Origin of the sequence: Pseudoclavibacter sp. CFCC 11306 (genome assembly GCF_008831235.1) — a bacterium.
Lineage (GTDB): Bacteria > Actinomycetota > Actinomycetes > Actinomycetales > Microbacteriaceae > Pseudoclavibacter_A.
The window spans coordinates 1-57,671 of record NZ_WBKF01000003.1 but is presented as its reverse complement, the minus strand read 5'-3'; the positions used below and the strand labels follow the sequence as shown (position 1 = coordinate 57,671).

The window sequence follows — 57,671 nt, the reverse complement described above, 5'->3', positions numbered from 1 at the left end:
AGTTTCACGCGAGGATCTTCGCAACGTCGCAATCGTGGCACACGTCGACCACGGCAAGACCACGCTGGTCGATGCGATGCTCCGCCAGACGAACTCGTTCGATTCGCATGCCGAGGTCGAAGACCGCGTCATGGACTCGAACGACCTCGAGCGTGAGAAGGGCATCACCATTCTCGCGAAGAACACCACGATCTTCTACAACGGCCCGGCAAGTGACGGCAAAGACATCACGATCAACGTGATCGACACCCCCGGTCACGCCGACTTCGGCGGCGAGGTCGAGCGCGGCCTGAGCATGGTCGACGGCGTCGTGCTTCTGGTGGATGCCTCTGAGGGGCCGCTGCCGCAGACGCGTTTCGTGCTGCGCAAAGCGCTGGCCGCCCGTCTGCCGGTCATTCTGGTCGTGAACAAGACCGACCGCCCCGACGCTCGCATCGAAGAGGTCGTCGAAGAGAGCCAGGATCTGCTGCTGAGCCTTGCGGGCGATCTCGAAGACGAGGTGCCCGACCTCGACGAGGATGCACTGCTCGACGTCCCGGTCATCTACGCGTCAGGTCGTGCCGGCCGTGCCAGCTGGAACCGGCCCACCGACGGAGAGCTGCCCGACAGCGACAACCTGGAGCCGCTGTTCGAAGCCATCATGAAGCACGTTCCGGCTCCGAAGTACGATGACGAGGCCCCGCTGCAGGCTCACGTCACCAACCTCGACGCCTCGCCGTTCCTCGGCCGTCTTGCCCTGCTGCGCATCTTCAGCGGCACGCTCACGAAGGGCCAGCAGGCGGCGCTGATCCGCAGCGATGGCTCGCAAGAGAACGTGAAGATCACCGAGCTGCTCAAGACGAAGGCCCTGACCCGTGTGCCAGGTGAGAGCGCCGGCCCGGGCGAGATCGTCGCAATCGCCGGCATCCCCGACATCACCATCGGCGAGACGGTGACCGATCCCGAGGATCCCCGCCCGCTGCCTCCGATCATCGTCGACGACCCCGCGATCTCGATGACGATCGGCATCAACACCTCGCCGCTGGCCGGCCGCGTCAAGGGCGCCAAAGTCACCGCACGTCTGGTCAAGGAGCGCCTGGAGCGCGAGCTCATCGGCAACGTCTCGATCAAGGTGCTGCCGACCGATCGCCCGGACACCTGGGAGGTGCAGGGCCGTGGAGAGCTGGCCCTGGCAATCCTCATCGAAGAGATGCGTCGTGAGGGCTACGAGCTCACCGCAGGCAAGCCGCAGGTGGTCACCAAAGAGATCGACGGCAAGACCTACGAGCCGACCGAGCAGCTGACCGTCGACGTGCCTGAGGAGTTCCTCGGTGCGGTCACGCAGCTGCTGGCCGCACGCAAGGGCCGCATGGAGAGCATGACGAATCACGGCAGCGGCTGGGTGCGCATGGAGTTCATCGTGCCGTCGCGTGGTCTGATCGGCTTCCGCACGCAGTTCCTGACTGACACCAAGGGCACCGGCATCGCGAACACGCTGGCCGCAGAGTACGAGCCCTGGGCCGGCCCGATCTCGACCCGTGTGAACGGATCGATCATCGCCGACCGCGCCGGTGTGGTGACCCCCTTCGCGATCACCAACCTGCAGGAGCGCATGTCGTTCTTCGTCAAGCCCACCGAAGAGGTCTATGAGGGCATGGTCATCGGCGAGAACTCGCGCGCCGAAGACATGGACGTCAACATCACCAAAGAGAAGAAGCTCACGAACATGCGTTCGGCGACCGCTGACACTTTCGAGTCGATGACGCCGAGCCGTGAGCTCACGCTTGAGGAGTGCCTTGAGTTCGCCCGCGAAGACGAGTGCGTCGAGGTGACTCCCGAGGCAATTCGCATCCGCAAGGTCTCACTTGACGCGAACGAGCGCGCCAAAGAGGCTTCGCGTCGTCGCAACGCCTCGAAGTAGGTCGCGCGGCGTCTACGCGGCGTAGCACTCGTTTTTCGGAGTGCCCGCGCCGCGGAGCGACATTCGTCTCAAGAGCGGGTGGTCAGTGGCAGCAATGCCCACTGACCACCCGCTCTTTCTGTGTGCCTTGTGCCTTGTACCGCAGCAGATCACACCGCCGGAACTCAAACCAGCTCGACACGTCACCTCGACACGGTTGCCGGTAGTCACGGTTTGGCTTGCGCGGTCTGGGTCTGGTTGCCAGAGGTCACGATTTCGCTGGCATGTTCACGGTTTGGCTGGTGCGATCACGGTTTTGTCAGAATGCGTGTGATCTTAGCGGAAGTGTGCACGGGCTGGCGGAGCGGTGCTGTAGCAGCGGGTAGAAGGCGGACTGCAGAGTGCAGACGGCAGACGGCAGAAGGCAGAGGGCAGAGGGCAGAAGGCACAAAGCAGACAGCAAAAAGCCCTGACCCCAGTGTGAGCTGGAGGCCAGGGCTTCAGAACGCCGACGGTCAGATGCCGGGATAGTTGCGCTCGACGTTGCCCATGTAGAGCTGATGCGGGCGACCGATCTTCGTGGTCGGGTCATCGTTCTGCTCGCGCCACTGCGCGATCCAGCCGGGCAGACGCCCGATGGCGAACAGCACGGTGAAGAACTTCGTGGGGAAGCCCATCGCTTTGTAAATGACGCCGGTGTAGAAGTCGATGTTCGGGTACAGACGACGTGACTGGAAGTAGTCGTCTTTGAGCGCGATCTCTTCGAGTTCGGTGGCGATCTCGAGCAGCGGGTCGTGGACGCCCAGCTCGTTGAGCACTGACTCTGCCGAGGCCTTGACGATCTTGGCGCGCGGGTCGTAGTTCTTGTAGACACGGTGGCCGAAGCCCATCAGGCGGATGCCCGACTCTTTGTTCTTGACCTTCTCGACGAAGTCGCCGACGCTCATGCCCGACTCGCGGATCTGCTCCAGCATGGTGAGCACGGCCTCGTTCGCTCCGCCGTGCAAGGGCCCGAACAGGGCGTTGATGCCTGACGACACGCTGGCGAAGATGTTCGCCTGCGTCGAGCCGACGAGGCGAACGGTCGAGGTCGACGCGTTCTGCTCATGGTCGGCGTGCAGAATGAGCAGACGTTCGAGGGCACGGCTCACAACCGGGTTGACCTCGTACTCCTCAGTGGGCATGCCGAAGGTCAGACGCAGAAAGTTGTCGACGTAGCCGAGCTTGTTGTCGGGGTACATCAGCGGCTGACCCAGGCTGCGCTTGAGTGCATAGGCGGCGAGTACCGGCATCTTCGCGAGCAGACGCACCGACGAGACCTTGACTTGGTAGGCATCCTGCGTGTCGAGCGAATCCTGATAGAAGGTCGACAGGGCGCTTACCGCGCTGGCGAGCACCGACATCGGGTGTGCTTCTTTGGGAAAGACGTCGAAGTAGCGTTTGAAGTCTTCGTTCAGCATGTTGTGATGCATCACTCGGTACTCGAAGTCGGTCAGCTCCTCGGGCGTGGGCAGCTCTCCGTGGATCAGCAGCCAGGCGACCTCGAGAAAGCTAGAGTGCTCGGCAAGCTGCTCGATGGGATACCCGCGATAGCGCAGGATGCCTTCGTCACCGTCGATGAATGTGATGTTCGACTTGGTCGAGGCGGTGTTCACGAAACCTGGATCGAACGACGTCAGCCCCGTGTTCTTGGTGAGCTTTGTGAAGTCGATCGCATCGTGTCCCGCCGTCGTCTCAAGGATGGGGAACTCGGTCTCACCGTTCGGATGAATCAGCTTCACAGTTTTGTTGCGGTCGCTCACTGCTGTCTCCCTTTACTGATGTGTGACGGCGTCACGGCGTTGTAGCACGGTCAAACGCAATCCTACGAGGTGCGGGTCGGTTCATGAAATCGAGCCCGGGATTCGCCGGTAGGTGTCGGAGAACCTCGCCAAAGACTGTCAGCCCAGCACAAGGCTCTCTGTATGAGAGGCACAAAGTGTGCGTGATATGAGCAGCGCAAAGAGTTCATGCGACGGCGCACCGTGACGATCGCGTCTCGTGTGTTCGCTGCGTTCGCGGCGGTCAGCCGTCGATGTGATCGAGAGGCATCAGGCGGATGTGCCGGTGCCGCCCGCAGGTCAGAGCGACAGGCGAGCTGCGGCGGTCTCGATCGCGGCATCGGTCGCCGTGAGTGCGAGACGCACATACCGCTCGCCGGCCGAACCGTAGAAGTGCCCGGGGCCGCCGATGACACCCAGCTCAGCGAGTGCGCGCATGGTGTCCCAGCCGTCCTCGCCACGAGTGCCCCACAGGTAGAGGCCCGCAGTGCTGTCAGAGATCTGCAGGCCCCAGGTGCGTGCCGCGGGCAGCAGCAGTTCGCGACGCCGACGGTAGACAGCCTTCTGAACCTGGACGTGTTCGTCGTCGTCCAGCGCTGCGGTCATCGCGGCCTGGATCGGACGTGGCAGCGAGAGCCCGAACTGCTTGCGCAGGTTGACCAGCGACTGCACGAGCTTCGGGTCACCGGCGACGATGCCGGTACGGTAGCCCGCCATGTTGGACTGCTTGCTGAGGGAGTACATCGACAGCACGTTGTGCAGGTCGCCGTCGGTGACGGCGTCTTCCAGGATGCAGGGCACGTGCGCATCCCACGGGGCCTCCCAGCCCAGCTCGGCATAGCATTCGTCCTGCACGATGATCGCGTCGAGCTCGCGGGCCCGCGCGACGGCTCGACGCAGCAGCTGCACGTCGTTCACGCGGCCGTCTGGGTTGCCGGGGGAGTTCAGCCAGATCAGACGAGTGCCAGCCGGCCATTCGTCGGGATCGTCGCTGCTCACCAGCCGTGCGCCTGTCGCATCCGCGCCGACCGCATAGGTGGGGTAGTGCACGACGGGCTGCACCACGACGTCATCTGGCCCCAGCCCGAGCCAGAGCGCGAGCTGTGCGATGAACTCTTTCGAGCCGATCGTGGGCATGACCGCGTCGGTGTCGAGCTCCACCCCTCGGCGGCGGCCGTACCAGCCCGCGATGGCCTCCCGAAGGGCCGGCGAACCCGCGGCGGTGCCGTAGCCCGGCGTGTCGGCGTGATCGGCCAGTGCGCGCTGCACAAGGTCGGGAACCGGGTCGACAGGCGACCCGATCGAGAGATCGACGGGCCCGTCAGGATGCTGTGCGGCGCGTTCGCGAATCGGCTTCAGCTGTTCCCAAGGGTAGGTCGGAGTCTGCGCGACGAGATTGCGTGGCATGCGTCAGTGGCCCTCACCCTGCGGCGGCAGATCGCGAACGGCGGGATGATCGTAGCCGGTCGGGCCGACCTTGGCGGCACCGCCGGGCGAACCGAGCTCTTGGAAGAAGTCGACGTTGATGCGGTAGTAGTCAGACCATTCTTCGGGCAGGTCGTCTTCGTAGTAGATCGCCTCGACCGGGCAGACCGGTTCGCAGGCACCGCAGTCGACGCATTCGTCTGGGTGGATGTACAGGGTGCGATCGCCCTCGTAGATGCAGTCGACCGGGCACTCCTCGATGCAGGCGCGGTCTTTGACATCGACACAGGGCAGTGCGATGACATAGGTCACAGAATCAGCCTCCGAAAGTCTTCCCGCAAGTGTACCGCCAGGCGCTGCCGCCAGACGATGAGGATGTCCTCACCAGCTGCAGCGAGCTGATGCCGACGGCCTGGTCGCTCTCGGCCTCAGTTCGAATGGCTGCCGCTGCGGTGAGGCAGCGGAGCCACCGCGAGAACCGCGACGGCCAGCATGCCGCCGTAGAGCCAGATATAGCCGTTGACGCCGAGGCCGCTGATGATCACACCCTGCGTCGGTGGCGAGGCGGCGAACACGAACATGGTCACCCAGACGCCGACGGCATACCAGGCCGCCGACCATCGGCCTGCGAGCTCGAGTCGCAGCGCCAGAGCGACGCCGAGCAGCGCGACCAGCGAGAAGACGAGACCGTAGGGAATCGTCGGCGAGGCAGAACCTGTCGGACGCCAGACGGCGTTGTGACTGAAAGTGGTGATGAACGTGACCAGCACGCCGAGCAGAATGAGCAGAATCGGCGTGAGCACCGAGTGCACGATGCGTCGTCTGCCGGTCGTGACGGCCCCGGTCGGCGGGCTGTAATAGACCTCTGATCGGCCGCTTCTGATCGGCTCCCAGCCGTTGACCAGATCGCGCTGAGCGTCTGGCGACGCCGCGTAGGCGCGCCCGCCGATCTCGGTGAAGTACTCGAAGCCGGGAACTGGGCCGCCGGTGCCGTTCGAAAGAGCGTAGTAATCGCCTTCGACGATCAGCTGGGTGCGGTAGCACTGCATGGCCCGACGAATCTGATCGTGGAAGGGCCGCACATCGACACTGGTGTCGATCTGCCGGTCGGGCACCGTCACCTGACGGCTGTGGGGCAGTGGCTCGAATCTGCTGTTGGCCCGAGTGCGTGCGGCGTCGCGCCGCACTGCGCTGCGCGGACGCTGCACCGCGAAGAGCGTCGACGGATGCCATGCCTCGTCGTCGAGATGGGCGGCGTCGAAGGCGCGCTGGGTCGCTCGATGCACCATGACATGGTCGGGGTGTCCGTAGCCGCCGATGGCGTTGTACGTGACGATCGCATGCGGCCGCACCTGTTGGATGACCGCCTGGATGTCTTCGGCGACCTGATCGAGCGGGGCGTTTGCCAAGGCGTTCTCGGGGGAGTCATCGGCAGGCTCGGCGACCCCGCCAGGCCCCCACTGCATGCCCGAGTCGCTGTAGCGATGCAGCGCGACGTCGGCGGGCTTGGCGTGCAGACCGCCGAGCCATCGATGGTCAGTGACCCCAAGCTGTCGCACCGCCTGGCTGAGTTCGGCCTCGCGTGCCGCTGAGAACTCGGGCTGATCGTGTTCGAGGTACTTCAGCGACTCGGGAATCACCTCGCCGAGCTCGCCGCGCGTCGCGGTGAGTACGGTGACCTGAGCGCCCTGGGCGGCATATGTGGCGATCGTGCCACCGCTCCAGAGCGTCTCGTCGTCGGGATGCGCGTGCACAAAGAGCACGCGTTTGGCGGAATTCTCCATGCCGACCATTGTGGCACCAGCCGCCGACACACGGGCAGCGGCTCGCTGCCCACCGCGGGGAAACCGCCGCCGAAGGCCGGCTCTGCCGCGGAATCCGAACGCTGCGTCGTTCGTCGGGGGCGCAGTCTCGCCGTTCGACCGCAGAGGCGATCTACCTGCGTGAACGGCTGAGCGAGGGCCGCCAACAGGCGTCGACAATCGCACAGGACCCGGTTGCGTGAGACAGACAAAAAAGTACGGCTTCCCGGAGCCAGAAATTCGGATTCCCGAATAGTGATCAACCCCGTGTGTACGGTCACTCCCGGTGCTAGTGTCAGGCGAGTCCACACTTCATCTGATGATTGGAACGGTGTGTTTCTCGGCACGTTTTTGATCGGCCTGCGCGAGGGCCTCGAAGCCACGCTGATCGTCGGCATCATCGCTGCGTTCCTGCGCAAGAACGGCAAGCCGCTCAGGCCCCTGATCGTCGGCGTCACCGCTGCGGTGCTGCTCAGCATCGCCGTCGGCGTGCTGCTGCAGACCCTCTCCATGAATCTGCCTCAGGCCCAGCAGGAGGCCCTCGAGACCGTCATCGGGGCCATCGCCGTGGTCTTCGTCACGACGATGATTCTGTGGATGAACCACCACGCCAAAAGCATGAAGCGCGACCTCGAGCACGACGCCTCGAGCGCGCTGAACGCGGGCGGCGCATACGCGCTTGCCGGAATGGCGTTTCTCGCCGTGGTCAAAGAGGGGTTCGAGACCGCTGTCTTTCTGCTTGCCGCCATTCAGGCCTCGCAGTCGAGCGAGGCCCTCGCGCTCATCGGAGCGGCTGCAGGCATTCTCGTGGCCGTCGCGATCGGATTCGCGATCTACGTCGGCGGGCTGCGTCTGAACCTGCGCAAGTTCTTTCGCATCACCGGCATCTTCCTCGTCTTCATCGCCGCAGGTCTGGTGCTGAACGTCTTCCGCACCGCACACGAGGCAGGCTGGATCGTCATCGGGCAGCAGCAGATCGGCGACTTCTCGGCCTGGATGCCGAAGACCTCGGTACTGGGCGCGGTCATCACCGGCATGTTCGGCATTCCGACCGATCCTCGTCTGATCGAGGTGCTCGCCTGGCTGGCCTACCTGCTGCCGGTACTGGTTATTTACTTCTGGCCCGACTCGCACACCGTGCCGCTGCACCGTCGGCTGCGGCTGAAGATGTGGCTGGCCGGTGGCGCCGTGGTGCTGGCGGCGGCGCTGTTCGCCCTGGTGCCTCGCGTGCACACGGATGCGATGGGAGACACGCTGCAGGCCCAGCGCCCTGGTACGGCACCGGGGGCGACCATCTCGGTTCGACTGACCGAGGTAAGCGCCGATCAGATCACTTTGGCCGTCGACGGGCAGGACGACGTGACACTGCACCATGTCTCTGACGGCGTCGTCGGAGGCGTGGAGCAGAGTCAGTGGGAGACCACGGTGTCGTCGCCGACGCCGAGCGATCTGCCGACGAACCCCACGGTCGCCGATCTGCAGCGACGCAACGGCGGTCGGCTGCCGTCTGGCCTGAACTTCGAGCGCACACCCGGGCCTTTCGAGGCGCAATGGAGCCAGCGACAGACTTACAGCGCCCGCACGAGCGGCAGCACGCTGATCAACGCCGCGCAGAGCACCACGCTGAACGCGGTGCTGGCCGGCGGCGGCATCAGCGGAACCAAGACGGTCAGCGTCAGCGGCGGTCTGGGCGCAGGCTGGGTCGTCCCCGACGACGAGGTCGCTGCGGTGACTGATCGCCTCGTCGACGCACAGCAGCAGGCGGCCGAGCGTGCTCTGTGGTGGGGATGGCTTCCCGGCGTGCTGCTGAGCGTCGCCGCCGGTCTGCTGCTCTCGGGCGCGCTCGATCATCGTCGGGCCAAAGATCAGATCGCGGAAGACGCAGAGGCCGGAGTTCATCCTGCGCGGCAGGCCGGTGCTGAGGGTGACCACGCACCGGTCGAGACCGGCGCCGCTGCGAAGTGACGGTTTTCTCTGCGCTCCGTGCAGAGAATCAGAGAGCGGAGAGATCCGCGACAGTTGGAGGGAACACACAGATGAAGAAGCATCACACTCGGGTGCTCGTCGCCGGCGGCGTCGCCGTGCTGGCCGGAATCAGCCTGGCAGGGTGCTCGTCAAACGGCGGCGATGCGGCACAGTCGTCCGGCGGCGCCGCACAGGTCAATGTCACGCTCGCCAGTGACAACGGCAAAGACACCTGCAAGCTCGACACCACCGAGGCCGCTGCCGGCCCCGTGACCTTCACGGTCAAGAACGAGAGCGCGCCGGCGATCAGCGAAGTCGAGCTGCTGTTCAACCAGAAAATCATCGGCGAGAAAGAGAACCTCGCCCCAGGCCTCGACCCGGTGAGCTTCACCTCGACGCTCGACGGCGGCAAATACCGCATCTACTGCCCTGGCGCAGACACCGAGTATGTCGATTTCACCGTGACCGGTGAGGCAGCCGCCGCTCCCAGCGGCTCGGCACAGGACGTCCTCAACGCCGGTGTGCCCGCGTACGGCAGCTACATCAAAGATCAGGTCGCCCAGTTGGACTCGACGGTCAAAGCCCTCGATGCGAAGGTGCAGGCCGGTGACGTCGAAGGCGCGAAGACCGCCTACGCCACTGCTCGCCCGTACTACGAGCGTGCTGAATCGGCCGTCGACGGGTTCCTCGTACCCGGCAACGAGAACCCCGAAGACAACGCTCAGAACCTCGACTACCTGATCGACATGCGCGAGTCGAACCTCGACGACGCAGCTGGCTGGCACGGCTTCCACGCCATCGAGCGCGACCTCTGGCAGGGCGGTGCGATCACTGCCGAGACCAAGACCCTCTCGACCGAGCTGGTCAAGAACGTCGACATTCTGAACACGCAGGTCATCCCGACCTTCACCGAAGGCCTGAAGCCCGAGGATCTCGCCAACGGCGCAGCCGACCTGCTCGAAGAGGTCTCGACCACGAAGATCACCGGCGAAGAAGAGGCCTACAGCCACATCGACCTCGTCGACTTCGCAGGCAACGTCGAGGGTGCACAGCAGGCGTACGCTTCGCTGCGCGACGGCCTCGACAAGATCGATCCCGACCTGGTGAAGACCATCGACCAGGAGTTCGAGAACGTGCAGAAGATGCTCGACGGCTACCGCGACCCGTCAGCGCTCGGCGGGTTCAAGACCTACGACGAGCAGCTGAAGGCGAGCGACTCTGAGAAGCTCACCAAGGGCATCCAGCCGCTGCACGACGCGCTGGCCTCGATCGCAGAGAAGGTCGCCACCGCGTAGTCTGCTGCCAGAGGTGCACCAGCACCGCTGAGCACAGCGTCGTCTGAGTCGCTCGAGCACAGATGACGACGGCCATACGGCCGAAAGATATCGAGTACGCGATGACGCGGGGCGCCGGCACTGAGCCGACGCCCCGCTCTCGCGCGGCAGGCAGTACAGCAGCACGCAAGATCGCAGCAGGGGAAGAACGACAGATGTCAGAGAAACAGTCAGAGAGCCACGAACCCGGCCACGCACCCGACGCAGGCGCTGAGACGCAGGCGACGGGGGCATCCGCCGAAGAGGCGAAGCCACGAGCCGGAGTGAGCCGCCGTGCGCTGCTGACCGGCACCGGACTCGGCGTTGTGGGAGGTGCGCTCGCCGGAGGCGGCATCACCTGGGCCACGACGAACCAGGACGGCAAAGACACCATCGAGCTGCACGATTCGGTGCCGTTCTACGGGCAGGCGCATCCGGCAGGCGTGCAGACGCCGCCGCAGCGCTACCTGATGTTCATGACGTTCAATGTGAAGACGACTTCGAGGCAGCAGCTGCAGACGCTGCTGGCACGGTGGACGGCCGCAGCCGGCCTGCTGCAGAAGGGCGACGCCGTCGGGTCGGTCGAGCCGACCAGCGAGCAGGGCGTGCCCAAAGACACCGGCGAGGCCTACGGTCTGGCCCCGGCGAGCCTCACCGTCACGATCGGGCTCGGCCCGTCGCTGTTCGCACCCGGGCGCTTCGGGCTCGAGAACAAGCGACCCTCTCTGCTCGCCGATCTGCCGGCTCTGCCGAGCGACAACTTCGACCCGGCGCTCACCGGCGGCGACCTCAGCGTGCAGGCATGCGCCGACGACCCGCAGGTCGTGTACCACGCGGTGCGCAACCTCGCGCGCATCGGGCGCGGGCTGGTCGAGACGCACTGGACGCAGATGGGCTTCGGGCGCGCGTCGGCCGGGCCGGGGCAGCAGACGCCGCGCAACCTGATGGGGTTCAAAGACGGCACGCGCAACATCACCACCGACGACGACTACGAGAAGTTCGTCTGGAGTGACGGCGACGGCCAGGACTGGTTCGCCGGAGGCACCTATCAGGTCGTGCGCAAGATTCGTATGAGCATCGAGACTTGGGACGCCGACCGCATCGGCGATCAGCAGACGATCTTCGGGCGCACGAAGGGCGAGGGCGCTCCGCTGACCGGGTCGAAGGAGTTCGACGACCCGGACTTCGCCGCCACCGACGACCACGGGGAGCGCATCATCGATGTGACCTCGCACATTGCGCTGGCGGCGCACGAGAACAACGACGGGGTGAAGGTGCTGCGGCGGTCGTACAACTACACCGACGGGCTGAACCCGCATGCGCAGCTCGACGCCGGCCTCGTGTTCATCACGTACCAGAACGACCCCGAGCACTTCGCACGTCTGCAGCGGCGGCTCGGCGCGTCAGACCTGCTGAACGAGTACATCTCGCACATCGGGTCGGGCATCTTCGCGATTCCGCCCTCGCCGAAAGAGGGGCGCTACATCGGTCAGGAGCTCTTCGAAGGCTGAGTCGCTCGGCGCTGGGGCTGCAGCACCGGCACACCGTTCGCCTGCTCGACGATGCGCTCGAGCTGATCGGGCGGCGTCAGGTTCTCGCCGAGTCGGTTCGGCTTGCCCGCACCGTGGTAGTCGCTCGAACCGGTGACGATGAGGTCATAGGTGCGCGCGACCTGCATGAGGTGTGCGCGGAACTCCGGCGGATTGAGCCGGTGCCAGACCTCAAGACCGCCGAGCCCGGCGTCGGCCATCCGGTGCATGAGGTCGTCGTCGGGCCCGGCGCCGCGCCCGACCGTCGCCGGATGCGCGACCACTGGAACGCCGCCGGCCTCGCGAATCAGCGTGATCGCCTCGACCGGGTCGGGTGCGAAGTACGGCTCGTAGTAGCCGGCGCGCGGATGCAGCATTCGGTCGAAAGCCTGGGTGCGGTCTGCGACGATGCCGCGTTCGACTAGGGCGTCGGCGATGTGCGGGCGACCGATCGCCTTCGCCTCGCCTGACTGTGCGAGCACGTCGGCCCAGGTGACGGGGAAGTCTTTGGCCAGCCGGGCGACGATGCGTTCGGCGCGGTGCTCGCGGGAGTCCCGAATCTCTGCGGTCAGCTCGGTGAGCGCCCGGTTCGTCGGGTCGAACAGGTAGGCGAGCATGTGCATCGAGCCGCTGCGGGTGATCGTCGACAGCTCCATGCCTCGCACGAGGCCGATGCCCGCCTGCTCGGCGGCGCAGGCGGCTTCGTCCCAGCCGTCGGTGTTGTCGTGGTCGGTGAGTCCCAGGCAGTCGAGGCCGGCAGCCGATGCCTCGTCGATCAGCTCGGTCGGCGACTGCGTGCCGTCAGACACCCGTGAATGGGTGTGCAGGTCGATGCGAGTGAATGAGAGGGCCATGTCGTCATCGTACGTGAGCCGCTGCCTCGTATCGCCGACGTGCCTCTGCGGCGTGTGAGATCGCCTGTTGACACCGGTGCGAGAATGAGAGCATGAGCGATTCAGCACAGAAGCCGGGTGAGGCGCGCTCGCGCACCCCGAAGAACGAGCACTTTCGCACCTACATCTCACAGGGCTGGGCAGATCGAGAGGCGCAGGTTCCCGGCACCGACGTCGTGGCCAGGTTCGCCGAGGATCGTCGCGATCGTCTGCATGCGATGCTTCCCGAACACACACTCGTGGTTCCCGCTGGCGACGTCAAAGTGCGCAGCAACGACACCGACTTCCGCTTTCGGCCGCACAGCGCCTTCACCCATCTGACGGGTTGGGGAGCAGGCGCGGTGCCGGGCGCCGTGCTCGTGCTGCCGCCGGTCGACAGCGATGGCGAGCCAGTGCTGCTCTTCCGCAAACCCGCCGGCCGAGACACCGACGAGTTCTATGCCGACCCCGCCATCGGCGAGTTCTGGAACGGGCCGCGGCCCGGTCTCGACGAGATCGCGGCTCGACTGGGCGTCAGCACGGCCGACATCCGCCAACTGCCTTCGGTCTTGGGAGCGCACAGCGGCCCAGTCTCCGTGATCGCCGGTGTCGATGCGAATGCAGACACCGCGGTCGTCGACTTGGGGGAGCGTCACGACGTCGCTGGCGACAGCCTGCTCGAACGTGATGCGAGCGAACTGCGTCTGGTCAAAGACAGCTGGGAGATCGCGCAGATTCGCGAGGCGGTCGCGGCCTCCAAGGCGGGTTTCGACGACATCCTGCGACGGATGCCGGAGATCAGCGGGCACCCGCGAGGCGAACGTGTCGTGGAAGGGACGTTCTGGGCGCGCGCTCGCGAGCTCGGCAACGATGTCGGCTACGACACCATCGCTGCTGCGGGAGATCACGCGTGCTATCTGCACTGGACCGACAACGACGGCGCGGTGCAGGACGGCCAGCTGATTCTGATCGACGCGGGCGTCGAGGTCGACAGCCTGTATACGGCCGACGTCACTCGAACGGTTCCGGTGTCCGGGCGGTTCTCCGCACGACAGCGTGAGGTGTACGAGGCGGTGCGAGAGGCGGCCGATGCGGCGTTCGCGGTGGCTCGTCCCGGTGTGCGTTTTCGCGACGTGCACAATGCTGCGCTCGAAGTGATCGCTCGCAAGACCAGCGAATGGGGGCTGCTGCCGATTCCGCTGGAGCAGACGCTCGACACGGAATGGCAGCTGCATCGCCGATTCATGGTGCACGGCACCAGCCACCATTTGGGGCTCGACGTGCACGACTGCGCCCAGGCCCGTCGTGAGATGTATCAGGATGCTCTGCTCGAGCCCGGCATGGTGTTCACGATCGAACCGGGGCTGTACTTCCAGGCCGACGACCTGACGATTCCCGAGGACTTTCGCGGCATCGGGGTGCGCATCGAAGACGACGTGCTCGTGACCGACGACGGCGTGGAGTCGCTGACCGCCGCTTTCCCGCGCACGGCCGACGAGGTCGAGGAGTGGTGCGCGTCACCCGAGACGTCGGAGTGATCGGCGGAGCGGCGGCCTCTCGCACGTGCGTGCAGACAGGATTCTTCTCGTCTCACTCCTGCGCGGGAGGCACGCGGCTCAGATCTGCGGTGCGCGCGGCGGGGTCGGATCCCCGAGCGACGGCGTGGTACCGAGGATGCGCTGGGCCTGCCCGGCGACCGACGGATCGGTGACCACCGCATACGCGCTCGCCACGACCGCGGTGGTCGACTGGTAGTTCTTGTAGCGGCGGGTCAGCGCATACGTCACGATGCCCGAGATGATGCCGAACCCGGCGCCCAGTGCGAGAGCGGCGAAGAGGTAGTTCATCCCGTTGTTCGGCGTCCAGATCAGCATGATCAGTCCGAGGAACAAGCCGAACCACAACCCGCTGACCAGCCCGCTGAGAGCCGCCTTCGGGTAGCTCAGTCCGGTGGTGATGCGCTCGATGCTGTGCAGGTCGTTGCCCACGACGCTCACCTTCTCGACGGGGAACTCTTTCTCGACCAGCTGGTCGACGGCGGCGACCGCTTCGCGATACGTCTTGTACTCCGCGACGGTCGTGCCAGTCGGAAGCGTCGGAAACATGTGCGGGTTGGTCTGCCCGGCAGAATTTAGTCCATTGCCCATGACCTCATTGTCGCACTCACGCCGGATTGTCGCACTGGGCTGGGTGCACGGCGTACCATTTGCGTGTGACGTCACCCAAGATCTTTGTCTCCCGCATCATCGGCAGCGGGGTGTTCGACCCTGCCGGTGACCGAGTGGGCCGCACACGTGACGTGGTCGTCACCTATCGCACCGTGGGGCCTCCTGTGGTCGTCGGCCTGTTGGTCGAGGTTCCCGGGCGCAGACGAGTCTTCCTGCGAATCGCTCGGGTCACCGGCATCGTCTCCGGGGCCATCATCACCACTGGGCTGATCAACCTGCGCCGCTTCGAGCAGCGCGCCGGTGAGACGCGCATCCTCGCTGAGATCTTCGGCCGAACCGTGCGCCTGCGCGATTCGCAGCAGACCGGACGCATCGAAGACGTCAGCATCGAGAAGCTGAGCACGGGTGAGTGGGTGATCGCCGACGCCTTCATGCGCAAGCCGAAGACGAACGCATCGCCGTTCTCGCGTGGCGAGACCGTGCTCGTGCCTTGGGATGAGACCGAAGAGATCCACCGTGAGGGCGTCGAGCAGGACACCACCCACCTGCTCGCCTCGTTCCAGGAGCTGCAGGCCCCAGACCTGGCGAGCTCGCTGATGGAGCTGCCCGACCGTCGGCGTGAAGAGGTCATCGAGAACCTGTCGAACGAACGTCTCGCCGACGCGCTCGAAGAGCTTGGTCGCAACGACCAGGCCGAACTCGTGCGCACCATCGATGACATTCGTTTCGCCGAGGTGCTCGACCACATGCAGCCTGACGACGCCGCCGACCTCGTCGCCGAGATCGCTCCAGAGCGCAAAGAGAAGCTGCTGCAGCTGATGGAGCCCGAAGAGGCCTCTGACGTGCGTATGCTGCTGCGCTACGCCCCCGACACCGCCGGTGGTCTGATGACCACCGAGCCGGTGATCTGCTCTGCCGACACGACTGTGGCCGAGGGGCTGGCACTGATCCGCCGACATGAGATCGCACCCGCTCTGGCGGCCGCGATCTGGGTCACGCTGCCGCCCTACGAGGCGCCGACGGGTCGCTACATCGGCATGGTGCACTTTCAGCGGATGCTGCGGTATCCTCCGCATGAGCGTCTCGGCACCCTGGTCGACGACGACATCGAGCCGATGTCCCCTGAGACGTCGGCACTTGAGGTCGCGCGAAATCTTGCCGCGTACAATCTGACGTCGATTCCCGTCGTCGACGGCAACCGACGCCTGCTCGGCGTGGTGACTGTTGACGACGTACTGGACAACCTGCTGCCTGAAGACTGGCGGCACCGAGTCGGGGAGGTGAACGATGATGGCGAAACAGCCGAGCAGTGATCACGGACTGCTGAACGCACCACAGGCACGTCGCGTGCGACTGTGGAAGCGCAAGGATCCTGTCGAGTTCGGCAGCGCCGACACCTTCGGCCGGTTCACTGAATCGTTCGCGCGTGCGATGGGCACGCCAGCCTTCCTGCTCGGTATGAGCGTGTTCATCATCCTTTGGATCACTTGGAACACGATCGGCCCCGAAGACCTGCGCTTCGACTCGGCGGCGATGGGGTACATCGCCCTGACGCTGGTGCTGAGTCTGCAGGCCTCGTACTCGGCTCCGCTGCTGCTTCTGGCGCAGAACCGACAGGACGATCGCGACCGTGTGCAGATCGAGCAGGATCGCCAGCGCGCGGAGCGCAACCTGGCCGACACCGAGTATCTGGCTCGTGAGGTGGTTGCGCTGCGTCTTGCCGTCAGCGAGCTCGCCAGCGAGCGGTTCGTGCGTGATGAGCTGCGCGAGCAGCTCGAAGATCTGACTGCCACCATCCAGGAGCTGCGCGGCGAGATGACACCGCGACAGGCGGGCGAGGGCATCGCCTCATCGGCCGCTGAGGCATCCGTCGGTGCTCACCGCGACGGTCACGCAGCGACGGCCGCACCTCTGAACCAGGCGGTCGACGGGCAGGCGCAGGAACAGCGCTGATGCTGCCCGATCAGACGTCGAAGCGCATCGACCCTGCTTTGGAGGCAGCGCTTTCGCGCGTGCACGATCCAGAGCTTCGTCGGCCGCTCGTCGACCTGGGCATGATCGAGCAGGCGACGCTCGTCGACGGTCGCGCTGAAGCGCTGGTGCGGCTCACGATCACGGGTTGCCCGGCCTCGCAGCGCATCGAGCATGACGTCATCGAAGCGCTCGAAAGCGTCGTGGGCGCAGGCAACGCCAAAGTCACCCTCGAAGTCATGAGCGACGAGCAGCGGCGGGCGCTGCTCGCCTCATTGCGGCAGGGGCACCGCGGCAATCCCTTCGGCGAAGGCACCCTCACCCGGGTCATCGCGGTCACCAGCGGCAAGGGAGGCGTCGGCAAGTCGACCATCACCGCCAACCTTGCGGCCGACCTTGCGGCTCGGGGGCTCGACGTCGGGGTGCTCGACGCTGACGTCTACGGATTCTCGATTCCCGGCCAGCTCGGCATAACGACCGGCCCGACCAAGCTCGACGAGCTGATGCTGCCGCCGATCGGCCATGGGGTGAAGGCGATCTCGATCGGCATGTTCGTGGGGGCGGGCAAAGCCGTCTCGTGGCGTGGACCGATGCTGCAGCGCACGCTTCAGCAGTTTCTGACCGACGTGCACTTCGGCGATCTCGACGTGCTGCTGCTCGACCTGCCGCCGGGCACCGGCGACGTCGCGTTGACGGCCGGGCAGCTGCTGCCAAACGCCGAGGTGGTCGTCGTGACCACGCCCCAAGAGGCCGCCTCCGAGGTCGCCGTGCGAGCCGGACTGCTCGCTGGACAGCTGGGACAGAAAGTGGCTGGCGTCGTCGAGAACATGTCGTGGCTGCAGCAGGGCGATGAGCGCATCGAGGTCTTCGGCTCGGGCGGGGGTCGGCGTGCCGCCGACGAGCTCAGTCAAGATCTCGAACGCCCCGTGCCGCTGCTGGGGCAGATTCCGATGAGCATTCCGGTGCGTGCCGGCGCCGACATCGGGCAGCCGGTCGTGCTGACGGCTCCGGAAGACCCGGCGGCTCAGGCTCTGCACGCCCTGGCAACCAGGCTCGTCGAGCGACCTCGCGGCCTGCAGGGTCGGCAGCTGCCGCTCAGCGTCGGATGACGAGGGCGTGATTCTGTGCGCACGGGACAGGGCATCTCTTCTGGCACGACGAATGGCCAGTGCGCAGTGTGATCAGCATGCACGCCGACCACTGAATTGCGTGATCAGGTCGCGTCGTTGTCGAACGGTGCCGGTCGCTGATTGCGCTCGCGTTCGGCTCGCTCGCTCGCGACGAGCGCGGTGGCTGTGAGTGCGGTGGATGCGATGGCCTCGGTCGCCGCTCCGGCTGCGCCTGCGGCGGTTCTGATGGGCGGATCATCCTGCAGGGCCTCGGCGATGATGCGACGTGGATCGTACTGGCGTGGGTCGAGCTTCTTCCAGTCAAGGTCGTCGATGGCGCCGTCGGTCTCGTCTTTGACACGCTGCTTGGAACTCTCGAGAAACTCTTTGACCTTGCGCGTGCCACGACCGAGCATCTCTGCGTAGCGAGGCAGATTCGCCGGGCCGAGAATGAGCGCAGCAACCACCGCTACCAAGAGGATTTTCTCGAAACTCATTCCCACAGGTATTACAGTAGCCGAGTTGTTCCTATGCTTGCAGCAGGAGGTTGCCATGACATCAGCGGCGAACATCGCCAGGTACACGGCCGAATACCAGACCGAGCCTGAGACGATCGAACGCGCCCGAGCTGCGGCGCTCGAGTGGAATGTCGAGGCGGTCTCACCGATCGTCGGCGCACAGCTTGCACTGCTCAGCGGTGCTGTAGACGCCCGCAACATCGTCGAAGTGGGCACTGGAACAGGTGTCAGCGGTCTGTGGCTGCTGAAGGGCGCGCCAGAGGCTACGCTGACCACGATTGAGTCAGAGGTCGACTACCAGCAGTCGGCCAAACGCTCGTTCGCTCAGGCAGCCCTGCCAGGGTCGCATGTGCGCGCCATTCTGGGGCGTGCATCAGGAGTGCTGGAACGACTTGCCGACCGTTCGTACGATCTGGTGTTCATCGACGCCGACATCGCTTCGGCGCCCGCCTATGTCGCACACGGACTGCGGCTGGCACGACCGGGTGGGCTCATCGTCCTGGCCCACGCACTGGCTCATGGCCGAGTGGCCGATCCAGCGGCCCGGGATGCCGAGACGACTGGGCTGCGAGATCTCATCGAAGAGATCGGCAAGCGAGACCAGATTCGATCATCGCTGCTCCCGCTGGATGACGGCCTGCTGACTGTGGTGGCCCCAGCAAGCTAGAGGCCCCAGCAACTCAGAGACCCGAGCGAGCTAGAAACCCGGTCAAAACCGGTTCAGGCGACCACGTCGGCCAGAACGGAGTGCAGCTCTTTGGCCTCGTCTGGTGTGACGGAGACGACCAGTCGTCCGCCGCCTTCAAGTGGCACGCGTACCACGATGACCTTGCCCTCTCGGACGGCCTCCATCGGTCCGTCACCAGTGCGCGGTTTCATCGCTGCCATGGCATATACCTCTTTCTGAGCGATACGAGCGTGCTGCTTTGCACCACTCCAGTATCTCACGAGCGGTCGAAAAGGGGCAGGGCACACTTCGTCCCAGACCCTTCTGGACATCGATGAGTCTGGGACGAAGACGATGCAGGCTAGAGTCCGGCGCTCTGGGCCCCGTGCTCGGCCTGGGCAGCCGTGAACCCGTCGAAGACCAACTGATCGACGAGTGACTTGTGCGAGAAGCCGGTGAGCTTCAGATAGTCGGCAGCTTTGCGCTCGGCCTGGGCATTCCAGTCGACGTTCAACGAGTCGACCGCGGCGGCGGCGTCGGCAGCCGAGAAGTGCTCGAACTCGAGCTGCTTGATGAGGCCATCTCGTGAGAAGCCGGTCAGATCGAGGTAGTTCTGCGCCTTTCGCGCGGCCTGTGTCTGAGACACTGAGCCCGCCGGAGGCTCGGGCGCACTCGTGGCCGGTGCGGCCTCAGGTGTGGCTTCGGTCTTGGGGGCAGCATCGGTCTGTGCCTCATTCGTGGGTGTGCTCGATGCGAATGGCTGCTGCGTTGCCGACGTGCCGACGCCCGTCGTGGTTGACGACAGCGTGGTGCCTGTGGTGGCACCCGAGGCTATGCCGAGTACGACGACCACGGCAGAGACGATCCAGGCGATGGTCGCCTGCTTGCCCTCCGGGCGCACTTTGAGCCCCTGTTTGTCAGTTGCGTTGCCGGTGAGGGTCAGAATGAGGTCGATCAGTGACCAGATGCCGAAGCCGCCGAGGGTGATGAGCTTCAGGATGCCGGTGCCGACTTTGCCGAGATAGAAGCGGTCGATGCCCAGAGAGCCTAAGAACAGGCTGAGCAGCCAGGTGGCCAGAAAGCTCTTCGGCGACTGGCCCTGCTGTGGAGCGCCGAACTGAGCATTCGGGTTTCGCTGCTGTGCCGTCCACCCGGTGCCGTCGAAGTATCGTTCTGCACCTGGCTGCTGCGGGTCGGGGTACCAACCTGCGGGAGGGGTACTCGGGGTGTTGTTGGTCATGTGGCCAAGCTCCAATCATCAATCGGCTGTGTGTTATCTGAGAATAACCACTCCCACCGACAGCCGAGTGTTCACTGAGCCTGGCGCACCCGGGGTCAGCGCAGCCAGGCGACCAGCGCATCCAGACAGCCCGGCACTTCGTCGACGCGCAGACGTTCGTCGTCGGCGTGCGCCAGCAGTGCGTCTCCGGGGCCGAAATTGACCGCGGGGATGCCGAGCGCACTGAAGCGGGAGACATCGGTCCAGCCGTATTTCGGCTTCGGTTCGCTGCCGACGGCCTCGACGAACTCCTTGGCGATCGGGGCGTCGAGCCCAGGGCGGGCCCCCGGCGACATATCGATGAACTCGATCTCGTAGCCGGCGAAGAGGTCGCGCATGCGCTGCTCTGCCTCGGCTGCGCTGCGGCTCGGTGCGAAGCGATAGTTGACGTGCACGGTGCACTCGTCGGGAATCACGTTGCCGGCGACACCTCCCGTGATGCCTACGGCGTTGAGACCCTCGCGGTAGGCAAGACCGTCGACCGTGATCGTCTCGGGCTCGAAGTCGCGCAGAATGTCGAGAATGCCGGCGGCGGCATGAATCGCATTCACCCCGACCCATGCGCGGGCGGAATGCGCGCGCCGGCCCCGAGTGTGCAGCAGGAAGCGGCACGTGCCGTTGCACCCGCCTTCGATCTCGCCACCGGTGGGCTCGCCGAGGATGGCGAAGTCGGCGGCCAGCCACTCAGGGTGCTCACGAGAGACTCGGCCCAGACCGTTGAGGTCGGCGGCGACCTCTTCGTTGTCGTAGAAGACATAGGTGATGTCGACGCTCGGGGCGGGCACACGACCCGCAACGGCCAGGAACACGGCGTCACCGGCCTTCATGTCGACGGTGCCACGACCGTTCAGCCAGGTGCCTTCGGCGTCAGTCGTGGTGGTGGTCGGCACGTTGTCCCGGATCGGCACGGTGTCGAGGTGCCCCGCCAGAAGCACTCGTCGGTCGCGTCCGAGGTGCGTGCGGGCCACAATGGTGTCGCCGTCGCGCAGCACCTCGAGGTCGGTCTGCGTGCGCAGCGCGTGCTCGACCGCGTCGGCCAGCCGCCGTTCGTCACCCGACTCAGACGGAATGTCGCAGATGGCGCGGGTCAGGTCGATGACCGAGCCGGAGAGGTCGAGAGCGTCGGGCGAAGTGTTCATGGTCAACATGGTAGCGACGGGTACAATCTGTGCCTATGACTGACACCCCAGACAACGCACCCCGCATCGGATTCGGCACCGGCCTCGCCACGCTCACTGCGAAGGGCGATGTGCTGGACGTGTGGTTCCCGCTGCCCGAGCTGCTCGAGAGAGTCGAAGACGCGCCGGGCCAGCAGCCGGGGCTCGAGTCGCACTTTGCGGGGCTCGTCGAAGGCGATCAGGCGCGAGACGAGCTGCGTGAGGTCGAACGTCGGGTGATCTCAGTGGTCGTCGACCTGCAGCAGCCCGTCGAAGACACCGCTGACGCGTATCTGCGCCTGCACCTGCTGTCGCATCTGCTGGTGCAGCCCAACTCGATCAACCTCGACGGCATCTTCGGCCACCTGCCGAACAACGTCTGGACCAACCGCGGGCCGGTCGAGCCCGACACCTTCGACCGTCGCCGCGGGCAGCTGCGCGCGGCAGGCGTCGTCGCGCTGCTGGTCGACAAGTTCCCGCGTCTGATCGACTACGTGAGCCCCAAGGGCGTGCGCATCGGAGACGGCGCTCGCGTGCGTCTGGGCGCACACCTCGCTCCGGGCACGACGGTCATGCACGAAGGCTTCGTCAACTTCAACGCCGGCACTCTCGGCGAGTCGATGGTCGAGGGGCGCATCTCGCAGGGCGTCGTGGTCGGCGACGGCTCGGACATCGGCGGCGGCGCATCCATCATGGGCACGCTCTCGGGTGGCGGTCGCGAGCGCGTGCGCATCGGCGAGCATGCGCTGCTCGGCGCGAATGCCGGCATCGGCATCTCGATCGGTGACGACAGCGTCGTCGAGGCAGGGCTCTACATCACGGCTGGCACCAAGGTCACGCTGCTTGGTGCAGGCGGCACACAGCGCGTCGTCAAGGCCGTTGAGCTGAGCGGCGAGAGCAACCTGCTGTTCCGTCGCAACTCGGTCACCGGTGCGGTCGAGGCGCTGCGTCGAAAGGGTCAGGGCATCGAGCTGAACCCGGAGCTGCACGCTTGAGTGCCGCGTTCAGCGACGAGGCCTGGACGCTCACGGCGGGGCTGCGTGCGCAGATCGACGAACTCGACTTTCTGCGCGAGCTCGGTGACGGCACGCTCGACATGGACGACTTCCTGTTCTATCTGCGGCAGGATTCGTTCTACCTGACGGGCTACGCCAAGGCGCTCGCCTTTGTGGCGACCCACGCTCCCGATCCGCAGAGCGCCGCTTTCTGGGCGGGCGCCGCAGCCGAAGCGAGCACCGGCGAGACCGAGCTGCACGAGACGCTGCTGCCGCACGGCCGTGCCGAAGAGGTGCGCGAGCCGCTGCAGGCGTCGCCCACCTCGCTCGGCTACACGTCGTACCTCGTCGCCACCGCCGCGACCGAGTCGTACGCCGTCGCCGCGGCTGCTCTGCTGCCGTGTTTCTGGGTGTATGCGGATGTGTCGGCTCGGCTGGCCGTGCACGCGCACGACGTGCTCGCGGCCGATCCACGGCATCCGTTCGCCCAGTGGGTGGCCAACTATGACGGCGAGGATTTTCAGCACGCCGTGGTTGAAGCCCGTCGCTGGACGGATGCAGCAGCAGAGCAGGTCGGCGCCGACGAGCGCCAGCGCATGCTCGACGCATTCCTGATCGCCACGCGCTACGAGCTGCTGTTCTGGCGCACGGCGAAGCTCCGCGAGCGCTGGCCTGAGCACTGAGCCGCATGCGCTGAGACGGATGCACTGAGCCACCGTGGGGCACCGAGTGAACGAGAACTGAGAGTCTGAGGAGGCAATCATGCTGTTGGCATTCTCTGTGGCGCCGTCGGGCACCGGCCGAGCCGATGCGTCGGTACACGATGCGGTCGCCGCGGCGGTCAAGGTCGTGCGCGACTCTGGTCTGCCCAATCGCACCTCGTCGATGTTCACTGAGATCGAGGGCACATGGGATGAGGTCTTCGACGTCGCGAAGCGCGCCACTGAGGCGGTCGAGCCGTTCGGGTCGCGGGTCTCGCTGGTGATCAAGGCGGATATCCGCCCAGGTCACACCGGCGAGATCACCGGCAAGCTCGAACGGCTCGAACAGGCCATCGACGAGCTCTGAGACGCCGCTGCGTACAGATCCGTTGTGGGAATGCCTCCCGGATCAGGTCAGATCTCTTCGAGGTCGACGACCTCGAACTCGAGCAGATGCGCACCGGTGGCGACCGGCTTGTGGCTCGCGTCGTGAGCGTGCGCGGCATGGTTCGCGCGGCTGTCGCGCCAGTGTTCGAAGTCCTGCTGCGTCGCCCACTGCGTCAGCACGAAGTAGCGATCCTCACCCGCGGTCGGGCGCAGCAGCTGGAAGCTCTCGAACCCCGGCTGCCCGTCGACCGAGTGACGGCGAGCGGCGAAGCGGCGCTCCAGCTCGGCGCCTTCGCCTTCGGGCACCTCTAGCGCATTGATGACGACGACTGACATGTTGTCTCCTTCTGTTGCGATTCTCGTTCCGAAGGGCTCAGGCGGCCCCACGGCAGTCGGCAGCGCCGACGATCAGGCCCGCTCTTTGAGCACGTAGCGCTGAACCTTCGCGCTCGCGGTTCGGGGCAGCTCGTCGACGAACTCGATCACCCGCGGATAGGCGTGCGCCGCGTAGCGGGTCTTGACCTCCTGCTGCAGCTCGTGGATGAGCGTCTCGTCACCGGTGAAGCTCTGAGCGAGCACGATATAGGCCGCGACGACCTCGCCGCGCAGCTCGTCGGGCTTGCCGACGACCGCGACCTCGCGCACGGCCGGGTGCATGGCGAGCACGCTCTCGACGTCGAGCGGACTGATGCGATAGCCAGCAGCCAGAATGAGGTCGTCGTCGCGCGACACGAAGTGCAGCTGACCGTCGTCGCTCTGCCAGGCGAGGTCTCCGGTGAGGTACCAGCGGCCGTCGTCGGTGTAGCGCTCGGCGGTCTTCTGCGGCGCATCGTCATAACCCGGGAACCACCAGACCGGGCTCTCGGAAGGCGCGAAGGCGAGACGACCCACCTCGCCGGCCTTGGCCGGCCGGTCAGCATCCTGATCAAGGATCTCGCAGTGCCAGCCGGGCAGTGTCACACCCATCGAACCGGCCTGGGCCGGCAGCGAGATGCCCTCGCGCCAGGGCACCCCGATCAGCATGCCGTGCTCGGTCTGTCCGTAGTGATCGTGTGGCTCGGCTCCGAGCACATCGCGCGACCACTCGAGCACCTCGGGCGTCAGGGGCTCACCTGCAGACGACGCGCGGCGCAGGCGCACGGGCAGGTCGCTCTGCGGGTCGTTGCGCATGGCACGAAACATGGTGGGTGCTCCGCAGAAGTTGGTGACGCCGAACCGGCTGAGCACGTTCCAGGCCTGCTCGGCGGTGAATTTGTCGTGCGGCAGCAGGTTCGTGTGGCCCACGACCAGCGGCCCGAGCACCCCGAAGTAGAGCCCGTAGGCCCAGCCTGGGTCGGCGGCGTTCCAGAACACGTCGTCGGGCTGCAGATCGAGCCCGTTGACCATGTACGAGCGGAACGACACCAGCGCCTTCATCGGCAGCGGGACGCCCTTCGGCGCCCCGGTCGTGCCAGAGGTGTAGAGCAGCGCGAGCACGCCGTCACCGCCGATCGAAGCCGATTCGGTGAGGGGCTCGGCCGCTTCGACGAGCGGGCCGAAGACCGCGTCGTCGGCCCATTCCGGGTGCGCGTCTGCCGTCGTGTCGTCGTCGATCGGGTCGACGCGCAGGATGCTCCAGCTGCGCCCGTCTGCCGGCAGATCCTCGCTCGGGTCGAGCTTGTGTCGCTGGCTCGCGTCGGCCACGACCAAAGTGGCACGACCGGCGTTGACCCGCATGCCGATGGCCTGCGCCGCGAGGGCGGTGAAGAGGGGGATGTGCACGGCGCCGAGACGCCAGATGCCGAGCAGAATGCCGATGTAGTCGGCTGATCGAGCCATCATGACGCCGACGCGGGAGCCCTCAGTGACGCCGAGATCGGCGAGCACGCGAGCCGAGCGCTGCGAGAGTTCGTCGAGGTCGCCGAATGTGAGGTCGACGGCATTCCAGTCGGCGTCGACGGTGCGGAAGGCCACAGCATCGCGAGGATGCGCCCGCAGCAGCAGATCGATCGCGTTCGCCTCGGGTGCGTCGTAGACGGCACGCCAGCGGGTGATCTCTTCGTCGATGAGCCGAGTGATCTCGGTGTCGGGCTGCTGCGCTTCGGTCATCTGGGCTCCAGTCTCGTCGTGCTTCTCAGTAAGGCGCACCGCCGTTGCTGCGCCCGGCAGACAGCCTACGTCAGGCGTCGCGCCGAATGTGGATCACACGGAATCCACGCGCAGTGGCTGCACGGCGCACTTCGAAGTCGCCGGGCAGCTCCTCGGCCAGCCAGCGCTGCAGCGAGTCAGCACCGAGCTGCTTGCCGACGACGAGCCAGGCTGCTCCGCCAGGAGCGAGCCGCGGCAGCCAGGTCAGCAGCAGCTCGTGCAGCGCCTGTTTGCCGATGCGGATCGGCGGATTCGCCCATATGACGTCGAACTCAGCATCGTCGGGCACGCCGTCGGGAGAGGCGACGGTGACCCCATCGAGACCGAGGCGATCGGCGTTGCGCGTGGTGGCATCCCTCGCCCGCTCGTTCACGTCGACTGCCCAGACCCGCAGATGCGGTGCACGCAGGGCAAGCGTCAGTGCGATCGGGCCCCAGCCGCACCCGATGTCGAGCGCCTGACCGGTCTGCGGCGGCTCTGGCACGTGATCGAGCAGGATGCGGGTGGCTTTGTCGAGCCCGTCGGGGGAGAACAGGCCACTGGCGACGGCCACTGTGTGTGTGCGACCATCGAGATCGACGTCGATGTCGCGCCAATGCGCGGCCACCTGTGGGTGTTCGGCGAAATAATGCTCTTGAGCCATGCGTTCAGGTTAGTGGAGGTACATATACATGACAGATTCCGGGCGCCCGTTGGACGAGCTGCTGCAAAGGATCGAGGCTCGTGAGCAGGCGACGGAGGCTCTCGGCCGAGAGATCGATTCGACCACTGTGAAGGTCGGCCATGCTCAGGCGCTGCAGTCTGAGGCGAGCGAGGCTCACGGTGGTGACGAGGAGCGATTCGAACGTGCGGCGCTGAAGCGCGTTGCAGGGCTCTCAACCGAACTCGAAGACGTCTCAGAGGTCGAGTACCGGCAGCTGCGGCTCGAGAACGTCGTGCTGATCGGTGTGTACACGCAGGGGAGTCTTGCCGATGCCGAGAACTCGCTTGCCGAGCTCGCCGCACTGGCAGAGACCGCCGGATCACGAGTGCTGGATGCGCTGCTGCAGCGCCGGCTGAACCCTGATCCGGGCACGTATCTTGGCCATGGCAAGGCCCATGAGCTGAAAGAGCTCGTCGCCGCACTGGGTGCCGACACCGTCATCGCAGACACTGAGCTCGCCCCGAGTCAGCGGCGTGCGCTCGAAGACGTCGTGCGGGTGAAGGTCGTCGACCGCACCGCGCTGATCCTCGACATCTTCGCCCAGCACGCCAAGAGCCGAGAGGGCAAAGCCCAGGTCGAGCTCGCGCAGATGGAGTACATGCTGCCGCGTCTGCGAGGCTGGGGCGGGTCGCTGAGCCGTCAGGCCGGCGGCCGTGCTGCTGCCGGTGAGGGCATCGGCTCGCGTGGTCCGGGCGAGACGCAGATCGAGATGGATCGCCGGCGCATTCACACGCGCATGGCGAAGCTGCGCAAACAGATCAAGGCGATGGCTCCGGCTCGCGCCGCGAAGCGTGCGAACCGCGACCGTTTCGCGATTCCGTCGGTTGCCGTGGTCGGGTACACCAACGCGGGCAAGTCGTCGCTGGTCAACGCGATCACCGGTTCGGACGAACTCGTGCAGAACCAGCTGTTCGCGACTCTTGACTCGACCGTGCGTCGCAACACGACCGAAGACGGTCGGGTGTACACGCTCAGCGACACAGTCGGCTTCGTGCGGCGTCTGCCGCACCAGCTCGTCGAGGCGTTCCGGTCGACGTTCGAAGAGGCAGCCGACGCAGATGTACTCGTGCACGTCGTCGACGGCTCGCATCCCGATCCACAGGCGCAGATCGAAGCGGTGAGAACCGTGCTGGCGGAGTCGGGTCTGGAGGAGGCACGCGAGATTCTGGTCTTCAACAAGATCGACCTCGTCGACGACGAGCGTCGCATGGTGCTTCGTGCCATGGAGCCCGAGGCTTCGATGGTCTCGACTCGCACCGGTGAGGGGATCGCCGACCTGGTGCGTCGCATCGAGACTGCGCTGCCCGACCCCGGCGTCGAAATCGATGTCGTGGTTCCCTACGACCGCGGCGACCTCGTTGCGCAGGCGCACGAGCACGGGCAGGTGCTGCACGCCGAGTACCTTGACAAGGGCACACGGCTGCATGCGCGCGTCAGCCCGCAGCTGGCAGAGCAGATTGACGGGGTTGCCGTCACAGCTGCTGCCGTGCAGTGAGTGCCGCGATCACACAGAGCGCAGCACGGCGACGACTTTGCCGAGGATGACCGCGTGGTCACCGAGGATCGGCTCGTACTGGGTGTTCTGAGGGAGCAGCCAGGTGTGCCCGTCACGCTGACGGAATGTCTTCACCGTGGCCTCCTCTTCAAGCAGTGCGGCGACGATGTCACCGGCGACGGCGTCCTGCTGCTGCCTCACCACGACCCAGTCGCCGTCGCAGATCGCCGCGTCGATCATGGAGTCTCCGCGCACTTTGAGCAGAAAGAGCTCGCCCTGCCCGACCAGTTGTCTCGGCAGCGGAAAGACGTCGTCGATGTGCTGATCGGCGAGGATGGGGGAGCCAGCGGCGATCTGACCGACCAGTGGCACCATCGCGGTCTCTTCTGAGACGACCGCCAGTGCCTGCTGTGCCGGAGTCGACGGTGGTTCGGCGACGGCCGTCGGCTCCTGCTCGATGAGCACTTCGAGTGCGCGCGGTCGCTTCGGGTCGCGGCGGATGCAGCCGGCGAGTTCGAGCTGATTGAGCTGGTGGGTCACCGATGACAGTGACGAGAGACCGACCGCATCGCCGATCTCGCGCATGCTCGGCGGATACCCGCGGTCGCTGATCGACTCGGTGATGAATGCGAGGATGCTCTGCTGCTTCTTACTGAGCCGTGAGCGGTCACCACGGCCTGACGTCGTCGACGTGTGCGGTCTCGTGGCCATATTTTCAGTCCTTCTGCGCGTGATGTCAGTGGGTCGTGGTGCACTGACTCAGGTGATGCCTATTCGAAACTTTATCCGAACGATGGGCATCTGGCCAAAGATGTCTTCGAACAGGCGTGGCGTGAGTGGGTTGCCCAAACGCAGATTCGAAGATATATTCGAAAGACACGTTCGAAAGGACTTCTCATGGACGCGACCAACAACCTCTCCTCGGCACCCATCGTCAAGACGCGAGCACGTCTCACGCGCCGTGGCCGGCAGGTGCGGGCGCTGGCACTGGTGATGCTGCTGACCGCAGTGATTGTGGCGGCCATCTCATTCGGTACCCAGGCCTTCGCCGGTGACGACGAGCCGATCGAAGTCACCAGAGTGCAGGTCCAGCCCGGCGACACGCTCTGGGACATCGCACAGCTGTCCGCCCCGCGTCATGACGTGCGCGACGCCGTCGCCGAGATCCGCAGAGCGAACCATCTCGATGACGCCACGGTGCATCCTGGTGAACAGCTGATCATTCCCGCTCATCTGCTCGACGCCTGAACGACGAACTTGCGGACTGGTTCGAGACCGGAGTCCTGATGACACCGTCCTGTCGGTTCGTCGTTTGCGCAAGGGCGCACGCGTAGACTTGCGTCTGTGACCACTCTTGATGATCTTCCCCTTCGCGCAGAACTCGTCGGACAGCAGCCGTACGGCGCACCGCAGCTGCACGTGCCCATCGAACTCAATGTGAACGAGAACACCTTCGGACTTCCCTCAGAAGCCGTTCGCGACATCCAAGAGAGCGTCGCTGGTGTGGTCGCCGGTCTGAACCGCTACCCCGACCGAGAGTTCACCGCACTGCGCGAAGCCTTGGCCGGCTACCTCGGTCACGGTGTCACCCCAGAGCAGGTCTGGGCGGCAAACGGCTCGAACGAGGTGCTGCAGCAGGTGCTGCAAGCATTCGGCGGGCCAGGTCGGTCACTGCTGAGCTTCGTACCGACCTACTCGATGTACCCACTGCTGGCAGCCGGAACACAGACGGCCTGGCTGCCGATCGATCGGCAGGCTGATTTCACTCTCACCCCAGATGCCGTTGCCGCGGCGATCCGCGAGCACCGTCCAGATCTCGTGTTCATCTGCCGGCCCAACAACCCCACCGGCACTGGCGCCGCGCTCGATGTGATCGAAGCCGCATACGCCGCAACTGATGGCATCGTGGTCGTCGACGAGGCCTATCAGGAGTTCAGCGGTTCCGATGCCGTGAGCGCACTCACACTGCTGCCGGGGCGCCCACGTCTGGCGATCTCGCGCACCATGAGCAAGGCGTTCGCCTATGCGGGTGCACGGGTCGGCTATCTCGCCGCAGATCCGGCGTTCGTCGACGCACTTCGGCTGGTGCGGCTGCCCTACCATCTCTCTGCGCTCACTCAGGCCGCGGCCGAAGCCGCACTGCGTCACGCGCCGGCGATGCTCGCCAATGTCGATCGCATCCGCGCGCAGCGAGACCGCATCGAACGGCGAGTTGCCGAGCTCGGCTTCACGCCCTATCCCTCTGCGTCGAACTTCGTGCTGATCGGTGGCGTGGCAGACCCGAAAGACACCTTCACTCGTCTGCTCGCCGAGGGCATCATCGTTCGCGACAACGGTATTCCGCACACGCTGCGCGTCACCGCCGGAACCGAGAGCGAGACCAGCGCGTTCCTTGCCGCCTTCGAACGAATCGCCACGCCGGTCACCGCCGGTTAGACTAGGTGATCGTATTGCCTCCGGGCGGCTGATCGCCCTGGACGAGGGCAGTTGACAAGGGAGAGAGATGCCTGAATCATCGCGTCGAGCGACCGTGCGCAGAGAGACCTCTGAATCGTCAGTCCGCGTGACTGTCGATCTCGACGGCACCGGCACGTCGCACATCGAGACCGGGGTTCCCTTCTACAATCACATGCTCACAGCACTGAGCCGACACTCGCTCATCGACCTCGATATCGAGGCGACCGGCGACATCGACATCGATGTGCATCACACCGTCGAAGACACCGCTATCGTCTTGGGCGAGGCAGTGAAGCAGGCGTTGGGCGACAAACGGGGCATCACGCGCTACGGCGACGCCACGGTGCCGCTCGACGAGGCTCTGGCACAGGCCGTCGTCGACATCTCGGGGCGTCCGTACTTCGTGCACACCGGCGAGTCTGAGGCATTCACGATGCACCTGATCGGCGGTCACTTCACCGGTTCTCTCGTCGGTCACGCCGTAGAGTCGTTCGCCTTCCACGCGGGAATCACCATCCACCTGCGTGTGCTGGCCGGTCGCGACCCGCACCACATCGCCGAGACTGAGTTCAAAGCGGTCGCGCGCGCGCTGCGTGCTGCGGTGTCGCTCGATCCGCGCGTCACCGGAGTGCCCTCGACAAAGGGCGCCCTGTGAGTGCAAGACCCACGGTCGCCGTGCTCGACTACGGCAGCGGCAACGTACACTCAGCGGCGAAGGCACTCACGCAGGCAGGCGCCGATGTTCAGCTGACCCGGGACAAGGCCGCGGTGGGCGCCGCCGATGGACTGCTCGTGCCCGGTGTCGGTGCGTTCGGCGCCGTGATGGACCAGCTCAACGAAGTCGGCGCACCCCAGATGATCGAGCGGCGCCTCGCCGGCGGGCTTCCCGTGCTCGGCATCTGCGTCGGCATGCAGGTGATGTTTGACCATGGTGTCGAAGGCGAGACGGAGCATGACGGACTGGCTCAGTGGCCTGGTACCGTCAGTCGTCTGCAGGCTCCTGTGCTGCCGCACATGGGGTGGAACACCGTGCAGCCGGGGGAGAGCAGCCGTCTCTTCTCGGGCATTGAGAACGAGCGCTTCTACTTCGTGCACACCTTCGCGGCCAAACGCTGGACGCTGCAGACCGACCCGCCGTTTCCGCAGCCGGTCGTGACCACGGCATCCTACGGAGAGCCATTCCTGGCCGCGGTCGAGAACGGTGCCCTGTGCGCGACGCAGTTCCATCCTGAGAAGTCGGGGCGTGCAGGCATCAGACTGCTGCGCAACTGGCTGAGCACATTGCCGAACGTCGCCCACTGAGGTGTCGTGCACGAGACATCAGGTCACTCGGGGAGCCCTGTGACCGGTATGAATGAGGGAGAGACACATGAGTGAGGAAGATCTGGCCCAGCGCCCTGAACTGGTGCTGCTGCCTGCCGTCGACATCGCCGATGGAAAGGCCGTGCGCCTCACCCAGGGCGAGGCCGGCACTGAGAAGTCGTACGGCGACCCGACCGATGCGGCCCTTGACTGGGTTCGCCAAGGGGCAGACTGGATTCACCTGGTCGACCTTGACGCCGCCTTCGGTCGCGGTGAGAACCGCAAGGCGATTCGTCGCGTCATCAAGCAGGCCGGTCACGTCAACATCGAGCTCTCCGGCGGCATCCGCGACGATCGCTCTCTCGAGCAGGCGCTCAGCACCGGTGTCAAACGCGTGAATCTCGGCACCGCAGCGCTGGAGAACCCTGAGTGGGCTGCGAAAGTCATCGGTGAGTATGGCGAGGCGATCGCCGTCGGCCTCGACGTGCGTGGCACGACCCTCGCTGCGCGCGGGTGGACGAAAGACGGCGGCGACCTGTTCGAGGTTCTGGAACGTCTGGAAGAAGCCGGCTGTGCTCGCTACGTCGTCACCGATGTGTCGAAGGACGGGACGCTCAAAGGGCCGAATCTCGACCTGCTGAGCCAGGTGCTCGCTCGCACTGACAAGCCTGTTGTAGCCTCTGGCGGAGTTTCCTCCCTGGACGACGTCGCCGCGCTGCGCGATCTGATTCCGGCCGGCCTCGAGGGGGCGATCATCGGCAAGGCTCTCTATGCCGGTCGCTTCACCTTGGCCGAGGCCCTCGACATCGCTCGCGACTGAGGCGCGTCGATGACTGACAGCCGTGCATCCGGCCTGCCTGCTGACTCAGCCGGCACGCCATGGGCCGGGCGCCGATTCGAGGCCAATCGCTTCGCGACCGATGACGGCACGTCGCCGACGGCTTGGTTGGAGGCGGTGCGCAGGTTTCGCCTGGCCGAGATCAGCATCAGCGAGGTCATCGCGGTGCTGCACAAGACGAGGCTGCTGATTCCACTGGTCGCCGAGCTCGAATCCTCCGGCGTCGCAGAGAACGGGCTGCCGGTCGACAAGTCTGCCGAGCTCGCAACAGTCACCGTTGCGACTCCTGATGGTCAGCGTGCGCTGCCCGTCTTCACAGCGGTGGATGCCATGCAGCAGTGGAACCCCGAGGCGCGGCCGGTGCCAGCCGAGGCTCCCCGGGTCGCGCTGGCAGCGGCGGGGGAGCACACCCCGCGTGTAGTGGTCGATCCCGGTGCCGAAAGTGAGTTCGTAGTGCGCTGGCCGGCTCTGGAAGCGCTGGCGACTGGCCGCGCGTGGACTCCGGCGATCGACGATCCGCGCGTACTGGAGGCATTCATGCGTCCGGCCAGTGAGCTGCCCAGCATTAAATCGCTGGTTCTGACCCCGGGCGACCCGACCTCGCAGCTGCGCGGTCCAGAGATTCTGGTGCAGCTCGAGATCATCGACGGTCTGGACGCTGCGGCGCTGAAAGAGATGTCGGACTGGCTCTCTGAGCAGTGGCGTGCCGACGAGACCATCATGGGGCAGGTGGACTCGATCGGGGTGCGCTTCGTGCGCACTCAGTACTGAGCGCCGGGGTGCTTTCGGTCAGTTCACTGGTCCTGTGAGCTTCTCACCCGGGCCCTCGCCACGGGCGTCGGGAATCAGTGACGCCTCGCGGAAGGCCAGCTGCAGGGTGCGCAGCCCGTCGCGCATGCTGCGGGCATGCAGGTTGCCGATCGCAGGCGCCGATGCGATGACCAGCCCGGCCAGCGCCTCAATGAGTTTGCGCGCCTCGTCGAGGTCTCGTTCCTGCTCTGGATCCTGAGCCAGCCCGATCTTCACGGCTGCGGCGCTCATGAGATGCACGGCTGCGGTCGAGATGACCTCGACGGCAGGAACGTCGCCGATATCGCGGGTCAGATCCTCCAGCGCTTCGCGCTCCCGAACATCCATCTCGCGCGCTCCGCCGGCCGTCGGCGACTCAGCCGCGTCGGCGCCGTCGCTGTGCAGACCGCTGGAGCGCTCGCCCAGAATGTCGCCTTCGTGGATGCTTCGCTTGGTCATCTTCGCTCTTTCTCTCGTCTCCCCGGCACTCAGAACGGCAGGAGCAGCGCAAGTGCTCGCAGGAGGGCTCGGTCTCTGGTAGTATGGCTTGTGCTGTGCGTCTCGACGATGCTCAGCGCTGAGCTGAAGAGGAGTTCACACTCCCACCTACTGTAGTCGACCTCAACACAGACTGCCGGGTCCAAAGTGCTCAAGACGCGACTGCGCCTTGCTGCTTCTCTGACGTTCACCATGCCGTGCACGAGTAAGGAGCAGCCGATTAGCGAGCCGCGCATCAATGACCGTATCCGAGTTCCCGAAGTCCGTCTGGTCGGGCCCAAGGGAGAGCAGATCGGTGTCGTCTCCGTAGCCAAGGCACTGCACTTGGCGCGTGAGGCTGACCTCGACCTCGTCGAGGTCGCCCCGCATTCGAAGCCGCCGGTAGCCAAGCTCATGGACTACGGCAAGTTCAAGTACGAAGCCGCTCAGAAAGCGCGTGAGGCCCGTCGCAACCAGACGAACGCCCAGCTCAAAGAGATTCGCTTCCGCCTCAAGATCGACAGCCACGACTACGAGACCAAGAAGGGCCATGTGCTCAGGTTTCTCAAGAGCGGCGACAAGGTCAAGGTCATGATCATGTTCCGTGGTCGTGAGCAGTCTCGCCCCGAGTTCGGCTACAAGCTGCTCATGAAGCTCGCCGAAGAGCTCAAGGAGTACGCGACCATCGAGTTCAAGCCGCTGCAGGACGGTCGCAACATGACCATGGTACTGGCGCCGATCCGCACCAAGGCCGAGATCAAGGCCGAGGCCGAGCGTGCTGCGAAACGCGAGGCGAAGGCCGCCGAAGTCGAGGCTGACGCTGAGAAGACCACGGCTGACGCAGAGAAGACCAACTGACCGATCCACCGGTCGGCAGATACGAAAGAGAAGAAGAAGATGCCAAAGCAGAAGACACATTCCGGTGCCAAGAAGCGTTTTCGCACCACCGGCAGCGGCAAGCTGTACCGCGAGCAGGCGAACAAGCGCCACCTGCTCGAGCACAAGTCGTCACGTCGCACCCGTCGCCTGAGCGCGGATGTCCCGGTCTCGGCCGCTGACACCAAGCAGGTCAAGCGACTGCTGGGCAAGTAAGAGCGAACCGGACTGAAGAGAGAGTACTGAAATGGCAAGAGTCAAGCGTTCCGTCAACGCCAAGAAGAAGCGTCGCGAGATCCTCGAGAAGGCAGAGGGCTACCGCGGTCAGCGGTCGCGTCTCTACCGCAAGGCGAAGGAGCAGGTCACTCATTCGTACACCTACGCCTTCCGTGACCGCCGTGCGAAGAAGGGGCAGTTCCGCCGCCTCTGGATCCAGCGCATCAACGCTGCGGCACGTGCGAACGGCATCACCTATAACCGTCTGATCCAGGGACTGAACCTGGCCGGTGTCGAGGTCGACCGCCGCCTGCTCGCCGAGCTGGCCGTCACTGACGCCAAGACGTTCAGCAGCCTCGTCGAGACCGCAAAGCAGGCTCTGCCCGCTGATGTGAACGCTCCTCAGGCCTGAACATGCTCAGCAGCGTTCACAACGAGCGCGTGAGATTCGCTGCCTCTTTGGCACGCAGAGACGCCCGGTCGAAGACCGGGCGTTTTCTGCTTGATGGGCCGCAAGCGGTGGCCGAGGCCATTCGGTGGCGCCCTCAGGTCGTCGAACAGGTCTATGTGGCAGAGAACGCCCTCGGGCGCCTCAGCGATCTGTCCGAATCTGCTCGCGCGGCTGGGCTGCCGGTCGAGACCGTCACAGAGCGTGTGCTCAAAGCGATGAGTGACACGGTGCATCCGCAGGGCGTCGTGGCGGTGGCCCGGCAGTTCCCGGTTCGCGCCGAAGACCTGTTCTCCGGAACCCCGAGACTCGTCGTGATCATGCATCACGTTTCAGACCCGGGAAACGCTGGCACCGTGCTGCGGGTGGCCGACGCAGTGGGCGCCGACGGAGTGGTGTTCACCGATCGCAGCGTCGACGTCTACAACCCGAAAGTGGTCCGTTCGACGACAGGGTCGCTCTTTCACCTGCCGGTGGCGGTCGGGGTCGATCTGCCCGACGCAATGCGACTCGCACACGAGAGCGGCCTGCAGACCCTCGCAGCCGACATCAGCGGTGACGAGCTCGCATCTGATGACGCGACGACAGAGCTGCTGTCTCGGCCGACGGCATGGCTCTTCGGCAATGAGGCGCACGGTCTCGACGATGCCGAACTCGCCCTCGCCGACCACGCCGTGCGACTGCCGATCTACGGTCAGGCAGAGTCGCTGAACCTGGCCATCGCCGCCAGCGTCTGCCTGTACCAGTCGGCGTTTCGCATGCACGTCTGAACAGCGCAGTAGTCGGCCTCTACGTGAGGTCGGCCGTCGGTGCAAGTCGAATAGCATTCGCCGGCTCGGCCTGCGATTGCTAGTGTGTAGCCAGGTTCCACTCTTGTTACGAGAGTGTTACGCGGCAGTTCTTGCAATGAAGCGCTAACTACGATGGGGCACCATGACCACGAACGACACCGTCTCGATCCCGCAGATCCAGAGTGATGACCCCATTGTGGTCATTGACCACGTCGAAAAGCACTACGGTGAGCTGCACGTGCTGAACGACATCAACACGAACGTGGGCCGTGGCGAGGTCGTCGTCGTGATCGGCCCCTCCGGGTCAGGCAAATCGACGCTCTGTCGGGCGATCAACCGCCTTGAGACGATTGACTCGGGCACAATCACCATCGATGGCAAGCCGCTGCCCTCCGAAGGAAAAGGCCTCGCCCGCCTCCGTGCCGACGTCGGCATGGTCTTCCAATCGTTCAACCTCTTCGCGCACAAGACGATCCTTGAGAACGTCACGCTCGGCCCCATCAAGGTGCGAGGTCTCAAGCGCAAAGAAGCCGAAGAACAGGCGATGGTTCTGCTCAAGCGTGTCGGTGTGGCGAACCAGGCCATGAAGTACCCCGCTCAGCTCTCAGGCGGCCAGCAGCAGCGCGTGGCCATCGCCCGCAGCCTGGCCATGAACCCCAAGCTCATTCTGCTCGACGAGCCGACCAGCGCGCTTGACCCCGAGATGATCAACGAAGTGCTCGACGTCATGGTCGAGCTGGCTCGCACTGGTATGACCATGGTGGTGGTCACACATGAGATGGGCTTCGCCCGCAAAGCGGCCAATCGCATCATCTTCATGGCCGACGGCCAGATCGTCGAAGAGGCCCGGCCAGAAGAGTTCTTCACGAATCCCAAAACCTCGAGAGCACGTGAGTTCCTCTCGAAGATCCTCACGCACTGAGTCGTGAGCTCAACCCGAAAGAATGGAGACCACCCCATGAGAATGAGGAAAGCGCTTTCAGGTGCAGCACTGCTGGCAGTCGGGGCGATCGCCCTCAGCGGATGCGCGTCAGGCGGTTCGACGACGGATTCCGCCAAGTTCCCGGTGGCAGAGAACGTCACGGTCGAGGGCAGCCCGACATTCGACGCGATCAAGCAGCGCGGCAAAGTCATCGTCGGTGTGAAAGACGACCAGCCTGGCTTGGGCTATCTCGACGCCGCAACGAACGAGCGCTCTGGGTTCGACATCGAAGTGGCACAGTGGATGGCCGCCTCGCTGGGCTTCGGCGCTGACAAGATCGAGTACAAGTCGATTCCGAGCGCCAACCGTGAGCAGTCGATCATTAATGGTGATATCGACTACTACGTGGGCACCTATTCGATCACTGACAAGCGCAAGCAGCAGATCGGCTTCGCCGGTCCGTACTTCGTGACCGGTCAGGGCCTGCTCGTACGTTCGGACGACGACTCGATCAAGGGCCCCGATGATCTGGCAGGCAAGACGGTCTGCTCTGCAACCGGCTCGACGCCGATTCAGAACATTCGCGAGAACTACCCCGAGGCGAAGGTCACTGAATTCGACAAGTACTCGCAGTGCGTCGACGGGCTGAAGAACAAGCAGCTCGATGCCGTCACGACAGATGAGGCCATTCTGATCGGCTACGCCGCGCAGGATCCCGACGCACTCAAGGTCGTCGGTGAACCCTTCACCACTGAGAAGTACGGCATCGGTCTGAGCAAGGACGACACCGCGCTGCGCACGTTCTTCAACAAGACGCTCACCGATGGCGGCTCCACCTGGACAGAGATCTTCGACCGCACTCTGGGAGCGTCGGGCACGAAGGTCGAGCAGCCCAAGGTCGAAGCGTACTGATTCGCCGTCGACTCGCTCCGCTGAACGACGTGGCCGTCTGAGCCACTGGCCGGCGGGGCACGGAGTGCCGGGGAAATCCTCCCGGCACTCCGATCCTTCCCATCCGCATCGAACTGAGAGACGAACGTGAACACTCTGCTCGAAAACAGCGACCTGTTCCTCACCGGGTTTCGCAACACTCTGATTCTGTTCGCAGTGTCAGCGGTCTTCTCTCTGTTGCTCGGCGGCGTGGTCGGCGCCATGCGAGTGTCACCTGTCGGCCCGATGCGCGTGGTCGGCACGGTGTACGTGAACCTGGTGCGCAATACTCCACTCACTCTGCTCATGCTGTTCTTCGCATTGGGCTACCCGAAGCTGGGGCTGCCGACTCCTGGTTTCATGGCCTTGGCCATCATCTCCCTGAGCCTCTACACCGCAACCTACGTCGCAGAGGCCATCCGCTCCGGCATCAACACCGTTCCGGTCGGACAGGCCGAGGCCGCACGGTCGATCGGGCTGACCTTCGGGCAGACCATGTCGCAGGTCGTGCTGCCCCAGGCGATCCGAGCCGTCGTTCCTCCGCTGATCAGCGTGTTCATCGCTCTTCTGAAGAACACCACAGTGGCTGCGGGCTTCTCCGTCTTCGAGGCGGGCGCCATCCGCGCCTACGCCTCAGAGCGTGGTGAGAACGCCATGGTCGTGCTGCTGTGGGTCGCACTGATCTTCGTGGTGCTGGTAATGGGGCTTTCTCTGCTACAGCGAGTCCTCGAGAAGAAATGGAAGGTCAAGGCATGAGCACCTCCGTTCTCTATGACGCACCAGGCCCCAAGGCCCTGCGACGCAATCGCATTCTGGGCGTGGTCACGGTCATCGTCGTCATCGCCGTACTGGGCTTCGTGGTCTCTCACCTGGCGACGAGTGGCCAGTTCGAGGCGAAGAAGTGGCAGCTGTTCACCTACCCCTTGGTGTGGCAGCGAGTCGGGCTCGCCCTCGTCTCCACGCTGTCTGCGTTTGCACTCGCCGCGGTGCTCAGTCTCGTGCTCGGAGTGGTGCTCGCTGTCGGGCGACTCTCGGATCACGCCTGGGTGAGCCGTCCGGCCGCTTGGATCACCGAGCTGTTCCGGGCCGTTCCTCTGCTGATCCTGATGATGATCATCTACTATGGTCTGCCGACGATCGGTGTCACTTGGGTGAGTCCGTTCGTCGCGGTCGTCGCCGGCCTGACGATGTACAACGGCTCGGTTCTCGCCGAAGTGTTCCGCTCCGGCATTCAGGCACTGCCGAAGGGGCAGGCAGAGGCCGGTTACTCGATCGGCCTGCGCAAGGGGCAGGTCATGCGCATGATCCTGCTGCCGCAGGCGGTTAAGTCGATGATGCCTGTGATCATCTCGCAGCTGGTCGTCGTGCTCAAAGACACGGCACTTGGCTTCATCGTCACCTATGAAGAGCTGCTGTACGTCGCCAAGTTCTACGGGGCTCAGGCACAGTTCGACTACCCGATCATTCCGTCTGCCATCGTTATCGGTTCGATCTACATCGGTCTCTGCCTGCTGCTCAGCGGCTTCGCGGTCTGGCTGCAGCGCCGGCTGAGCCGAGCGCACCGCTGACCAGTACGCACCAGCTGAAGCGCGCATTCCGAGTGTGATGCGTAGACGTCGCTAGAATGGAGTGGTGCGCGCAGGCGCACCCTCCACTTCGACCGCGGCTGCACCACGTGCCGGCCGCCTCGCGAGGAACGTCACGGAACGGAATCATGTCTGATCACACTCCCATCACGGGCGAGATCGTCGACGGGCTCGTCGACGATGCTCTGCAAGCGATCGAGGCCGCGGCGACGACCGACGAACTGAAGCAGGTTCGAGCCGCACACAGCGGCGATGGTTCGCCGCTGGCCACACTCAACCGATCGATCGGCGGTCTGCCGAAAGAGCAGAAAGCCCAGGCCGGCAAGCTCGTCGGTCAGGCACGCGGCCGAGTGAACAAGGCCTTCGCCGTGCGCGAGAGCTCACTCGCCGCCGCTGAGAAGGCCGAGCGGCTGGCAGCCGACACCGTCGACATCACCGCCGCCGCCAGCATCCATCGCACCGGATCCCGCCACCCCCTCAACCTGCTCGTCGAGCAGGTCAGCGACGTCTTCGTCGGCATGGGGTGGGAGATCGCCGAAGGGCCCGAGATCGAGAACGAGTGGTTCAACTTCGACGCGCTGAACTTCGACGCCGACCACCCCGCTCGCGCAATGCAGGACACCTTCTTCGTCGAGCCGGTCGACCGGCATCTGCTGATGCGCACCCACACCTCTCCTGTGCAGGTGCGTTCGCTGCTGACACGCGACCTGCCCGTCTACGTTCTGGCTCCGGGGCAGGTGTACCGCACAGATGAGCTCGACTCGACGCATACTCCCGTGTTCCACCAGTTCGAGGGGCTCGCGGTCGACCGAGGGCTGACGATGGCCGATCTGCGCGGCACGCTCGAGCACATGGCGCGCATCATGTTCGGCGACGACGCACGCATTCGCCTGCGCCCCAGCTACTTTCCCTTCACCGAGCCCAGCGCCGAACTCGACGTCTGGTACCCGGGGGCCAAAGGCGGCCCGCAGTGGGTCGAATGGGGCGGCTGCGGCATGGTTCACCCCAACGTGCTGCGTGCGGCGGGCATCGATCCCGAGGCATACTCAGGCTTCGCGTTCGGCATGGGCGTCGAGCGCACGCTGCAGTTCCGCAACGATGTGAATGACATGCGTGACATGGTCGAAGGCGATGTGCGCTTCAGCGAGCAGTTCGGGGTGATTATCTGATGCGGGTTCCATTGAGCTGGCTCGGCGAGTTCGTCGAGCTGCAGAGTTCCGAACCGGATGCGGTGCTGGCCGCGCTGGTCAAAGTCGGGCTCGAAGAAGAAGACGTGCACGCGTTCGAAGTCAGCGGCCCGCTCGTCGTCGGCCAGGTGCTCGAGGCGACGCCCGAGCCTCAGACCAACGGCAAGACCATCAACTGGTGCAGTGTGCGTGTGGCCCCTGAAGGCCAGCAGGCTGCTGACGGCGGCGAGTCGGTGCGCGGCATCGTCTGCGGCGCGCACAACTTCGTGGTGGGTGACAAAGTCGTCGTGACGCTGCCCGGCAGCGTGCTGCCCGGTGACTTCCGCATCGCGGCGCGAAAGACGTACGGCCATGTCTCTGACGGCATGATGGCCAGCGCGCGCGAGCTCGGTCTGGGCGAAGACCACGACGGCATCATCGTTCTCGCCGATCTGGGGCTCGACCCCGAGGTCGGCACGCCGGCGATTCCGCTGCTCGGCCTGGACGACCGCGCGGTCGAGATCAATGTGACGCCTGATCGTGGCTACGCTTTCTCGATTCGCGGTGTGGCCCGCGAGTACGGTCACGCGACCGGCGCGGCCTTCGTCGACCCGGTCGATCGGGTGGGCACACCCGTGCTCGCATCCGGCTTCTCGGCCGAGATCGACGACCGGCAGCCGATTCGCGGTGCGGCCGGCGTGCGCAGCTTTGTGACGCGCGTCGTCGACGGCGTCGACGCCAGCGCTCCGACGCCCCCGTGGATGCTGGAGAGGCTGACATTGGCCGGCATCCGATCGATCTCGGTCATCGTCGACATCACCAACTACGTCATGCTCGAGACAGGGCAGCCGATCCACGGCTACGATCTCGACCGACTCGACGGCGGGCTGGTGGTGCGTCGCGCACAGGCCGGCGAGAAGCTGACCACGCTCGACGACAAAGAGCGCACCCTCGACCCTGAAGACCTGGTCATCGCCGATCATGCTCATGCCATCGGCCTGGCCGGAGTGATGGGTGGTGCGGCCACCGAGGTGAGCGAGACCACGAAGCGTGTGCTCGTCGAGGCTGCGGCGTTCGAGCCGGTCTCGATCGCCCGCACCGCCCGCCGACACAAACTGCCCAGTGAGGCTTCGAAGCGCTACGAGCGCGGAGTCGATCCCGCCATCGCCCCGGCGGCTGCGCAGCGCGTCGTCGACCTGCTGGTCGAACTCGCCGGCGGAACGGCCTCCGAGATCGGATCGGCCTACCTGCCCGAGCTGCCCAAGACGACGGTGCAGCTGCCGGTCGACGCTGCGGCCGCGCTGACCGGCATCGACGTCACCCGTGACGAAGTGGTGTCGATTCTGCGACAGATCGGTGCCCAGGTCGTCGACAACGGCGACGTGCTCGAGGTCACTGCCCCCACCTGGCGCCCTGACATCACCGAACAGGTCGACCTGATCGAAGAGGTCGCCCGCATCGCCGGCTACGAGCGCATTCCGGTGCGCCTGCCGGTGGCCCCTCCGGGGCACGGCTACACGGCTGCTCAGCAGGCTCGTCGGCGGCTGGCCCGGCATCTGGCCGGTGCCGGCTACACCGAAGTCTTCAGCTATCCGTTCGTCTCTGCAGCGCAGAACGCACTGTTCGAATCGGCAGAGGTGGCGTCGGTCGCCCTGGCGAACCCGCTCGATGCTAAAGAGGGCCTTCTGCGTCGGCTCGTGCTGCCCGGTCTGCTCGAAGTGGCCCGGCGCAACATCAGCCGCGGGCTCACCGACCTGGCGATCGTGGAGCAGGAGCTGGTCTTCCGACCCGAAGCAGGGCAGCAGACGGGGTCGCCGCAACTGCCGATCGGCACGGCGCGTCCCGATGCGGCCACGCTGCAGGCGCTTTACGAGAGTCTGCCGCCACAGCCGCGGCACATCGCCGCAGTGATCGCCGGCAACAGCATCGCGCATCAGCCCGGCACCAAGGCGCTCCCTGTCGACTGGCAGGAGGCCAGCGCGTTCGTGGCACAGGTGGGTCTCGCCTTCGGCGTCACGCTCAGCCTGCGTCAGGCCGCGTTCGTCGGTCTGCATCCCGGGCGCGGTGGCGAGGTCGTCGCCTCGACGGCCGAGGGAGAAGTCGTCGTGGGCTTCGCAGGCGAGCTGCATCCTGACCACGTCGCCGCGATGAAGCTGCACGGACGCATCGCCGTCGCCGAGATCGACATCGATGCTCTGCAGCGCATCGCCCCGGCTCAGGTGCACGCCGCGCCGGTGCGCACGCAGACGGCGGCCACACAGGACCTCTCTCTGGTCGTGCCGCTCGACACTCCGGCGGCTCAGGTGCGGGCTGCCGTCACCGAAGGCGCCGGCGACCTGCTCGAACACGTGCAGTTGGTCGACGACTATCGCGGAGACGGCGTCGGCGAGGGCGAGAAGTCGCTCACGTTCGCTCTGCGCTTCCGCGCGGCCGACCGCACACTGACCGCCGCAGAGGCGACCGAGGCGAAGGACGCCGCGGTCGCGCTGGCGGCCGAGCGCTTCGGTGCGCAGCTGCGGGCCTGACGTAAGGTGAATGTCATGTCGATCTCTGTAGCCGTCGCCGGAGCCAGCGGGTATGCGGGCGGAGAGCTGCTTCGGCTGCTCTCGTCGCACCCGCAGTTCGAGGTGCGCACGGTCACCGCTCATTCGAACGCCGGGCAGCGCCTCGGTGACATCCACCCCCACCTGCACCGTCTCGGAGACCTCGTGCTCGCCGACACGAGTGCCGAGAACCTCGCGGGTCACGACGTGGTCTTCGTGGCCCTGCCGCACGGCAAGAGCGGCGAACTCACTGATCGGCTGCCCGACAACGTGGTCGTCGTCGACGCCGGGGCCGATCATCGGCTGATCGACGAAGACGACTGGAACCGCTTCTACGGCGGCGACTATCACGGGGCCTGGACCTATGGTCTGCCAGAGCTGCCACGTGAAGGCGGCCGTCAGCGCGACTGGCTGCGCGGGGCGACTCGAATCGCCGCTCCGGGCTGCAACGTGAGCGCGATCAGCATCGGGCTGGCGCCCGCCGTCGCGGCAGGCCTGATCGAGACCGACGACTTGGTCGCCGTGCTCGCGGTGGGTCCCTCCGGCGCCGGGCGTTCGCTGAAGCCGAACCTGCTTGCCAGCGAGATTCTCGGATCGGCCAGTGCGTACGCCGTCGGCGGCACCCATCGCCACATCCCCGAGATCCAGCAGGATCTGCGTTGGGCCGCCAGCGCTCCGGGCGAGATCTCGACGCAGGACATCCGCATCTCATTCACCCCCGTGCTTGTGCCGATGGCCCGTGGAATCCTGGCCACCTCGACCGCACGGCTGTCTGCGGGCACCACGATCGGCGACCTGCGCGACGCCTACGAAGCCGCTTACGAAGACGAACGCTTCGTCGAACTGCTGCCCGCCGGCCGTTTTCCGGCGACCGCATCCGTGCTCGGCTCCAATGTCGCCTCGCTCGGCATCGCCGTCGACGAGGCCGCCGGGCGGCTCGTCGCCGTCTCAGCGCTCGACAACCTGGTGAAGGGCACCGCCGGTGCCGCCATTCAGTCTGCAAACATCGCCCTGGGCCTTGACGAGGCCGCCGGGCTGCCCATCGAAGGAGTCGCTCCGTGACCGTCACCACACCAGCAGGATTCGAGGCGGCCGGCGTGGCCGCCGGCATCAAAGCGAACGGACACCGCGATCTGGCGCTCGTCGTCAACCGCGGTCCGCGCTTCGATGCCGCTGCGGCGTTCACCACCAACCGGTGCCAGGCGAACCCAGTGCGCTGGAGCCGCCAGGTCGCGGCCGACGGGCGCGTCGACGCCGTCGTGCTGAACTCCGGCGGTGCGAACTGCTACACCGGCGAGCAGGGCTTTCAGACGGCTCACGCGACAGCAGAGGCGGTCGCCGAACAGGTCGGCGTCTCAGCCGGCGACGTCGTCGTCTGCTCGACCGGTATCATCGGCCATCAGCTGCCGCTCGACAAACTGGTCGGCGGCGTGAGCGCTGCCGCTGCCGAGCTCTCGGCAGACGGCGGCAGCCTGGCCGCCGAAGCCATCCTCACGACTGACACTGTGGCCAAAGAGGTCGCTGTGCGGCATCCCGACGGCTGGTCGATCGGCGGCATCGCCAAGGGGTCGGGCATGATCGCCCCGGGCATGGCCACCATGCTCGTCGTGGTCACCACCGATGCCGTGATCGAGGCCGCCGAACTGCAGCAGGCGCTCGACGAAGCCGTGCGACACACGTTCAACCGCCTCGACGTCGACGGCTGCATGTCGACCAACGACACGGTCACCCTGCTGAGTTCTGGCGCCTCGGGCGTCAGCCCTGCGCACGCGGAGTTCGTCGCCCGGCTGACCGAGGTCTGCGACGTGCTGGCCGCCAAGATCCAGGATGACGCCGAGGGCGCTTCGCACACCATCGACATCGAAGTGCAGCATGCGGCAGACGAGGATGACGCGATCGAGGTCGCCCGCGCCGTGGGACGCAGCAACCTCTTCAAGACCGCCATCGCAGGCAACGATCCGAACTGGGGACGGGTCCTCGCGGCTGTGGGCACGACTCAGGCCGCGTTCGACCCCTTCGACATCGACGTGACGATCAACGGCACCCGCATCTGCCATGCGGGCCAGCCCGATCGCGACCCCGCCACCGTCGACCTGACGTCTCGCGCCGTGCATGTGCTGATCGACCTGAAGTCAGGCGAGACGACAGGTATGGTGCGCACCAGCGATCTCACCCATGAGTACGTCGAGATCAACAGCGAATACGAGAGCTGATATGACTGAGCATCTCTCTCTGGCCGAAGACGCTGCGCTGGCCGAAGTCAAGACCGCCACGCTGATGGAGTCGCTGCCGTGGCTCCAGAAGTTTCACGGCGAGACCTTCGTGCTGAAGTTCGGCGGCAACGCGATGGCCGACCCAGCGCTGATCGACGCGTTCGCTCAGGATGTCGTCTATCTGAGCATGGTCGGCATTCGGCCCGTCGTGGTGCATGGCGGCGGCCCGCAGATCACGCAGATGCTGGAACGGCTCGGCATTCCCACCGAGTTCAGGGTCGGGTACCGCTACACCTCACCCGAAGCGATGGACGTCGTGCGCATGGTGCTCACCGGGCAGATCTCTCGCGATCTGGTCGGGCGCATCAACCATTACGGTCCGTTCGCCGTCGCCATCTCAGGCGAAGACGCCGGCCTGTTCACGGCCGAGCGCATCACGGGAAACGACCACGGCAGGTCTGTCGATCTGGGACTCGTCGGCGAGGTCGTCGGCGTGCAGCCGCAGATCGTGCGCGCACAGCTCGACGCCGGGCGTGTGCCGGTCGTCTCGTCGATCGCACCAGAGGGGGAGTGCGGCGCCCAGCCGCTGAACGTCAACGCCGATCGGGCCGCCTCGGCCCTCGCCGTGGCGCTCGGCGCAGCCAAGCTCGTGCTGCTGACGAACGTCGGAGGGCTCTACCGCGACTGGCCGGATCCCACCAGCCTGATCTCGCAGATGACGACCGATGAGCTCGAACAGATGCTGCCGAGCCTCGAGAGCGGCATGATCCCGAAGATGCGCGCCTGCCTTGACGCCGTGCGCGGCGGCGTTCCTCAGGCGCACGTGGTCGACGGGCGACGTCCGCACTCGGCGCTGCTCGAGATCTTCACCCAGTCGGGTATCGGAACGCTCGTCACCCCGGCGCCCGACGCGACAGCCCGCGCCGAGACGAACGACGCATCGGCCGAGCGACGATGATGCGGGACCGCCTCGACTGATCGGTCGTTCACGGCGGCCCCGACCATCGCATCCGCCCACCCATTGCGCAACGCACTCATTCACCGCACAGGAGCACATCACACACATGGCAGACTGGACCACTGACTATCAGGAGCATCTGCTTCCCGTCTTCGGCACCCCCGCACGCGAGCTCGACCATGGTCGAGGAGCATGGGTGTACGACGTCGACGGCAATCGGTATCTCGACTTCCTGGCCGGCATCGCCGTCTCGGCGCTCGGCCACGCCCACCCCGCACTCGTGCGCGCGATCAGCGAGCAGGCCGCTCGCATCATCCACGTCTCGAATCTGTTCACCTCACCGTCTCAGATCGGTCTCGCCGAAGACCTGCTGCGTGTCGCAGGCAACCCCGAGAACGGCCGCGTGTTCTTCGCCAACAGCGGCACCGAGGCGAACGAGGCGGCTTTCAAGATCGCTCGCGCCCATGCGCGTCAGGGCGGCGGCACTCGCATTCTCGCGCTCGAGCATGCCTTTCACGGGCGCACTCTCGGTGCCCTCAGCGTGACATGGAAGCACAAGCTGCGCGAGCGCTTCGAGCCGCTTGCGAGCGAGGTCGAGTTCATCCCGGCGACGCTCGACGCGCTCGACACCATCGACGACTCTGTCGCTGCGATCTTCGTCGAGCCAGTGCAGGGCGAGGCCGGTGTGCTGCCGCTTCCCGAAGGGTACCTGCAGAAGGCCCGCGAGCTCACGACACAGGCGAACGCACTGCTCATCGTCGACGAGGTGCAGACCGGCATGGGCCGCACCGGCAGCTGGTTCGCGTTCCAGCAGTCGGGCATCATGCCAGACGTCTTCACGCTGGCCAAGGGGCTCGGCGGCGGGGTGCCGATCGGTGCGACCGTCACCGTCGGAGCGGCCAGCGGCATCCTGCATGCCGGCGACCACGGTTCGACGTTCGGCGGCAACCCGCTGGCGACGACCGCGGGTCGCACGGTCATCAACTCGATCGAGAGCGAGGCCCTGCTCGACAACGTGCGACACCAGTCACAGCACCTGCACGACCTGCTGCCGACGCTGCGGCTCGTCACGGGTGTGCGCGGCATGGGGCTGCTGCTCGGTGTGCAGCTGGAGAAGCCGGTCGCGGCCGACCTCGTCGCAGCCGCCCTTGAAGAGGGGCTCATCATCAACGCACCCGATGCACAGACCATCCGACTCGCGCCGCCGCTGATCATCGGCGAGGCAGAGGTGCAGGAGTTCGGCGAACGGTGGACGAAAGCGACAGAGAGGCTCAGCGCATGACCAGGCATTTTCTTCGAGACGACGATCTGACTCCCGTCGAACAGGCCGAGGTGCTCGACCTCGCGGCCGCACTCAAAGCCGACCGTTTCTCTCAGCGCCCGCTTGAGGGCCCGCAGACGGTCGCCGTGTTCTTCGACAAGACGTCGACGCGCACCCGTGTGTCGTTCGCAACGGGCATCGCCGATCTCGGCGGCTCGCCGCTGATCGTCGAGTCGCAGTCGAGCCAGCTCGGCGGCAAGGAGTCGATCAGCGACACCGCACATGTGCTCGAGCACATGGTCGCGGCGATCGTCTGGCGCACCTACGCACAGTCAGGCCTCGAAGAGATGGCCGCGAACAGCCGCGTGCCGGTCGTCAACGCTCTGTCGGACGACTTCCACCCGTGCCAGATTCTGGCCGACCTGCTCACGATTCGCGAGCACAAGGGCGCACTCAAAGGGCTGACGCTGACGTATGTCGGTGATGCGGCGAACAACATGTCACACTCCTACCTGCTCGGCGGCGCGACCGCAGGCATGCACGTGCGCGTGGCCGGCCCGGAGGGGTATCTGCCCGACCCGAATGTCGTGGCGGATGCCGAACGACGTGCCGCCAAGACAGGCGGCTCTGTCTGGGTCGGCACCGATCCGGCTGCTGCGGTCAAGGATTCGGACGTCGTGCTCACCGACACCTGGGTGTCGATGGGGCAGGAGTCCGAGAAGGCCGAACGCCAGCGACTGTTCACCGACTACCAGGTGAACGACGAGCTGTTTGGCCAGGCGGCTGACGACGCGATCTTCCTGCACTGCCTGCCGGCCTACCGGGGCTATGAGGTCTCGGCGTCGGTCATCGACGGCCCGCGCAGCGTGGTCTGGGACGAAGCTGAGAACCGTCTGCACGCGCAGAAGGCGCTGCTGGCCTGGCTGCTGCAGCACTGAGCAGCGCAGGCCCCGACAGCTGCACAGATCGACGAGCTCTGAACGGGCCGCGGCACATCCCACTGCCGCGGCCCGTTCTGCGCATCCGGCGCGCGCCGCGGTGCACGGGCCCGACGAGACCTCTCACGTAGAATGAACACGGCCGCAGGCGCGGCATGAAGGAGCACAATGTCTGAACGCGCAGGAAAAGCCGGAGCACTCTGGGGAGGACGCTTCACTGACGGGCCGTCGCCGGCTCTCGCCGAGCTGAGCAGGTCGACACAGTTCGACTGGGTGCTCGCTCCCTATGACCTGGCAGGTTCGCACGCGCACGCGGCGGCCCTGCACCGGGCCGGCTATCTGACCGACGACGAGTACCGAGACATGATCGCAGCCCTCGACGAGCTCGGTCGTCGGGTGGCATCTGGCGCGTTCGCGGCCCAGCCAGAAGACGAAGACGTGCACTCCGCGCTCGAACGCGGCCTGATCGAGATCGCCGGGGGCGAGCTCGGCGGCAAGCTGCGTGCCGGTCGATCGCGCAACGATCAGATCGCGACTCTTGTGCGCATGTATGCCAAAGATCACGCCCGGACCATCGCAGGCCTGGTCGCCCACGTCGTCGACGCACTGCTCGAGCAGGCCGAACGCCACATCGATGACCCGCTGCCCGGTCGTACGCATCTGCAGAGCGCTCAGCCCGTACTGCTCGGGCATCATCTGCTGGCGCACGTCTGGCCGCTGCTGCGCGACCTCGACCGACTCGCCGACTGGTGCGATCGTGCCGACGTGTCGCCCTACGGCTCGGGCGCACTCGCAGGCAACACTCTGGGGCTCGATCCGCAGGCGGTCGCCGAAGACCTGGGGTTCACCTCGTCGGTGCAGAACTCGATCGACGGCACGGCCTCGCGAGACGTGGTCGCCGAGTTCTCGTTCATCCTCACGATGATCGGTATCAATCTGTCGCGCTTCGCCGAAGAGATCATCACCTGGAACACCGCTGAGTTCGACTTCGTGACTCTTGACGACGGCTACTCGACCGGCTCGTCGATCATGCCGCAGAAGAAGAACCCCGACATCGCCGAGCTCGCTCGTGGAAAGAGCGGCCGTCTCATCGGCGACCTGACCGGGCTGCTGGCGACGCTGAAAGCGCAGCCGCTGGCATACAACCGTGACCTGCAAGAAGACAAAGAGCCGATCTTCGACCAGGTGACGCAGCTCGAAGTGCTGCTGCCCGCCTACGCAGGCATGGTCGCAACGGCCCGTTTCAACACCGAGCGCATGGCCGAGGCCGCGCCCAAGGGATTCTCTCTGGCGACCGACGTCGCCGAGTGGCTCGTGAAGCGGGGTGTGCCCTTTCGCGACGCCCACGAGATCTCGGGCAAGCTGGTCGGATACTGCGAACAGCGTGGCATCGGTCTCGACGACCCCACCGACGCAGAGTACGCATCGGTGGATGCGCGGCTCACGCCCGGCGTGCGAGAGGTGCTGACCGTCGCCGGATCGGTCAACGCCCGCACCGGACGCGGCGGCACCGCGGCGGTGAACGTGCGATCCCAGCTCGAAGAGGCACCGCGAACACTGAGTGAGACGCTGCGTCGTATCGGCGTCGCCGAGCAGCAGGCATAGACAGAAAGTGACTGAAACCGTGACGGACACCCAGACCGAACTCGCGCCGCAGCGCATCGACGAGTCATTCGACTCCATCGTCGACGAGCTCCAGTGGCGGGGGCTCATCTCAGTGAGCACCGATCTCGACGACCTGAGAGCTTCTCTCGCCGCCGGCCCGATCCGCTATTACTGCGGGTTCGACCCCACTGCGGCGAGCCTGCACCTGGGCCACCTCGTGCAGCTGCTGCTGATGCGTCGTCTGCAGCTGGCCGGCAATACGCCGTACGCTCTGGTCGGCGGGGCGACGGGACTCATCGGCGACCCGCGGCCAACCGCTGAGCGCACGCTGCACTCCCGCGAACAGGTCGGAGAGTGGGTCACACGCATCCAGCATCAGGTGTCGCGGTATCTCAGCGACGACGGTGCCAACGCGGTGCGCATCGTGAACAATCTCGACTGGACGGCTGAGCTGAGCGCGATCGACTTTCTGCGCGACATCGGCAAGAACTTCCGCGTCGGAGCCATGCTCTCGAAAGAGGCCGTCTCGAAGCGGCTGAACTCGGACGCCGGCATCAGCTACACCGAGTTCAGCTACCAGGTGCTGCAGGCCAATGACTTTCTCGAGCTGTTCCGTCGTGAGGGAGTCACTCTGCAGAGCGGCGGCCAGGATCAGTGGGGCAACCTCGTCGGCGGTGTCGATCTGATCAGGCGTGTCGAGAAGCAGTCGGTGCATGCGATGGGCACGCCGCTCATCACGAACTCCGACGGCACCAAGTTCGGCAAGAGCGAAGGCAACGCCATCTGGATCGATGCCGACCTGACCGCGCCGTACGCGTTCTACCAGTTCTGGCTGAACACCGACGACGCTGACGTGATCGAACGGCTCAAGGTCTTCACGTTTCTGACTCGAGACGAGATCGCGGAGTACGCACAGAAAGTCGCCGACGAGCCGTACAAGCGTGAGGCGCAGCGTCGCCTGGCGTTGGAGGTCACCGCGCTGGTGCATGGGCTGGACGCCACGCTTGCGGCGATCGACGCCTCGGCTGCGCTCTTCGGCAACGGCGACCTCATGACGCTCGACGAAGCCACGCTGATCGCCGCGCTGGCCGAGCTGCCCTCCGCGACCGTCGCACCGGACACCACGGTTGCTGCGGCACTGGTCGAGACAGAGCTGGTGAAGAGCCTGGGCGAAGCCCGACGTGCGATCTCTCAGGGAGGGGTCTCGGTCAACAACGAACGGGTCGCCGACCCAGAGGCCACACTGGCAGACCAGTCGCTGCTGCACGGGCGCCATGCGGTGCTGCGACGCGGCAAGAAGACACTGGCCAGCCTGACTGTGGCATAGACACACGCAGCAGCACCCGGCCCGTCACCGGTCGAAAGGGAGTCGTCACCACTGGTGGCGGCTCCTTCTTCGTTTTCCAGGTGTCTCTGGTCTGAGGAGGGATGAGACCACCTGGCTGCAGGTGGCTGTGGTGCAGGCCGTTCCGAGAGTCCCGACTCGCGGGAGAGTGCCTCTGTGGGGTTGGTGGTGTTCGACACGCCCGGGTGGGTGGTGTGGTTTTGGGTGGTTGGTGGGGTGTGGGTATTGTTTCTTCTTGTCACCCCAAAGGTGCTGGGATCTGTAGGGTTCTGGGCCTCAAGCGGGGGCCGCTCATTGTGTTGCTGGGGCCGTTTGGTTTTGGTGTATGGTGGGTGTCTGTGTTGCTTGGTTGTTTGCGTGTTGGTCTGGTTTTTCCGGGTTGACGTTGTGTGAATTTCTGGTAACATGGTGAAGCGCCTTGGCCGTTCTGGTCTTCTGGTTCTCCTGGTTTTGTCTGGGTGTTCTGGTTTGACTTGGTGGATGGTTGTGGTAAGCTGGAAAAGTTGCGCCGGCAGGTAGTCGCCCAGGTTTGGGTGGTGATGGTTGGTTGCGTCCGATCCTTGAGAACTCAACAGTGTGCACATGTCGATGCCAATTGATTTGGATTGCTGGGGCCGTTTGGTTTTGGTGGTTCATGTTTTCTTTTGGTTTTATGCCATCACTTTTGTGGTGGTTTTTAGAGCCATGTCAGATTTTCTTCGGAGAGTTTGATCCTGGCTCAGGACGAACGCTGGCGGCGTGCTTAACACATGCAAGTCGAACGATGAAGCTGGAGCTTGCTTCGGTGGATTAGTGGCGAACGGGTGAGTAACACGTGAGTAACCTGCCCCTGACTCTGGGATAACTGCTGGAAACGGTAGCTAATACTGGATATGAACCGTACAGGCATCTGTAGCGGTTGGAAAGATTTTTTGGTTGGGGATGGACTCGCGGCCTATCAGCTTGTTGGTGAGGTAATGGCTCACCAAGGCGACGACGGGTAGCCGGCCTGAGAGGGTGACCGGCCACATTGGGACTGAGACACGGCCCAGACTCCTACGGGAGGCAGCAGTGGGGAATATTGCACAATGGGCGAAAGCCTGATGCAGCAACGCCGCGTGAGGGATGACGGCCTTCGGGTTGTAAACCTCTTTTAGCAGGGAAGAAGCGAGAGTGACGGTACCTGCAGAAAAAGCGCCGGCTAACTACGTGCCAGCAGCCGCGGTAATACGTAGGGCGCGAGCGTTGTCCGGAATTATTGGGCGTAAAGAGCTCGTAGGCGGTTTGTCGCGTCTGCTGTGAAATCCCGAGGCTCAACCTCGGGCTTGCAGTGGGTACGGGCAGACTAGAGTGCGGTAGGGGAGACTGGAACTCCTGGTGTAGCGGTGGAATGCGCAGATATCAGGAAGAACACCGATGGCGAAGGCAGGTCTCTGGGCCGTTACTGACGCTGAGGAGCGAAAGCATGGGGAGCGAACAGGATTAGATACCCTGGTAGTCCATGCCGTAAACGTTGGGTGCTAGACGTGGGGGCCTTTCCACGGTTTCCGTGTCGTAGCTAACGCATTAAGCACCCCGCCTGGGGAGTACGGCCGCAAGGCTAAAACTCAAAGGAATTGACGGGGGCCCGCACAAGCGGCGGAGCATGCGGATTAATTCGATGCAACGCGAAGAACCTTACCAAGGCTTGACATATAGAGGAAACGGCCAGAGATGGTCGCCCCGCAAGGTCTCTATACAGGTGGTGCATGGTTGTCGTCAGCTCGTGTCGTGAGATGTTGGGTTAAGTCCCGCAACGAGCGCAACCCTTGTCCTATGTTGCCAGCACGTTATGGTGGGAACTCATGGGAGACTGCCGTGGTCAACACGGAGGAAGGTGGGGATGACGTCAAATCATCATGCCCCTTATGTCTTGGGCTTCACGCATGCTACAATGGCCGGTACAAAGGGCTGCGATACCGCGAGGTGGAGCGAATCCCAGAAAGCCGGTCTCAGTTCGGATTGGGGTCTGCAACTCGACCCCATGAAGTCGGAGTCGCTAGTAATCGCAGATCAGCAACGCTGCGGTGAATACGTTCCCGGGCCTTGTACACACCGCCCGTCAAGTCACGAAAGTCGGTAACACCCGAAGCCGGTGGCCTAACCTTTTGGGAGGAGCCGTCGAAGGTGGGACTGGTGATTGGGACTAAGTCGTAACAAGGTAGCCGTACCGGAAGGTGCGGCTGGATCACCTCCTTTCTAAGGAGCTTTCGGAACCGTTTGGTTTCGTTGATAGTGCCTGCCAGTGTTTCCAAGAGAGCTGGTGGGTTGCTCATGGGTGGAATCATCGACATGCCTGCGTCTGGTGCATTTGAGTGTGAGTACGGTCTTCTTCGGAGGGTTTGGAAAGTGTTTGGGTGTGTTGGGTGTGGGGTGCATACTGTTGGGTCCTGGGGGATCGGGTCGGCCGCTTTTGGTGGTTGGACGGTTTTCCTTGGGCTTTGGCCCTTCTGGGCCGTGGTCTGGCTGGTCTTTGTGGCTGGTTGGGGTGCGGTGCTGGTCGTTGGTTGAGAACTGCATAGTGGACGCGAGCATCGGACACGCTCGCCTTTTGGTGGGTGTGTCGGATAGATATTTGTAGTCAATTTTGTTTGCACCATTGCGGCTGTTGTCGTGGTGGTTCGGACTGATGACACTGGTGAACATGATGAATTGATTTTGTTGTGTTCGTTACTTATGTGGTCAAGTTTCGAAGGGCAAACGGTGGATGCCTTGGCATCTGGAGCCGAAGAAGGACGTGGTAATCTGCGATATGCCTCGGGGAGCTGATAAACGAGCTTTGAGCCGAGGATTTCCGAATGGGGGAACCCAGCCGGGCTGTGACCTGGTTACTCCAGTCTGAATGTATAGGGCTGTGAGAGGGAACGTGGGGAAGTGAAACATCTCAGTACCCACAGGAAGAGAAAACAAATTTAGTGATTCCGTGAGTAGTGGCGAGCGAAAGCGGATGAGGCCAAACCGATCATGTGTGATAGCCGGCAGGTGTTGCATGGTCGGGGTTGTGGGAGTCTCCTGTCGCGCTGCTGAGCGGCGAGGGTAGTTGAATAGCATAGTTGAATGGTCTTGAATGGCCGACCGTAGTGGGTGCGAGTCCCGTAGACGAAATGCTGTGATCGCCCGGAGGAATTCCCAAGTAGCACGGGGCCCGTGAAATCCCGTGTGAATCTGCCAGGACCACCTGGTAAGCCTAAATACTTCCAGATGACCGATAGCGGACGAGTACCGTGAGGGAAAGGTGAAAAGTACCCCGGGAGGGGAGTGAAATAGTACCTGAAACCGTTTGCCTACAATCCGTCGGAGCGCCCTTGTTGGTGTGACGGCGTGCCTTTTGAAGAATGAGCCTGCGAGTTAGTGATATGTGGCGAGGTTAACCCGTGTGGGGGATCCGTAGCGAAAGCGAGTCTGAATAGGGCGTTCGAGTCGCATGTTCTAAACCCGAAGCGAAGTGATCTATCCATGGCCAGGTTGAAGCGCGGGTAAGACCGCGTGGAGGACCGAACCCACTTAGGTTGAAAACTGAGGGGATGAGCTGTGGATAGGGGTGAAAGGCCAATCAAACTTCGTGATAGCTGGTTCTCTCCGAAATGCATTTAGGTGCAGCGTCATGTGTTTCTTACCGGAGGTAGAGCTACTGGATGGCTAATGGGCCCCACAGGGTTACTGACGTCAGCCAAACTCCGAATGCCGGTAAGTGAGAGCATGGCAGTGAGACAGTGGGGGATAAGCTTCATTGTCGAGAGGGAAACAACCCAGACTACCGACTAAGGCCCCTAAGCGTGTGCTAAGTGGGAAACGATGTGGAGTTGCATAGACAACCAGGAGGTTGGCTTAGAAGCAGCCACCCTTGAAAGAGTGCGTAATAGCTCACTGGTCAAGTGATTCTGCGCGGACAATGTAACGGGGCTCAAGCACACCGCCGAAGTCGTAGCATTCGCATTTGTGACAGGCCTTCGTGGTCCAGTCGTGCGGATGGGTAGGAGAGCGTCGTGTGGGCGTTGAAGCCGCGGGGTGACCCAGCGGTGGAGGCCACACGAGTGAGAATGCAGGCATGAGTAGCGAATGACGGGTGAGAAACCCGTCCTCCGGAAGACCAAGGGTTCCAGGGCCAGGCTAATCCGCCCTGGGTAAGTCGGGACCTAAGACGAGGCCGACAGGCGTAGTCGATGGACAACGGGTTGATATTCCCGTACCGGCGAAGAACCGTCAGAGCCAACCCAGTGATGCTAAGAGCCCGAATCCTCTGGCTTGCCCTTCGGGGTGGGAAAGAGGCCTAGCGCTCGACCCTGTCTGGTGCGGCTAGCGTATCTCTGGTGTGACGCAGGAAGGTAGCCTCCGCGGGGCGATGGTTGTCCCCGTCTAAGGGTGTAGGCCGAGGAGTTGGCAAATCCGCTCCTCATGCGGCTGAGACCTGATGGTGAGACCGTATGGTCGAAGTGGGTGATCCTATGCTGCCGAGAAAAGCATCGACGCGAGGTTCTAGCTGCCCGTACCCCAAACCGACTCAGGTGGTCAGGTAGAGAATACTAAGGAGATCGAGAGAATCATGGTTAAGGAACTCGGCAAAATGCCCCCGTAACTTCGGGAGAAGGGGGGCCCGGTGATGTGATCGGATTTACTTCGTGAGCGTTGTCGGGCCGCAGAGACCAGTGGGAAGCGACTGTTTATCAAAAACACAGGTCCGTGCGAAGTCGCAAGACGATGTATACGGACTGACGCCTGCCCGGTGCTGGAAGGTTAAGAGGAAGGGTTAGCTTCGGCGAAGCCTAGAATTTAAGCCCCAGTAAACGGCGGTGGTAACTATAACCATCCTAAGGTAGCGAAATTCCTTGTCGGGTAAGTTCCGACCTGCACGAATGGCGTAACGACTTCCCAGCTGTCTCAACCATGAACTCGGCGAAATTGCACTACGAGTAAAGATGCTCGTTACGCGCAGCAGGACGGAAAGACCCCGTGACCTTTACTATAGTTTGGTATTGGTATTCGGTGCAGTCTGTGTAGGATAGGTGGGAGACGTTGAAGCGGTCACGCTAGTGGTCGTGGAGTCATTGGTGAAATACCACTCTGACTGTTTTGGATATCTAACCTCGGCCCGTGATCCGGGTCAGGGACAGTGCCTGATGGGTAGTTTAACTGGGGCGGTTGCCTCCCAAAGAGTAACGGAGGCGCCCAAAGGTTCCCTCAACCTGGTTGGCAATCAGGTGGCGAGTGTAAGTGCACAAGGGAGCTTGACTGTGAGAGAGACATCTCAAGCAGGGACGAAAGTCGGGACTAGTGATCCGGCAGTGGCTTGTGGAAGCGCTGTCGCTCAACGGATAAAAGGTACCTCGGGGATAACAGGCTGATCTTGCCCAAGAGTCCATATCGACGGCATGGTTTGGCACCTCGATGTCGGCTCGTCGCATCCTGGGGCTGGAGTTGGTCCCAAGGGTTGGGCTGTTCGCCCATTAAAGCGGTACGCGAGCTGGGTTCAGAACGTCGTGAGACAGTTCGGTCCCTATCCGCTGCGTGCGTCGGAAATTTGAGAGGATCTGTCTCTAGTACGAGAGGACCGAGATGGACCAACCTCTGGTGTGCCAGTTGTTCCGCCAGGAGCATGGCTGGTTGGCTACGTTGGGAATGGATAACCGCTGAAAGCATCTAAGCGGGAAGCCGGCCTCAAGATGAGATTTCCATACCATTTATGGTGAGAGGACCCCAGCAGAACACTGGGTTGATAGGCCGGATGTGGAAGCACCGTAAGGTGTGGAGCTGACCGGTACTAATAGTCCGAGAACTTGACAACACACATAAATTCTTTCTGTAACGATGAACGCGTCCACTCTGCGGTTCCCGATCCATGACCGGGAACCACCACAACACACCTTTTGGGGTGTGGGTGTGGGTTGAACTGAATAGTGATCGAAGCCGTTACGGCGGCCATAGCGTGAGGGAAACGCCCGGACACATCCCGAACCCGGAAGCTAAGCCTCACAGCGCCGATGGTACTGCACGGGGGACCGTGTGGGAGAGTAGGACACCGCCGGAACATTATTCACGGAAGGCCACCCCGCTAGCGGGGTGGCCTTCCGTCGTTAACCACACACACGAACGCCAATCACACACGCAACACG

The 57,671-nt window shown here is 64.5% G+C and carries 51 protein-coding genes and 3 rRNA genes (1 of these 54 running past the window's edge); 39 read left to right on the top strand and 15 right to left on the bottom strand.

Features of this window, described 5'->3' with window-relative positions:
• Positions 1-1,900, top strand: the 3' portion of a protein-coding gene (gene typA, locus F8O09_RS09130) for a translational GTPase TypA (protein ID WP_158031915.1). It extends 8 nt beyond the left edge of the window; 1,900 of the gene's 1,908 nt are visible here — the last part of the coding sequence; the start codon falls outside the window, past its left edge; it ends in the stop codon at positions 1,898-1,900.
• A 494-nt stretch (positions 1,901-2,394) separates the two neighbouring features.
• On the opposite strand, the gene F8O09_RS09125 is transcribed toward typA, so the two are convergent.
• The 4 genes from F8O09_RS09125 to F8O09_RS09110 form a co-directional block, all read right to left on the bottom strand.
• Positions 2,395-3,681 (bottom strand): citrate synthase, encoded by a 1,287-nt coding sequence (locus tag F8O09_RS09125; protein ID WP_192496819.1) that lies wholly within the window; start codon positions 3,679-3,681, stop codon positions 2,395-2,397.
• A gap of 318 nt (positions 3,682-3,999) precedes the next feature.
• Complete coding sequence (dapC, locus tag F8O09_RS09120) at positions 4,000-5,106, bottom strand: succinyldiaminopimelate transaminase (protein ID WP_158055072.1); 1,107 nt, start codon at positions 5,104-5,106, stop codon at positions 4,000-4,002.
• A 3-nt stretch (positions 5,107-5,109) separates the two neighbouring features.
• A complete protein-coding gene (gene fdxA / locus F8O09_RS09115; protein ID WP_158031912.1) occupies positions 5,110-5,436 on the bottom strand; it encodes a ferredoxin in 327 nt (108 codons plus the stop codon).
• A 116-nt stretch (positions 5,437-5,552) separates the two neighbouring features.
• Positions 5,553-6,908, bottom strand: a complete 1,356-nt coding sequence (locus F8O09_RS09110; protein WP_192497641.1) for a PIG-L family deacetylase — start codon at positions 6,906-6,908, stop codon at positions 5,553-5,555.
• Positions 6,909-7,259: 351 nt separating this feature from the next.
• On the opposite strand from F8O09_RS09110, the gene efeU reads away from it, so the two are divergent.
• The 3 genes from efeU (at position 7,260) to efeB (ending at position 11,715) form a co-directional block, all read left to right on the top strand.
• A complete protein-coding gene (gene efeU / locus F8O09_RS09105) occupies positions 7,260-8,891 on the top strand; it encodes an iron uptake transporter permease EfeU (RefSeq protein ID WP_192497640.1) in 1,632 nt (543 codons plus the stop codon).
• A 71-nt stretch (positions 8,892-8,962) separates the two neighbouring features.
• On the top strand, positions 8,963-10,186 hold the full coding sequence (efeO, locus tag F8O09_RS09100; RefSeq protein WP_158031909.1) for an iron uptake system protein EfeO: 1,224 nt from the start codon (positions 8,963-8,965) through the stop codon (positions 10,184-10,186).
• 194 nt (positions 10,187-10,380) lie between these two features.
• Complete coding sequence (gene efeB / locus F8O09_RS09095; RefSeq protein WP_158055069.1) at positions 10,381-11,715, top strand: iron uptake transporter deferrochelatase/peroxidase subunit; 1,335 nt, start codon at positions 10,381-10,383, stop codon at positions 11,713-11,715.
• Here the strand turns inward: efeB and F8O09_RS09090 are convergent.
• Positions 11,694-12,587, bottom strand: coding sequence for a PHP domain-containing protein (locus tag F8O09_RS09090; RefSeq protein ID WP_158055068.1), 894 nt, complete (start codon positions 12,585-12,587; stop codon positions 11,694-11,696). The genes efeB and F8O09_RS09090 overlap by 22 nt on opposite strands.
• Before the next feature lie 92 nt (positions 12,588-12,679).
• On the opposite strand from F8O09_RS09090, the gene F8O09_RS09085 reads away from it, so the two are divergent.
• A complete protein-coding gene (locus F8O09_RS09085) occupies positions 12,680-14,143 on the top strand; it encodes an aminopeptidase P family protein (RefSeq protein ID WP_158055067.1) in 1,464 nt (487 codons plus the stop codon).
• Between the two features lie 78 nt (positions 14,144-14,221).
• Here F8O09_RS09085 and F8O09_RS09080 read toward each other — a convergent pair whose 3' ends face one another.
• Positions 14,222-14,752, bottom strand: a complete 531-nt coding sequence (locus F8O09_RS09080; protein ID WP_192497639.1) for a general stress protein — start codon at positions 14,750-14,752, stop codon at positions 14,222-14,224.
• A 65-nt stretch (positions 14,753-14,817) separates the two neighbouring features.
• Here F8O09_RS09080 and F8O09_RS09075 point away from each other — a divergent pair, with 65 nt between their 5' ends.
• Genes F8O09_RS09075 through F8O09_RS09065 form a run of 3 tightly spaced genes read left to right on the top strand, consistent with a single transcriptional unit; the run spans position 14,818 to position 17,853 of the window.
• The gene (locus tag F8O09_RS09075; protein WP_158031904.1) at positions 14,818-16,086 is read left to right on the top strand and encodes a magnesium transporter MgtE N-terminal domain-containing protein; all 1,269 of its coding nucleotides are present in this window, start codon (positions 14,818-14,820) and stop codon (positions 16,084-16,086) included.
• On the top strand, positions 16,064-16,726 hold the full coding sequence (locus F8O09_RS09070) for a DUF1003 domain-containing protein (protein ID WP_158055065.1): 663 nt from the start codon (positions 16,064-16,066) through the stop codon (positions 16,724-16,726). The genes F8O09_RS09075 and F8O09_RS09070 overlap by 23 nt, the downstream gene beginning before the upstream one ends.
• A complete protein-coding gene (locus F8O09_RS09065) occupies positions 16,726-17,853 on the top strand; it encodes an Mrp/NBP35 family ATP-binding protein (RefSeq protein ID WP_158055064.1) in 1,128 nt (375 codons plus the stop codon). The genes F8O09_RS09070 and F8O09_RS09065 overlap by 1 nt, the downstream gene beginning before the upstream one ends.
• A gap of 104 nt (positions 17,854-17,957) precedes the next feature.
• Here F8O09_RS09065 and F8O09_RS09060 read toward each other — a convergent pair whose 3' ends face one another.
• Positions 17,958-18,350, bottom strand: coding sequence for a twin-arginine translocase TatA/TatE family subunit (locus F8O09_RS09060; RefSeq protein ID WP_225732972.1), 393 nt, complete (start codon positions 18,348-18,350; stop codon positions 17,958-17,960).
• 55 nt (positions 18,351-18,405) lie between these two features.
• Between F8O09_RS09060 and F8O09_RS09055 the strand changes: the two genes are divergently transcribed.
• Complete coding sequence (locus F8O09_RS09055) at positions 18,406-19,038, top strand: O-methyltransferase (RefSeq protein ID WP_158031901.1); 633 nt, start codon at positions 18,406-18,408, stop codon at positions 19,036-19,038.
• A 53-nt stretch (positions 19,039-19,091) separates the two neighbouring features.
• Here the strand turns inward: F8O09_RS09055 and F8O09_RS09050 are convergent, their stop codons facing one another.
• The 3 genes from F8O09_RS09050 to dapE all read right to left on the bottom strand — a co-directional run bounded on the left by F8O09_RS09050 (position 19,092) and on the right by dapE (position 21,456).
• Positions 19,092-19,259, bottom strand: coding sequence for a DUF3117 domain-containing protein (locus F8O09_RS09050; RefSeq protein ID WP_158031900.1), 168 nt, complete (start codon positions 19,257-19,259; stop codon positions 19,092-19,094).
• A gap of 140 nt (positions 19,260-19,399) precedes the next feature.
• Positions 19,400-20,278, bottom strand: coding sequence for an Ltp family lipoprotein (locus F8O09_RS09045; protein ID WP_158032138.1), 879 nt, complete (start codon positions 20,276-20,278; stop codon positions 19,400-19,402).
• 95 nt (positions 20,279-20,373) lie between these two features.
• Positions 20,374-21,456, bottom strand: coding sequence for a succinyl-diaminopimelate desuccinylase (dapE, locus tag F8O09_RS09040; protein ID WP_158055063.1), 1,083 nt, complete (start codon positions 21,454-21,456; stop codon positions 20,374-20,376).
• A 35-nt stretch (positions 21,457-21,491) separates the two neighbouring features.
• Between dapE and dapD the strand changes: the two genes are divergently transcribed.
• The 3 genes from dapD (at position 21,492) to F8O09_RS09025 (ending at position 23,537) form a co-directional block, all read left to right on the top strand.
• Entirely contained in the window at positions 21,492-22,469 is a 978-nt protein-coding gene (gene dapD / locus F8O09_RS09035) for a 2,3,4,5-tetrahydropyridine-2,6-dicarboxylate N-succinyltransferase (RefSeq protein ID WP_158031898.1), read from the top strand.
• A complete protein-coding gene (locus F8O09_RS09030) occupies positions 22,466-23,152 on the top strand; it encodes a TenA family protein (RefSeq protein ID WP_158055062.1) in 687 nt (228 codons plus the stop codon). Before dapD ends, F8O09_RS09030 begins: the two co-directional genes overlap by 4 nt.
• A 79-nt stretch (positions 23,153-23,231) precedes the next feature.
• Complete coding sequence (locus tag F8O09_RS09025; RefSeq protein WP_158055061.1) at positions 23,232-23,537, top strand: MTH1187 family thiamine-binding protein; 306 nt, start codon at positions 23,232-23,234, stop codon at positions 23,535-23,537.
• A gap of 47 nt (positions 23,538-23,584) precedes the next feature.
• On the opposite strand, the gene F8O09_RS09020 is transcribed toward F8O09_RS09025, so the two are convergent.
• The 3 genes from F8O09_RS09020 to F8O09_RS09010 all read right to left on the bottom strand — a co-directional run bounded on the left by F8O09_RS09020 (position 23,585) and on the right by F8O09_RS09010 (position 26,327).
• On the bottom strand, positions 23,585-23,893 hold the full coding sequence (locus F8O09_RS09020; protein WP_158055059.1) for an antibiotic biosynthesis monooxygenase family protein: 309 nt from the start codon (positions 23,891-23,893) through the stop codon (positions 23,585-23,587).
• 72 nt (positions 23,894-23,965) lie between these two features.
• Positions 23,966-25,645, bottom strand: a complete 1,680-nt coding sequence (locus F8O09_RS09015) for an AMP-binding protein (protein ID WP_158055058.1) — start codon at positions 25,643-25,645, stop codon at positions 23,966-23,968.
• A 70-nt stretch (positions 25,646-25,715) separates the two neighbouring features.
• Positions 25,716-26,327 (bottom strand): class I SAM-dependent methyltransferase, encoded by a 612-nt coding sequence (locus F8O09_RS09010; RefSeq protein WP_158055056.1) that lies wholly within the window; start codon positions 26,325-26,327, stop codon positions 25,716-25,718.
• 28 nt (positions 26,328-26,355) lie between these two features.
• Between F8O09_RS09010 and hflX the strand changes: the two genes are divergently transcribed.
• Positions 26,356-27,882 (top strand): GTPase HflX, encoded by a 1,527-nt coding sequence (hflX, locus tag F8O09_RS09005; protein ID WP_158055054.1) that lies wholly within the window; start codon positions 26,356-26,358, stop codon positions 27,880-27,882.
• Positions 27,883-27,891: 9 nt separating this feature from the next.
• On the opposite strand, the gene lexA is transcribed toward hflX, so the two are convergent.
• Positions 27,892-28,593, bottom strand: a complete 702-nt coding sequence (lexA, locus tag F8O09_RS09000; RefSeq protein ID WP_158031891.1) for a transcriptional repressor LexA — start codon at positions 28,591-28,593, stop codon at positions 27,892-27,894.
• A gap of 186 nt (positions 28,594-28,779) precedes the next feature.
• Here lexA and F8O09_RS08995 point away from each other — a divergent pair, with 186 nt between their 5' ends.
• The 6 genes from F8O09_RS08995 (at position 28,780) to F8O09_RS08970 (ending at position 33,250) form a co-directional block, all read left to right on the top strand.
• Positions 28,780-29,130, top strand: coding sequence for a LysM peptidoglycan-binding domain-containing protein (locus F8O09_RS08995; RefSeq protein WP_158031890.1), 351 nt, complete (start codon positions 28,780-28,782; stop codon positions 29,128-29,130).
• Between the two features lie 96 nt (positions 29,131-29,226).
• The gene (locus F8O09_RS08990; protein ID WP_158055052.1) at positions 29,227-30,318 is read left to right on the top strand and encodes a histidinol-phosphate transaminase; all 1,092 of its coding nucleotides are present in this window, start codon (positions 29,227-29,229) and stop codon (positions 30,316-30,318) included.
• A 67-nt stretch (positions 30,319-30,385) separates the two neighbouring features.
• Positions 30,386-30,994, top strand: coding sequence for an imidazoleglycerol-phosphate dehydratase HisB (hisB, locus tag F8O09_RS08985; RefSeq protein ID WP_158037497.1), 609 nt, complete (start codon positions 30,386-30,388; stop codon positions 30,992-30,994).
• Positions 30,991-31,641, top strand: a complete 651-nt coding sequence (gene hisH / locus F8O09_RS08980) for an imidazole glycerol phosphate synthase subunit HisH (RefSeq protein WP_158031887.1) — start codon at positions 30,991-30,993, stop codon at positions 31,639-31,641. Before hisB ends, hisH begins: the two co-directional genes overlap by 4 nt.
• 67 nt (positions 31,642-31,708) lie before the next feature.
• Positions 31,709-32,461: a bifunctional 1-(5-phosphoribosyl)-5-((5-phosphoribosylamino)methylideneamino)imidazole-4-carboxamide isomerase/phosphoribosylanthranilate isomerase PriA gene (priA, locus tag F8O09_RS08975; protein ID WP_158031886.1), complete on the top strand. Its 753-nt coding sequence runs from the start codon at positions 31,709-31,711 to the stop codon at positions 32,459-32,461.
• Positions 32,462-32,470: 9 nt separating this feature from the next.
• Positions 32,471-33,250: an SseB family protein gene (locus F8O09_RS08970; RefSeq protein ID WP_158055050.1), complete on the top strand. Its 780-nt coding sequence runs from the start codon at positions 32,471-32,473 to the stop codon at positions 33,248-33,250.
• An 18-nt stretch (positions 33,251-33,268) separates the two neighbouring features.
• On the opposite strand, the gene F8O09_RS08965 is transcribed toward F8O09_RS08970, so the two are convergent.
• Positions 33,269-33,616, bottom strand: a complete 348-nt coding sequence (locus F8O09_RS08965) for a DUF1844 domain-containing protein (RefSeq protein WP_158037617.1) — start codon at positions 33,614-33,616, stop codon at positions 33,269-33,271.
• Positions 33,617-33,913: 297 nt separating this feature from the next.
• On the opposite strand from F8O09_RS08965, the gene infC reads away from it, so the two are divergent.
• From infC to rrf, 20 genes are all read left to right on the top strand, one after another.
• Positions 33,914-34,603: a translation initiation factor IF-3 gene (infC, locus tag F8O09_RS08960; protein WP_318655755.1), complete on the top strand. Its 690-nt coding sequence runs from the start codon at positions 33,914-33,916 to the stop codon at positions 34,601-34,603.
• Between the two features lie 39 nt (positions 34,604-34,642).
• Positions 34,643-34,837 (top strand): 50S ribosomal protein L35, encoded by a 195-nt coding sequence (gene rpmI, locus F8O09_RS08955; protein ID WP_158031884.1) that lies wholly within the window; start codon positions 34,643-34,645, stop codon positions 34,835-34,837.
• Between the two features lie 31 nt (positions 34,838-34,868).
• A complete protein-coding gene (rplT, locus tag F8O09_RS08950) occupies positions 34,869-35,249 on the top strand; it encodes a 50S ribosomal protein L20 (RefSeq protein WP_158037505.1) in 381 nt (126 codons plus the stop codon).
• A gap of 2 nt (positions 35,250-35,251) precedes the next feature.
• Positions 35,252-36,055: a TrmH family RNA methyltransferase gene (locus F8O09_RS08945; RefSeq protein ID WP_158055048.1), complete on the top strand. Its 804-nt coding sequence runs from the start codon at positions 35,252-35,254 to the stop codon at positions 36,053-36,055.
• Between the two features lie 163 nt (positions 36,056-36,218).
• Positions 36,219-36,998 (top strand): amino acid ABC transporter ATP-binding protein, encoded by a 780-nt coding sequence (locus tag F8O09_RS08940; RefSeq protein WP_158031881.1) that lies wholly within the window; start codon positions 36,219-36,221, stop codon positions 36,996-36,998.
• A gap of 36 nt (positions 36,999-37,034) precedes the next feature.
• On the top strand, positions 37,035-37,910 hold the full coding sequence (locus tag F8O09_RS08935) for a glutamate ABC transporter substrate-binding protein (RefSeq protein WP_192497638.1): 876 nt from the start codon (positions 37,035-37,037) through the stop codon (positions 37,908-37,910).
• Between the two features lie 126 nt (positions 37,911-38,036).
• Positions 38,037-38,684 (top strand): amino acid ABC transporter permease, encoded by a 648-nt coding sequence (locus tag F8O09_RS08930; RefSeq protein WP_158031880.1) that lies wholly within the window; start codon positions 38,037-38,039, stop codon positions 38,682-38,684.
• A complete protein-coding gene (locus tag F8O09_RS08925) occupies positions 38,681-39,496 on the top strand; it encodes an amino acid ABC transporter permease (protein ID WP_158055046.1) in 816 nt (271 codons plus the stop codon). The genes F8O09_RS08930 and F8O09_RS08925 overlap by 4 nt, the downstream gene beginning before the upstream one ends.
• Before the next feature lie 146 nt (positions 39,497-39,642).
• Entirely contained in the window at positions 39,643-40,683 is a 1,041-nt protein-coding gene (pheS, locus tag F8O09_RS08920) for a phenylalanine--tRNA ligase subunit alpha (protein ID WP_158055044.1), read from the top strand.
• Positions 40,683-43,205, top strand: coding sequence for a phenylalanine--tRNA ligase subunit beta (gene pheT / locus F8O09_RS08915; RefSeq protein WP_158055042.1), 2,523 nt, complete (start codon positions 40,683-40,685; stop codon positions 43,203-43,205). The genes pheS and pheT overlap by 1 nt, the downstream gene beginning before the upstream one ends.
• Positions 43,206-43,220: 15 nt before the next feature.
• Positions 43,221-44,285 carry an N-acetyl-gamma-glutamyl-phosphate reductase gene (gene argC, locus F8O09_RS08910; protein ID WP_158055040.1) on the top strand — a complete coding sequence of 355 codons (1,065 nt, stop codon included), beginning with the start codon at positions 43,221-43,223 and terminating at the stop codon, positions 44,283-44,285.
• A complete protein-coding gene (argJ, locus tag F8O09_RS08905) occupies positions 44,282-45,436 on the top strand; it encodes a bifunctional glutamate N-acetyltransferase/amino-acid acetyltransferase ArgJ (RefSeq protein ID WP_158055038.1) in 1,155 nt (384 codons plus the stop codon). Before argC ends, argJ begins: the two co-directional genes overlap by 4 nt.
• Position 45,437: 1 nt before the next feature.
• Entirely contained in the window at positions 45,438-46,394 is a 957-nt protein-coding gene (gene argB / locus F8O09_RS08900) for an acetylglutamate kinase (protein WP_158031874.1), read from the top strand.
• 106 nt (positions 46,395-46,500) lie between these two features.
• Positions 46,501-47,676, top strand: coding sequence for an acetylornithine transaminase (locus F8O09_RS08895; RefSeq protein WP_158055036.1), 1,176 nt, complete (start codon positions 46,501-46,503; stop codon positions 47,674-47,676).
• Positions 47,673-48,593, top strand: coding sequence for an ornithine carbamoyltransferase (argF, locus tag F8O09_RS08890; protein WP_158055034.1), 921 nt, complete (start codon positions 47,673-47,675; stop codon positions 48,591-48,593). The genes F8O09_RS08895 and argF overlap by 4 nt, the downstream gene beginning before the upstream one ends.
• Before the next feature lie 168 nt (positions 48,594-48,761).
• Complete coding sequence (argH, locus tag F8O09_RS08885) at positions 48,762-50,198, top strand: argininosuccinate lyase (protein WP_158055032.1); 1,437 nt, start codon at positions 48,762-48,764, stop codon at positions 50,196-50,198.
• Between the two features lie 7 nt (positions 50,199-50,205).
• On the top strand, positions 50,206-51,525 hold the full coding sequence (gene tyrS / locus F8O09_RS08880) for a tyrosine--tRNA ligase (protein ID WP_225732971.1): 1,320 nt from the start codon (positions 50,206-50,208) through the stop codon (positions 51,523-51,525).
• Positions 51,526-52,238: 713 nt separating this feature from the next.
• A 16S ribosomal RNA gene (locus tag F8O09_RS08875) occupies positions 52,239-53,760 on the top strand.
• A 481-nt stretch (positions 53,761-54,241) separates the two neighbouring features.
• Positions 54,242-57,343: ribosomal RNA gene (locus F8O09_RS08870) — 23S ribosomal RNA — on the top strand.
• A 126-nt stretch (positions 57,344-57,469) separates the two neighbouring features.
• A 5S ribosomal RNA gene (gene rrf, locus F8O09_RS08865) occupies positions 57,470-57,586 on the top strand.
• The 16S, 23S and 5S rRNA genes sit together here, the layout of an rRNA operon.
• Positions 57,587-57,671: the final 85 nt, after the last annotated feature.

Bases quoted from the DNA above. Each gene is read 5' to 3' on its own strand.
- dapC (WP_158055072.1), bottom strand. From the start codon at position 5,106: ATGCCACGCAATCTCGTCGCGCAGACTCCGACCTACCCTTGGGAACAG.
- F8O09_RS09110 (WP_192497641.1), bottom strand. From the start codon at position 6,908: ATGGAGAATTCCGCCAAACGCGTGCTCTTTGTGCACGCGCATCCCGAC.
- efeO (WP_158031909.1), top strand. From the start codon at position 8,963: ATGAAGAAGCATCACACTCGGGTGCTCGTCGCCGGCGGCGTCGCCGTG.
- efeB (WP_158055069.1), top strand. From the start codon at position 10,381: ATGTCAGAGAAACAGTCAGAGAGCCACGAACCCGGCCACGCACCCGAC.
- F8O09_RS09090 (WP_158055068.1), bottom strand. From the start codon at position 12,587: ATGGCCCTCTCATTCACTCGCATCGACCTGCACACCCATTCACGGGTG.
- F8O09_RS09085 (WP_158055067.1), top strand. From the start codon at position 12,680: ATGAGCGATTCAGCACAGAAGCCGGGTGAGGCGCGCTCGCGCACCCCG.
- F8O09_RS09080 (WP_192497639.1), bottom strand. From the start codon at position 14,752: ATGGGCAATGGACTAAATTCTGCCGGGCAGACCAACCCGCACATGTTT.
- F8O09_RS09070 (WP_158055065.1), top strand. From the start codon at position 16,064: ATGGCGAAACAGCCGAGCAGTGATCACGGACTGCTGAACGCACCACAG.
- F8O09_RS09065 (WP_158055064.1), top strand. From the start codon at position 16,726: ATGCTGCCCGATCAGACGTCGAAGCGCATCGACCCTGCTTTGGAGGCA.
- F8O09_RS09060 (WP_225732972.1), bottom strand. From the start codon at position 18,350: ATGAGTTTCGAGAAAATCCTCTTGGTAGCGGTGGTTGCTGCGCTCATT.
- F8O09_RS09055 (WP_158031901.1), top strand. From the start codon at position 18,406: ATGACATCAGCGGCGAACATCGCCAGGTACACGGCCGAATACCAGACC.
- F8O09_RS09050 (WP_158031900.1), bottom strand. From the start codon at position 19,259: ATGGCAGCGATGAAACCGCGCACTGGTGACGGACCGATGGAGGCCGTC.
- F8O09_RS09045 (WP_158032138.1), bottom strand. From the start codon at position 20,278: ATGACCAACAACACCCCGAGTACCCCTCCCGCAGGTTGGTACCCCGAC.
- dapE (WP_158055063.1), bottom strand. From the start codon at position 21,456: ATGAACACTTCGCCCGACGCTCTCGACCTCTCCGGCTCGGTCATCGAC.
- dapD (WP_158031898.1), top strand. From the start codon at position 21,492: ATGACTGACACCCCAGACAACGCACCCCGCATCGGATTCGGCACCGGC.
- F8O09_RS09025 (WP_158055061.1), top strand. From the start codon at position 23,232: ATGCTGTTGGCATTCTCTGTGGCGCCGTCGGGCACCGGCCGAGCCGAT.
- F8O09_RS09020 (WP_158055059.1), bottom strand. From the start codon at position 23,893: ATGTCAGTCGTCGTCATCAATGCGCTAGAGGTGCCCGAAGGCGAAGGC.
- F8O09_RS09015 (WP_158055058.1), bottom strand. From the start codon at position 25,645: ATGACCGAAGCGCAGCAGCCCGACACCGAGATCACTCGGCTCATCGAC.
- F8O09_RS09010 (WP_158055056.1), bottom strand. From the start codon at position 26,327: ATGGCTCAAGAGCATTATTTCGCCGAACACCCACAGGTGGCCGCGCAT.
- hflX (WP_158055054.1), top strand. From the start codon at position 26,356: ATGACAGATTCCGGGCGCCCGTTGGACGAGCTGCTGCAAAGGATCGAG.
- lexA (WP_158031891.1), bottom strand. From the start codon at position 28,593: ATGGCCACGAGACCGCACACGTCGACGACGTCAGGCCGTGGTGACCGC.
- F8O09_RS08995 (WP_158031890.1), top strand. From the start codon at position 28,780: ATGGACGCGACCAACAACCTCTCCTCGGCACCCATCGTCAAGACGCGA.
- hisB (WP_158037497.1), top strand. From the start codon at position 30,386: ATGCCTGAATCATCGCGTCGAGCGACCGTGCGCAGAGAGACCTCTGAA.
- priA (WP_158031886.1), top strand. From the start codon at position 31,709: ATGAGTGAGGAAGATCTGGCCCAGCGCCCTGAACTGGTGCTGCTGCCT.
- F8O09_RS08970 (WP_158055050.1), top strand. From the start codon at position 32,471: ATGACTGACAGCCGTGCATCCGGCCTGCCTGCTGACTCAGCCGGCACG.
- F8O09_RS08965 (WP_158037617.1), bottom strand. From the start codon at position 33,616: ATGGATGTTCGGGAGCGCGAAGCGCTGGAGGATCTGACCCGCGATATC.
- rpmI (WP_158031884.1), top strand. From the start codon at position 34,643: ATGCCAAAGCAGAAGACACATTCCGGTGCCAAGAAGCGTTTTCGCACC.
- rplT (WP_158037505.1), top strand. From the start codon at position 34,869: ATGGCAAGAGTCAAGCGTTCCGTCAACGCCAAGAAGAAGCGTCGCGAG.
- F8O09_RS08945 (WP_158055048.1), top strand. From the start codon at position 35,252: ATGCTCAGCAGCGTTCACAACGAGCGCGTGAGATTCGCTGCCTCTTTG.
- F8O09_RS08940 (WP_158031881.1), top strand. From the start codon at position 36,219: ATGACCACGAACGACACCGTCTCGATCCCGCAGATCCAGAGTGATGAC.
- F8O09_RS08935 (WP_192497638.1), top strand. From the start codon at position 37,035: ATGAGAATGAGGAAAGCGCTTTCAGGTGCAGCACTGCTGGCAGTCGGG.
- F8O09_RS08925 (WP_158055046.1), top strand. From the start codon at position 38,681: ATGAGCACCTCCGTTCTCTATGACGCACCAGGCCCCAAGGCCCTGCGA.
- pheS (WP_158055044.1), top strand. From the start codon at position 39,643: ATGTCTGATCACACTCCCATCACGGGCGAGATCGTCGACGGGCTCGTC.
- pheT (WP_158055042.1), top strand. From the start codon at position 40,683: ATGCGGGTTCCATTGAGCTGGCTCGGCGAGTTCGTCGAGCTGCAGAGT.
- argC (WP_158055040.1), top strand. From the start codon at position 43,221: ATGTCGATCTCTGTAGCCGTCGCCGGAGCCAGCGGGTATGCGGGCGGA.
- argB (WP_158031874.1), top strand. From the start codon at position 45,438: ATGACTGAGCATCTCTCTCTGGCCGAAGACGCTGCGCTGGCCGAAGTC.
- F8O09_RS08895 (WP_158055036.1), top strand. From the start codon at position 46,501: ATGGCAGACTGGACCACTGACTATCAGGAGCATCTGCTTCCCGTCTTC.
- argF (WP_158055034.1), top strand. From the start codon at position 47,673: ATGACCAGGCATTTTCTTCGAGACGACGATCTGACTCCCGTCGAACAG.
- argH (WP_158055032.1), top strand. From the start codon at position 48,762: ATGTCTGAACGCGCAGGAAAAGCCGGAGCACTCTGGGGAGGACGCTTC.